Annotated in this window: 42 protein-coding genes (2 of these 42 cut by a window edge); 16 read left to right on the forward strand and 26 right to left on the reverse strand. The window is 72.1% G+C overall.

What is annotated here, in order from left to right; translation table 11 throughout:
- Nucleotides 1–86 carry the 5' portion of a TIGR03086 family metal-binding protein gene (locus tag O7620_RS11480; protein WP_278123029.1) on the reverse strand. It extends 481 nt beyond the left edge of the window, so the window shows 86 of its 567 coding nt (coding positions 1–86); the start codon lies at nucleotides 84–86; its stop codon lies beyond the left edge, outside the window.
- A gap of 107 nt (nucleotides 87–193) precedes the next feature.
- Nucleotides 194–1579, reverse strand: a complete 1386-nt coding sequence (locus O7620_RS11485) for an aspartate aminotransferase family protein (protein WP_278123030.1) — start codon at nucleotides 1577–1579, stop codon at nucleotides 194–196.
- A 315-nt stretch (nucleotides 1580–1894) separates the two neighbouring features.
- Between O7620_RS11485 and O7620_RS11490 the strand changes: the two genes are divergently transcribed.
- The 4 genes from O7620_RS11490 to O7620_RS11505 all read left to right on the forward strand — a co-directional run bounded on the left by O7620_RS11490 (nucleotide 1895) and on the right by O7620_RS11505 (nucleotide 5994).
- On the forward strand, nucleotides 1895–2710 hold the full coding sequence (locus tag O7620_RS11490; RefSeq protein WP_151488410.1) for a hypothetical protein: 816 nt from the start codon (nucleotides 1895–1897) through the stop codon (nucleotides 2708–2710).
- A gap of 34 nt (nucleotides 2711–2744) precedes the next feature.
- Nucleotides 2745–2978 (forward strand): hypothetical protein, encoded by a 234-nt coding sequence (locus O7620_RS11495; RefSeq protein ID WP_151488411.1) that lies wholly within the window; start codon nucleotides 2745–2747, stop codon nucleotides 2976–2978.
- Between the two features lie 80 nt (nucleotides 2979–3058).
- Nucleotides 3059–4414 (forward strand): FAD-binding monooxygenase, encoded by a 1356-nt coding sequence (locus O7620_RS11500; protein WP_278123031.1) that lies wholly within the window; start codon nucleotides 3059–3061, stop codon nucleotides 4412–4414.
- 263 nt (nucleotides 4415–4677) lie between these two features.
- A complete protein-coding gene (locus O7620_RS11505; protein ID WP_278123032.1) occupies nucleotides 4678–5994 on the forward strand; it encodes a DUF4872 domain-containing protein in 1317 nt (438 codons plus the stop codon).
- A 3-nt stretch (nucleotides 5995–5997) separates the two neighbouring features.
- Here the strand turns inward: O7620_RS11505 and O7620_RS11510 are convergent, their stop codons facing one another.
- A complete protein-coding gene (locus O7620_RS11510) occupies nucleotides 5998–7572 on the reverse strand; it encodes a 4-hydroxyphenylacetate 3-hydroxylase N-terminal domain-containing protein (RefSeq protein WP_151488414.1) in 1575 nt (524 codons plus the stop codon).
- Nucleotides 7573–7835: 263 nt separating this feature from the next.
- Here O7620_RS11510 and O7620_RS11515 point away from each other — a divergent pair, with 263 nt between their 5' ends.
- On the forward strand, nucleotides 7836–9461 hold the full coding sequence (locus O7620_RS11515) for an MFS transporter (protein WP_278123033.1): 1626 nt from the start codon (nucleotides 7836–7838) through the stop codon (nucleotides 9459–9461).
- Nucleotides 9462–9546: 85 nt separating this feature from the next.
- Nucleotides 9547–9831 carry a hypothetical protein gene (locus tag O7620_RS11520; RefSeq protein ID WP_278123034.1) on the forward strand — a complete coding sequence of 95 codons (285 nt, stop codon included), beginning with the start codon at nucleotides 9547–9549 and terminating at the stop codon, nucleotides 9829–9831.
- 48 nt (nucleotides 9832–9879) lie between these two features.
- Here the strand turns inward: O7620_RS11520 and O7620_RS11525 are convergent, their stop codons facing one another.
- On the reverse strand, nucleotides 9880–11274 hold the full coding sequence (locus O7620_RS11525) for an FAD-dependent monooxygenase (protein ID WP_151488416.1): 1395 nt from the start codon (nucleotides 11272–11274) through the stop codon (nucleotides 9880–9882).
- 298 nt (nucleotides 11275–11572) lie between these two features.
- On the opposite strand from O7620_RS11525, the gene O7620_RS11530 reads away from it, so the two are divergent.
- The 4 genes from O7620_RS11530 to O7620_RS11545 all read left to right on the forward strand — a co-directional run bounded on the left by O7620_RS11530 (nucleotide 11573) and on the right by O7620_RS11545 (nucleotide 15587).
- The gene (locus tag O7620_RS11530) at nucleotides 11573–12589 is read left to right on the forward strand and encodes an RNA polymerase subunit sigma-70 (protein WP_347403795.1); all 1017 of its coding nucleotides are present in this window, start codon (nucleotides 11573–11575) and stop codon (nucleotides 12587–12589) included.
- A gap of 238 nt (nucleotides 12590–12827) precedes the next feature.
- A complete protein-coding gene (locus O7620_RS11535) occupies nucleotides 12828–14027 on the forward strand; it encodes an acyl-CoA dehydrogenase family protein (protein ID WP_278123036.1) in 1200 nt (399 codons plus the stop codon).
- Between the two features lie 31 nt (nucleotides 14028–14058).
- Nucleotides 14059–14481, forward strand: a complete 423-nt coding sequence (locus O7620_RS11540; protein WP_151488418.1) for an SgcJ/EcaC family oxidoreductase — start codon at nucleotides 14059–14061, stop codon at nucleotides 14479–14481.
- Between the two features lie 92 nt (nucleotides 14482–14573).
- On the forward strand, nucleotides 14574–15587 hold the full coding sequence (locus tag O7620_RS11545) for an SDR family NAD(P)-dependent oxidoreductase (protein ID WP_278123037.1): 1014 nt from the start codon (nucleotides 14574–14576) through the stop codon (nucleotides 15585–15587).
- 64 nt (nucleotides 15588–15651) lie between these two features.
- On the opposite strand, the gene O7620_RS11550 is transcribed toward O7620_RS11545, so the two are convergent.
- Genes O7620_RS11550 through O7620_RS11565 form a run of 4 tightly spaced genes read right to left on the reverse strand, consistent with a single transcriptional unit; the run spans nucleotide 15652 to nucleotide 23462 of the window.
- Nucleotides 15652–17034, reverse strand: a complete 1383-nt coding sequence (locus O7620_RS11550; RefSeq protein WP_278123038.1) for a condensation domain-containing protein — start codon at nucleotides 17032–17034, stop codon at nucleotides 15652–15654.
- A 14-nt stretch (nucleotides 17035–17048) separates the two neighbouring features.
- Entirely contained in the window at nucleotides 17049–18557 is a 1509-nt protein-coding gene (locus O7620_RS11555) for a tryptophan 7-halogenase (RefSeq protein ID WP_278123039.1), read from the reverse strand.
- A 31-nt stretch (nucleotides 18558–18588) separates the two neighbouring features.
- Nucleotides 18589–20196 carry a tyrosine 2,3-aminomutase gene (gene cmdF, locus O7620_RS11560; protein WP_278126958.1) on the reverse strand — a complete coding sequence of 536 codons (1608 nt, stop codon included), beginning with the start codon at nucleotides 20194–20196 and terminating at the stop codon, nucleotides 18589–18591.
- Nucleotides 20197–20201: 5 nt separating this feature from the next.
- On the reverse strand, nucleotides 20202–23462 hold the full coding sequence (locus O7620_RS11565; protein ID WP_278126960.1) for an AMP-binding protein: 3261 nt from the start codon (nucleotides 23460–23462) through the stop codon (nucleotides 20202–20204).
- Between the two features lie 277 nt (nucleotides 23463–23739).
- Here O7620_RS11565 and O7620_RS11570 point away from each other — a divergent pair, with 277 nt between their 5' ends.
- Nucleotides 23740–24030, forward strand: coding sequence for a phosphopantetheine-binding protein (locus O7620_RS11570; protein ID WP_151488423.1), 291 nt, complete (start codon nucleotides 23740–23742; stop codon nucleotides 24028–24030).
- A 151-nt stretch (nucleotides 24031–24181) separates the two neighbouring features.
- Here O7620_RS11570 and O7620_RS11575 read toward each other — a convergent pair whose 3' ends face one another.
- The 13 genes from O7620_RS11575 to O7620_RS11635 form a co-directional block, all read right to left on the reverse strand.
- A complete protein-coding gene (locus O7620_RS11575; protein WP_151488424.1) occupies nucleotides 24182–24871 on the reverse strand; it encodes a class I SAM-dependent methyltransferase in 690 nt (229 codons plus the stop codon).
- Nucleotides 24868–26238, reverse strand: coding sequence for a cytochrome P450 (locus tag O7620_RS11580; protein ID WP_278123040.1), 1371 nt, complete (start codon nucleotides 26236–26238; stop codon nucleotides 24868–24870). The genes O7620_RS11575 and O7620_RS11580 overlap by 4 nt, the downstream gene beginning before the upstream one ends.
- Nucleotides 26235–26816 (reverse strand): flavin reductase family protein, encoded by a 582-nt coding sequence (locus tag O7620_RS11585; protein ID WP_151488426.1) that lies wholly within the window; start codon nucleotides 26814–26816, stop codon nucleotides 26235–26237. Before O7620_RS11585 ends, O7620_RS11580 begins: the two co-directional genes overlap by 4 nt.
- A gap of 19 nt (nucleotides 26817–26835) precedes the next feature.
- On the reverse strand, nucleotides 26836–27270 hold the full coding sequence (locus O7620_RS11590) for an acyl-CoA thioesterase (RefSeq protein WP_151488427.1): 435 nt from the start codon (nucleotides 27268–27270) through the stop codon (nucleotides 26836–26838).
- A 1-nt stretch (nucleotide 27271) separates the two neighbouring features.
- On the reverse strand, nucleotides 27272–33016 hold the full coding sequence (locus O7620_RS11595) for a type I polyketide synthase (RefSeq protein WP_278123041.1): 5745 nt from the start codon (nucleotides 33014–33016) through the stop codon (nucleotides 27272–27274).
- Nucleotides 33013–34026, reverse strand: coding sequence for an enediyne biosynthesis protein (locus tag O7620_RS11600; RefSeq protein WP_151488429.1), 1014 nt, complete (start codon nucleotides 34024–34026; stop codon nucleotides 33013–33015). Before O7620_RS11600 ends, O7620_RS11595 begins: the two co-directional genes overlap by 4 nt.
- A gap of 5 nt (nucleotides 34027–34031) precedes the next feature.
- Nucleotides 34032–35981 (reverse strand): CRTAC1 family protein, encoded by a 1950-nt coding sequence (locus tag O7620_RS11605; RefSeq protein WP_278123042.1) that lies wholly within the window; start codon nucleotides 35979–35981, stop codon nucleotides 34032–34034.
- A 376-nt stretch (nucleotides 35982–36357) separates the two neighbouring features.
- The gene (locus O7620_RS11610) at nucleotides 36358–37344 is read right to left on the reverse strand and encodes a DUF1702 family protein (RefSeq protein WP_278123043.1); all 987 of its coding nucleotides are present in this window, start codon (nucleotides 37342–37344) and stop codon (nucleotides 36358–36360) included.
- Between the two features lie 70 nt (nucleotides 37345–37414).
- The gene (locus tag O7620_RS11615; protein ID WP_278123044.1) at nucleotides 37415–38476 is read right to left on the reverse strand and encodes a carboxymuconolactone decarboxylase family protein; all 1062 of its coding nucleotides are present in this window, start codon (nucleotides 38474–38476) and stop codon (nucleotides 37415–37417) included.
- A complete protein-coding gene (locus O7620_RS11620; RefSeq protein WP_278123045.1) occupies nucleotides 38473–40128 on the reverse strand; it encodes a GMC family oxidoreductase in 1656 nt (551 codons plus the stop codon). Before O7620_RS11620 ends, O7620_RS11615 begins: the two co-directional genes overlap by 4 nt.
- Nucleotides 40125–40655 (reverse strand): DUF5987 family protein, encoded by a 531-nt coding sequence (locus O7620_RS11625; protein WP_278123046.1) that lies wholly within the window; start codon nucleotides 40653–40655, stop codon nucleotides 40125–40127. Before O7620_RS11625 ends, O7620_RS11620 begins: the two co-directional genes overlap by 4 nt.
- Nucleotides 40656–40949: 294 nt before the next feature.
- Nucleotides 40950–42482 (reverse strand): polyketide synthase dehydratase domain-containing protein, encoded by a 1533-nt coding sequence (locus O7620_RS11630; RefSeq protein WP_278123047.1) that lies wholly within the window; start codon nucleotides 42480–42482, stop codon nucleotides 40950–40952.
- A 30-nt stretch (nucleotides 42483–42512) separates the two neighbouring features.
- Nucleotides 42513–43463 carry a DUF1702 family protein gene (locus tag O7620_RS11635; protein ID WP_278123048.1) on the reverse strand — a complete coding sequence of 317 codons (951 nt, stop codon included), beginning with the start codon at nucleotides 43461–43463 and terminating at the stop codon, nucleotides 42513–42515.
- A 458-nt stretch (nucleotides 43464–43921) separates the two neighbouring features.
- Here O7620_RS11635 and O7620_RS11640 point away from each other — a divergent pair, with 458 nt between their 5' ends.
- The 5 genes from O7620_RS11640 (at nucleotide 43922) to O7620_RS11660 (ending at nucleotide 50052) form a co-directional block, all read left to right on the forward strand.
- A complete protein-coding gene (locus O7620_RS11640; RefSeq protein ID WP_278123049.1) occupies nucleotides 43922–44737 on the forward strand; it encodes a TIGR03084 family metal-binding protein in 816 nt (271 codons plus the stop codon).
- 539 nt (nucleotides 44738–45276) lie between these two features.
- The gene (locus O7620_RS11645; protein WP_278123050.1) at nucleotides 45277–45936 is read left to right on the forward strand and encodes a helix-turn-helix transcriptional regulator; all 660 of its coding nucleotides are present in this window, start codon (nucleotides 45277–45279) and stop codon (nucleotides 45934–45936) included.
- Between the two features lie 642 nt (nucleotides 45937–46578).
- Nucleotides 46579–48027, forward strand: coding sequence for an MFS transporter (locus O7620_RS11650; RefSeq protein WP_192580143.1), 1449 nt, complete (start codon nucleotides 46579–46581; stop codon nucleotides 48025–48027).
- Nucleotides 48028–48080: 53 nt separating this feature from the next.
- On the forward strand, nucleotides 48081–48590 hold the full coding sequence (locus O7620_RS11655) for a helix-turn-helix domain-containing protein (RefSeq protein WP_278123051.1): 510 nt from the start codon (nucleotides 48081–48083) through the stop codon (nucleotides 48588–48590).
- Between the two features lie 106 nt (nucleotides 48591–48696).
- Nucleotides 48697–50052: a cation:proton antiporter gene (locus O7620_RS11660; RefSeq protein WP_278123052.1), complete on the forward strand. Its 1356-nt coding sequence runs from the start codon at nucleotides 48697–48699 to the stop codon at nucleotides 50050–50052.
- Nucleotides 50053–50101: 49 nt separating this feature from the next.
- Here O7620_RS11660 and katG read toward each other — a convergent pair whose 3' ends face one another.
- From katG to O7620_RS11685, 5 genes are all read right to left on the reverse strand, one after another.
- Nucleotides 50102–52378 carry a catalase/peroxidase HPI gene (gene katG / locus O7620_RS11665; protein WP_278123053.1) on the reverse strand — a complete coding sequence of 759 codons (2277 nt, stop codon included), beginning with the start codon at nucleotides 52376–52378 and terminating at the stop codon, nucleotides 50102–50104.
- Nucleotides 52375–52830 carry a Fur family transcriptional regulator gene (locus tag O7620_RS11670; protein ID WP_278123054.1) on the reverse strand — a complete coding sequence of 152 codons (456 nt, stop codon included), beginning with the start codon at nucleotides 52828–52830 and terminating at the stop codon, nucleotides 52375–52377. Before O7620_RS11670 ends, katG begins: the two co-directional genes overlap by 4 nt.
- Before the next feature lie 206 nt (nucleotides 52831–53036).
- Nucleotides 53037–54557: a pectate lyase gene (locus O7620_RS11675; protein ID WP_278123055.1), complete on the reverse strand. Its 1521-nt coding sequence runs from the start codon at nucleotides 54555–54557 to the stop codon at nucleotides 53037–53039.
- 269 nt (nucleotides 54558–54826) lie between these two features.
- Complete coding sequence (locus O7620_RS11680; protein WP_278123056.1) at nucleotides 54827–57310, reverse strand: FtsX-like permease family protein; 2484 nt, start codon at nucleotides 57308–57310, stop codon at nucleotides 54827–54829.
- On the reverse strand, nucleotides 57307–57671 hold the end of the coding sequence (locus O7620_RS11685) for an ABC transporter ATP-binding protein (RefSeq protein ID WP_151489006.1). Its footprint extends 397 nt past the window's final position; 365 of the gene's 762 nt are visible here — the last part of the coding sequence; its start codon lies beyond the right edge, outside the window; the stop codon is at nucleotides 57307–57309. Before O7620_RS11685 ends, O7620_RS11680 begins: the two co-directional genes overlap by 4 nt.

Genomic DNA, 57671 nt, shown 5'->3' on the forward strand with positions numbered 1-57671 from the left:
GCGCCCCAGCCGGTGTCCGGCACCGTCGCGGCGGTGCGGGCGAAGGTCTCCACGCGCCGCGCGTACCGGTCCGCGACCTCGTCCATCCCGGCACTATAGGACGCGTCCGGTGTCGGGACGGTCCACACGCGCCGGTGCCCGGCATCGGCGGGGACAGCCGTTACCGGGCACCGGGGATCGGGATCGGGATCGGTCAACTGGGGTTGACCTTGCCGGCCTTGACGTCCAGCCGGGACAGCACGTCCACGATCGCCGAGGACGCCCGCTTGGCCTGCTGGTCGTCGAGGACCAGCGGCGGGGAGAGCACCAGCGTCGGGCCGTAGTTGCGGGTGATGACCCGGTGGTTCTCGTAGAGCTCGTCGGCGACGGCGAGGGCGAGGTCCGGCGCGACCGGCTCCCGCGTCTCGGGGTTGCTGACCAGCTCGATGCCGACGGTGGCGCCCTCGACCCGGACCTCGCCGACGGCCGGCAGCGCCGCGGCCGGCGCCAGCCCCGCGCGCAGCCAGTCGCCGATCTCCAGGGACCGCTTCAGCAGCCCCTCGTTCTCCAGCAGGTCCAGGTTGGCCAGGGCGACCGCGCAGGCGGTGGGGTGACCGGAGTAGGTGTGGCCGTGGAAGAAGCTGGCCTCCCCGGCGGCCATCACGTCGGCCACCCGGTCGCGCATCAACACCGCGCCCAGCGGCAGGTAGCCGCTGGTGAGGCCCTTCGCGGTGACGATGATGTCGGCGTCCATGCCGCGCTCGGCGGAGTCGAACCAGGCGCCGGTACGCCCGAACGCCGTGATCACCTCGTCGGCGATCAGCAGGATGCCGTAGCCGGTGAGCAGCTCGCGCACCCGCGGCCAGTAGTCGGAGGGCGGCGCGATCACACCGCCGCCGCCGAGGATCGGCTCACCGATCATCGCGGCGACGTTCTCCGGCCCCAGTCGCTCGATCGTCGCCTCCAGCTCCTGCAGGAGGAAGTCGGTCGGGTCCGCGCCGCCGTACATCTCGCTGTGGTACGGGTACGGCGGGGTGACCTTCTCCACGTGCGGCAGGTTCGGGCCGACGCCGACCTGCATGTCCGGGATGCCGGTCGCGGTGCCGCCGCCCAGCGTGGCGCCGTGGTACCCGAAGTGCCGGGCGATGATCCAGTTGCGCTCGGTCTGCCCGCGCCGGTGGTGGAACAGCCGGGCCAGCTTGATGGCGGTGTCCACACCCTCGGAGCCACCCGAGGTGTAGAAGACGCGGTTGACGTCGCCCGGCGCGAGGTTGGCCAGGCGCTGGGCGAGCAGCGCCGACTTGTCGTTGCCGAACTCGAAGAAGCTGGTGAAGTGGGCCAGCTCGGTGATCTGCGCGGCGGCCGCCTCGGCCAGCTCCCGGCGGCCGTGGCCGACCTGGGCGACCCAGATGCCGCCGCCGAGCATGTCGAGCAGCTCCCGCCCCTCGGCGTCCCAGACGGTGGAGCCGACGCCGCGCACGATCATGCGGCGGAACGGCCGCTGGTCGCGCTGGTGGGAGTGCAGGACGTAGCGCTTGTCCAACTCCCCCAGCTCGGCACCGGACACGGCGCGCCCGGCTCTGGACGTAGAAATCGTCACGTGACTACTCCCTCGTTGCAGACGATGCGGGCTTCCCGGAACGTGGTGGCGACGACCGCGCGGGCAGGGTCCACTGTGGGCGCTGCCGCACCGGTCGGCCGGGCGGTGGACTCCCCGAAACAATGGCAGCCGGTCGGGGCCCGAACATCTTCCGGCGTGCGCAGCGCCGGTCACGGTCGCGGCGGCGACCGGACCGGGGAAATAAGCATTCTGGAAGATGCACGCCGGCGGGGCCGCTGATTACCGTACGCGTTCGAGATGACGGTGCCGACACAGAGCGGAATGGACACCGCATTTACCAGGATGGGGGGAAAGATGCCTGTACGGGGCGGAAAGATAACCACGGCGGTGGCCGCGGTGTTGCTGGTGCTCACCGCCGGCTGCGCCGACGGCGGCTCGGGCGGCAGCGACGCCAAGGCCGAGGCGCCGGCCCCGGCGACACCGAAGGCGCCGGCCGACCTCAAGGACCTGCTGACCAACCCCCACGAGGACCAGAGCAAGGACGAGGTGCTGACCTTCGACTTCAAGCAGGTGGCGGAGAAGTCGCTGCTGGCGCCTCCGAAGGGGATGGCCTTCACTCCGGACTCGTGCGTGAACTACGTGACCATCGGCGACGCCGCCAGCACCCCGCTGCAGACCGCGCCGGCGGCCAGCATCGCCGGCCTGAACGGGTACATGCAGTTCAACACCGCGAGCCCGGTGGGCAAGGACCACAACCTGGGCCACGACAACTTCTTCGCGCAGTTCGTGGTCGAGCTGCCGGAGGGTCCGAAGCTGGAGGCCATGCACAAGGCCGCGACGGCGTGCGCCAAGGGCGACATCACGCTGGACGGCAAGGTCCCCGGCACGTTGAGCAACGTCGACTTCCAGACGCCACCCCTGGCCGGCGCCGAGACCAAGGGCCTGATCCAGCGGATCACCTTCCCGCCGCAGAAGGACAAGGCCGGCACCGACGTGCTCAAGACGTTCTACGGTGCGGTCGGCCCGGACGGGGGAATCGACCGCTTCAAGCACATCGTCATGGTGGTGATGGGCAACGTGCTGTACTACGGCATCGTCACCGACCCGGCCACGGCCAACAAGATGGCCGCGAACTTCCACCGGCTGGCCACCGCACGCGGTCTCTCCTGAACCCACCCCTTCCGTGCCCACGCCCGCTGCGGGCGTGGGCACGGTCGTGTCCGCGGTCGGGCCACTCTCGGCCGCGGACGCACCGACCGGGGCAACACAGAAGATGCCCGCCCTGCCGTTGAATGCCACCATTACCTCGTGGCCGATAAGGCGAAAAACAGTCGGCACGCCATTCTCGGAGATTGCTGACCAGCGGTTCACCACCATTTCCCCGATTGAGGCGCAGTGCCTCACCCGGCCAGATTCCTCGTCCTCTTTCGACGAATGAGGAAATGGCATTGGCGGGGAGGCCGCGCAGAACCGTTGACAGCTTCCCCGGTTTCGCTCGACAGGCAGGAGATGGTAGCCGTGGGTTCCGAAGTTGGAAATCGCGTGGTGGTGCTCGGCGGGAGCATCACCGCGCTGTTCGCCGCCAGCGCGCTCAGCGAAGGCTACCGGGAGGTCGTCCTGGTCGACCGCGACGAGCTGATCGACGTCTGGGACGCGCGGCGGGGCGCGCCGCAGGGCCGGCACATCAACGGCCTCATCGCCCGGGGCTCCCGGGCGATGGAAGACCTGTTCCCCGAGATCACCGCCCAGATGGTCACCGCCGGTTGCCCGCTGACCGACCTGGCCGGCACGGTCAAGTGGTACATGAACGGCAGGCCGCTGGCCCAGACCCGGGCCGGCCTGACCTGCGTCGCCGCCCGGCGACCGGTCATGGAGGCGCACGTGCGGCGGCGGATCGCCGCCTTGAAGAACGTCACCTTCATGGAGCGCACCGACATCACCGGCCTGGTGTTCAGCACGGACAAGTCCCGGGTCATCGGCGCGCGGGTGCAGCGTCAGGGCGAGGGCAACCGCGAGGAGACACTCACCGCCGACCTCGTCGTCGACGCCACCGGGCGGGGCTCGCGTACCCCGGTCTGGCTGGAGGCGCAGGGCTACCAGCGCGTGCCGGAGGAGGGCACGAAGATCGGGCTCGGCTACGTCACCCGGCACTACAAGCTGCGCCACGACCCGTTCGGCACCAGCCACTCGATCATCTCGGTGGCGTCGCCGGACAACCCCCGCGGCGCCATCTTCACCAAGTCCGACGGCGGCAGGGTCGAGCTGACCACCTACGGCATCATGGGCGACCACCCGCCCACCGACCCGGAGGGCTTCAACCAGTTCGTCAAGTCGCTGTCCGCCCCGGAGATCTACGAGGGCATCTCCGACGCCGAGCCGCTCGACGACCCGGTGCTGTTCAAGTTCCCCACCACGCTGCGCCGGCGCTACGAGCTGATGTCCCGTTTCCCCGACGGCCTGCTGGTGCTCGGCGACGCGGTCTGCACCCCGAATCCGGTGTTCGCGCAGGCCCAGACGCTCGCCGCCCTGGAGGCGCTGGCGCTGCGGGACCTGCTGCGCACGGGCCAGGCCCCCCGGTCCAAGGAGTTCATGCGCACGGTCGGACGGATCATCGACCCGGCCTGGGAGATGACCGAGGCGATCAACCTGACGTTCCCCGACGTCGAGGGCCGGCGTACCCGCAAGGTGCAGATGCTGCACGCCTACATGAAGCGGCTGCACCTGGCCGCCACCAAGGACGCCAGCCTCACCGAGGCGTTCATGCGCTCCGCCGGTCTGGTCGACCCGCTGGAGGCGCTGCTGCGCCCGAGCGTGGTCTGGCGGGTGATGCGTCACTCGCGGGCCGAGATGCCGCTGCTCGGCGGGCGGATCTGACCCGCCGGTCACCCGGGGCCTGGTCGCTTCCCGGTGTGACCGACACCGCCGGTACGCCGGCACGCCGGACCCCGTCCCACCAGGGACGGGGTCCGTTCGTCGTGGTGGTCGGCGCGTGTCGAACCGCCCCCGACGCCCGCCGGGAGCACGTATCCTCCGACGAGGCGTCGACCGGGCGCGCCGGGCGCCGGCGGATCCGGGGCGCCCGGCGGCGTACCCGGCCGCCCCGTCGGCCACCAGCGACAGCTCGCCCGAGGGGGACCATGACCACCCGCAAGCCCAGCGAAGCCCGGATCCGCACCCGGATGGCCCGGACCGGCGAGAGTTACGCGACCGCGCGTGCCGGCCTGTCCGGCGCCCGGACGTCGCCGAAGCCGGTCACCGACGCCGGCTGGGCGCTACGGGGCGGGCTGCACGCCGAGACCTCCAACGTGACCAACGTGCTGACCCATCTCGGCGGCGACGCCACCGGGGCGCACCTGAGCGAGGCGATGCTGCTCGGCGTCGGCGGCGGCCTCGGAGCCGGCTACATGCTCTGGGAGATCAAGGGGCAGACGCCGAACCTGTTCCTGGGATTCCGGTACCGGTGGACGTTTCACGACTGGGCTGAGCGCACCATGGACCGGCTCGGCGTCGGCTACCAGGTGAAGACGACCGGCAGCAGCAAGGCCGCCGCCACCACGCTGCACGAGCAGCTCACCGACGGCAACCCGGTCCTCATCGCACCGGACCGGCAGCTGGTCGGATACTGGCACCTGCCCGCGGAACCAGCCCTGGCCGGCCGCGGCCGTCCGGTCTTCGCCGGCGCCCGGCGCAGCCCCCTGGTGGCGTACGCGCTCACCGACGACGGCATCCGGGTCGACGACCGCAACCTCGCCCCGCTCAGCGTCGACGCGGACCTCCTCGCCGAGGCCCGGGCCCGGGTCAGCTCCACCAAGAACCGCATGATCGTGGTGCACACGGTGCCCGAGACGTACGCCCTGGCCGACGCCGTACGGGCCGGCATCGCCGACTGCGTCGCGCACCTGGACGCCAAGGCGGCCACGGTGGCGTTGCCGGCGTGGAGCAAGTGGAGCCGCCTGGTCACCGACGAGCGCAACGCCAAGGGCTGGCCCACGTTGTACGGCAAGGCCGGGATGGCCACCACGCTGCTGTCGGTCTGGGAGCACGTCGAGCCGGCCGGGCTCACCGGCGGCAACCTGCGCGACCTCTACGCGGACTTCCTGGACGAGGCGGCGCCCCTGCTCGGCGACTCCGCCGACGCGGCGGCGGACGCGGCGCAGCTGTTCCGCCAGTCCGCCCGGCTGTGGCACGAGATCGCCGAGACGGCGCTGCCCTGGGACGTCCCCGAGTACGCCCGGCTGCGGGAGCTGGTCGCCACCATCTCCGCCGGTGTCGCGGCCGGCGACCCGGCCGTCGCCGACCGCGCCGAGGCCGCCGACACGCTGTGGGACCTGATCGCCGAGTACGACCGCAAGCCGCCCGCCGAGCCGGACCTGCCCCGGTTGTCCGAGCAGATCCAGGCGGTCTACGACACCGAGCGGGAGGCCGTCGGGGCGCTGCGCCACGTGGTGGGCTGAGCCCTACCGGTCGCGCAGCACGTCGCGCAGCCCGCGCAGGTCCTGGAACGAGTCGAGGTCGTCGACCAGCCAGCCGTCGAGGTCGTACTCGCCCAGACACCTGTCGACGAACGCCTTGTAGCTGTCCAGTTCGCCACCGAGGATCTGGGCGTTGAGCAGCTCGACCCGTGTGTTCTCGTGGTTGCCGGCGTAGTTGCGCTCGTACAGCTCGTGCCGGCCACCGAACTCGGAGCCGACCGCGTCCCAGAGCAGCTTCATCAGCTTGACCCGCTCGACCGCGTCGACGCCGCCCGACCCACGGACGTACTTGTCGAGGTAGCGACGCAGGTCCGGGTTGGCGAAGTCCTCCGCGCTGGAGTTGACGTAGATGAGGCCGCTGGCCACGTCCTGCAGGACGATCTCCCGTACCCGGGCGTAGCCGACCTGCATGAACCAGCGGTACGCCATGCCGTAGGCCGGGTTGGGCAGGACCGCGCCGTTGTGCCACGGCACCGGGTTGCGGGCGGCCGCGTCGGAGAGCCCCCAGAACAGGTTGCGCCAGGCGAGCACCTCCCCGAGCCGGCTCTGCACGCCCCGGAAGTCGGACGTCCCGGTGGTGTCCAGGGCCTTGGCCAGCAGGCCGGCGATGAACTCAAGTTTCACGGCGAGGCGGGTGCAGCCGTGGAAGGTGAAACGTTCGGTGAAGCCGGACCGCCCGGCGAACATCTGCACCTTGCCGAGGTCCCCGTAGATGAACACGTTCTCCCACGGGATGAGGACCTTGTCCAGCACCAGGATCGTGTCGTTCTCGTCCAGTCGGGACGACAGCGGGTAGTCGAACGGGCTGCCCATGACGGCGGCGCTGGCCGAGTAGGACGGTCGACAGATCAGCTTCATCCCCGGCGCGTCCATCGGCACGGTCGCGACCAGGGCGAACTCCCGCTTGCGGACCGGAAGGCCGTAGTGGGCCAGGAAGTTGTGGTGGGTCAGCGCCGAGGCGGTGGCGACGACCTTCGCGCCGCTGACGATCACCCCGGCGTCGGTCTCGCGCTCCACGTGGACGAAGACGTCGGAGACCTCGTCCGGCGGCCGGGACCGGTCCACCGGCGGGTGCACGATGGCGTGGTTCCAGTACAGGACCTTCTCCTGCGCCTCGCGGTACCAGCGGCGGGCGTTGTCGGCGAACGGATCGTAGAAGTCGGCGTTGGCGCCGAGCGTGCCGAGGAACGCGGCCTTGTAGTCCGGGCTGCGTCCCATCCAGCCGTAGCTCAACCGGGCCCACGCCGCGATGGCCTGCTGGTCGGCGACGAGATCCTCGGCGGAGTGGGGGGTGGTGAAGAACCGGTGCGTCCAGCCCTCGCTGCCGGTGTCCGTGGGCGTGGTCAGCACCGGACGGGACCGCGGGTCGTGCAGCGCGTCGTAGAGCCGGGCGGTCATCCGTACCGGGTTGCGGAAGGCGGGGTGCCGGGTGACGTCGCGGACCCGGTCGCCGTAGAGGTAGATCTCCCGTCCGTCGCGCAGGGACTCGACGTACTCGTCACCGGTCATCGGGCGGGTCCGGCGGACGCCGGTCGTCGGACGGTCAACCAACTCGGTCATGGAACGCCTTTCGCCGGGCCGGGCAGGCCGCCGGGCGGGACGGACCAGGCAGCCGTCGCGCCTTGTCTGGTCCGCATTCAGCATGGTGAGCGCCGGAGAGCGGGACAAGGTGGTACGCCGCAGAGCGCAACCGGGAAGACGCCGGTGGTCGCGTCGGACGATCCGGGACACCGGAGTCGCGGGGAGCGATGACTTTTGCCCGGGCCTGCCGTCTCAACAGTGAGCCGCAGGACAGCGCGGCCGATATCGAGAGGACCAAGACCATGACTACAGTCGACGGGCAGGCGGGCGCAGCCGCCGCCCCGGCCGTGGCTCCTCGGGCCACCTGGCGGGAGTGGCTCGGCCTGGCCGTGATGTGCCTGCCCACCATGTTGACGACGGTGGATCTCAACGTCATGTTCCTGGCGTTGCCACACGTGACCGCTGATCTGGGGCCGAGCAGCACCGAGCAGTTGTGGATCTCCGACATCTACGGGTTCCTGATCGCCGGTTTCCTGGTCACGATGGGGACGCTCGGTGACCGGGTCGGCCGCAAGAAGGTCCTGCTGTTCGGTGGCGCGGCGTTCCTCGCGGCGTCGCTGCTGGCCGCGTTCGCGACCTCCACGATCGTGCTGATCATCGCCCGCGCCCTGCTCGGCGTGGCCGGCGCGACGCTGATCCCGTCGATCCTCGCGCTGCTCCGGACGATGTTCAAGGACCCGAAGCAGATGGGCGCCGCGATGGGCCTCTGGGGTACGTCCCTGATGGCCGGTGTGGTGCTCGGCCCGGTGATCGGCGGCCTGATGCTGGGCGCGTTCTGGTGGGGCTCGGTGTTCCTGCTCGCCGTCCCGATCATGGGTCTGCTGCTGATCGCCGGCCCGGTGCTGATCCCCGAGTCGAAGGACCCGACCGCGGGCCGACTGGACCTGTTCAGCGTGGCGCTGTCCCTGCTGGCCATCCTGCCGTTCGTCTACGGTCTCAAGGAGCTGGCGCGCAACGGCTGGGAGCCGGTGCCGCTGATCGCCCTCGTCGCGGGGCTGGTCTTCCTCGTCGTCTTCCTGCGCCGGCAGGCCCAGCTGGCCCACCCGCTGCTGGACCTGAGCCTGTTCAAGATCCGCGCGCTCTCGACGGCCCTGACGATGGCCCTGATGATCGCCTTCGTCATGGGCGGCGCCGGTCTGATGGGCAGCCTCTACATGCAGATGGTCGAGGGGCTCACCCCGGTGCGGGTCGGCACCCTACTGCTGATCCCGTCCCTCGTGATGATCGTCGTCGGCAACCTGGCGCCGGCGATCGCCCGCAAGGTCCGTCCGGCGTACGTGCTCACCGGCGGCTCCCTGATCGCGGCGGTCGGCATGGTGGTGCTGACGCAGGTGGGCAGCACCGCCGGGTTGACCACCCTGCTGGTCGGTCTGGCGATCGTCTACGTCGGTGGCGCGTCCGTCGGCCCGATGACCCCGTTCCTGGTGATGTCCTCCACGCCTCCGGAGAAGGCCGGCGCCGCCGGGTCGCTCTCCTCGGCCGTCGGCGAGCTGGGTGTCGCCCTGGGTGTGGCCATCCTCGGCCTCATCGGCACCGCCACGTACCGGGGTCAGGTCACCGTCCCGGGCGAACTGCCGGCGGACGCCGCGGCCACCGCCAAGGAGAGCATCGCGGGTGCGACCGTGGTGGCCGAGCAGGTCGGTGGCCCGTCCGCGGGTTCGCTGCTCGACTCGGCCCGGGAGGCGTTCACCAGCGGCCTGAACACCGTCGCGCTGGTGTGCGTCTTCGTCTTCGTCGCCCTGGCCGTGGTGGCGTTCGTCGGGCTGCGGCACGTGCCGTCGCTCGGTGACATGCCGATGCCGGGCATGCCCCCGAAGGAGGCCAAGCCGGCACCGGAGACCGCCGACTCGGCGCAGCCGGTGCACTGACGCACCGGCCCCTCGTATCGCGGCCGCTCCGGTCACCCGCTCGGGTGCCCGGGGCGGCCGGCGCACGTGCTCGACGACCCAGGCGGTGCCCCGCAGGTGCTGGCTGACCGTCAAGATCCTGGTACTCGGCACCGTCAGCATCCTTGTCGCCGCAGGACTGTCCGCAGTGGTCGCCTGGTACCGGCAGCCACTCGACCTGCTGGGCGGGTTCGACATCACCGGCCGCCACATCACCGGCCTCGACGCCGTGATCATGGAGGGGAAGGCCCGGGAAGGGGGCGGCGACCCCACCACCTACCTCCACGACCACGGCGTCCAACGTTGGGCCGTCTGCCAACCCATCGAACGGATCCGCCGCCCCACATTCTGACTCGGGCCGGTGCTCCGGCCCGGGGCGGTGTCCGGCGGTGGACGGGGATCAGGCAGCCGGTGGCGCCGCCGTGTCGGCCGTGGGCGTGGCCAGTGCCGGGGTGGCGGGCGGGGCGGCCGGTCGCAGCGGCGCGTGTCGCAGTACCCGCAGCACCATCGACGGCCGCATCAGCGCCTGTGGTGGGTCGATCAGGCCGGCCACGCGCATGAAGCCGTCAGTCACCCGGGCGTCCCTGGTGGCCGCGTACTGCACTCGGGCCATGTAGGCGTTACCGACCCGCACCTGCAGCGTGCGCCGGCCCTGCACGCCCGGGAAGTCCAGGTCACCGCCGGCGGAGATGTCCCACGGCGTGTCGATCACGCGGGACATGTCGGCCATGAACGCGCCCGTCTGCGGCGGTCGTCCCAACCGCAGGTGCTCGCGCAGCTTCAGCGCCTCAATGGACGCGACGCTCATCCCCTGCCCGTAGACCGGGTTGAAGCTGCACACCGCGTCGCCCATGACGAGGAGCCGGTCGGGCATCCGGGTCAGCCGCTCGTAGCGCCGCCGGACGCTCGCCGGGAAGGTGAACGACACCGGGTCGTCGAGCGCCTCGGCGTCACGCACCGCGTCGTAGACGTCCGGCACCGGCAGCGAACGGACGAAGGCGAGGAAGCCTTGGGGGTCGGTCGGCGGGTGGTCGCCGAGCACCCCGGTCAGCGACAGGATGCAGACGTCCCGGCCGACCTGCCCGAAGAAGGCGCCACGGGGGTGCGCGGGCGACGCGACCGGGTTGATCGACTGGACGCCGTCGAACATCTCCGGACGCAGCCGGTAGTGCCGGGTGGTGTAGGCCAGCCCAACCTTGACCCGGTCCTCCTCCGGCCGCTGGTAACCGAGTTCCGCCAGCCAGGCCGGGGTACGCGAGCCGCGCCCGGTGGCGTCGACCACCAGGTCGGCATCCAGTTCCTGCGGTTGGGCGTCGGTGGCGCGCGAGCGGACCCGGACACCGACGACGCGTTCCCGGTCGTCGGTGGTGGTCAGGCCGAGGACGTCGTGCTGCTCCAGGAACCGCACGTTGGGCAGGGCCGCCACCCGGCTGCGGACGTGGTGTTCCAGCACCGGCCGGGGGGCGGTCACCGAGACCAGGCCGGTGCGGGCGGGAAGGATTTTGCGGGCGTTGAAGAACCAGCGCATCTCGCCGAGGTCACCGGTCGGCACGCCATCGGCGGTCAGCTCGTCGGTGATGCCGGGGAAGAGTTCCTCCATGTTCAGGTGACCGCGGGCGTGCAGGCCGTGCGCGTGCACCGTGTGCGGTGCGCCGCGGCGGGGCTCGCGTACGCCCAGCAGCGTGTCCCGGTCGACGACCAGGACCTCGCCGTAGGACTCGGCCAGCACCCGGGCGGCGAGGACGCCGGCCATGCTGCCGCCCAGCACGACGGCGCGTCTACCGATCTCACTCACTGCCGCAACCTCCCTGACGACGACCGGTTCGATCGGCCGGCGGCGACGGGGCCGGGGACGCCGCGGCGGTCGCCGCACGGGCCGCACGGCCAGCGTCACGGTCACCCGGTGCCGGTCGCATCCTTTGACGTGCGGTACGGGTGACGGACGTTCCCGACGTGACCGAAGGTGAGCTGTCCGACACCGTGGCCGTGTTACGGTTCTGGCCGACCGTCATCGAGCAGTTGCTGTCGGGAGCGGGGCACGATCCGTGAGCCTTGTCAAGGTCAACTCCACCCAGTTCGAGGCAGGCCCGTCGATGCCCCTCGACGAGGTCACCTTCGGCCGCCTGGTCGAGACCCACCGCCGCGAACTGCAGGTCCACTGCTACCGGATGCTCGGGTCCTTCGAGGACGCCGAGGACCAGGTCCAGGAGACGTTTCTGCGGGCCTGGCGCAAACGGGACACGTTCGAGGCCCGGTCCACGTTCCGCGCCTGGCTCTACCGCATCGCGACGAACGCCTGCCTGGACTTCCTCAGCCGCCACCCCCGCCAGCCCCGGGCCGGCCGCGTCCCACTGCTGTCGGAGGGCGGCGCCCGTTCCACCACACCCGACGAGGTGTACTGGCTGCAGCCCTATCCGGACCGGCTGCTCGAGCCGGCCGCGCCGGCCGACGCCCAGCCGGACGCGGCGGTGGTCGCCAAGGAGACCATCGAGTTGGCGTTCCTGGTCGCGATCCAGCACCTGCCACCGCGCCAGCGGGCCGTGCTGATCCTGCGCGACGTCCTCGGCTGGCCCGCCGCCGACGCGGCCGAGCTGCTGGAGGTCAGCGTCGCGTCGGCCAACAGCGCCCTGCAGCGGGCCCGGGCCAACCTCAAGGACCACCTGCCGCCACACCGGATCGAGTGGGCGCCCGCGGAGGACCCGACCGACGAGGAACGAGCGCTCCTGCAGCGCTACATGGGGGTGCTGGAGCGCGCCGACACGGGTGCGATGGCCCAACTGCTGCGCGAGGACATCCGGATCACCATGCCGATGTCGGTGCCCTGCGTGCCGGGGATGCCCGATCCGGCCTGGTGGGGGCGGTCCGCCTTCCTGGCCAGCCTGCGTGACGTGCTCGACCCGGGTTCGCCGGCCTACCTCGGCCAATGGCGCAGTGTGCCGACCCGGGCCAACCGGCAGCCGGCGGCGGCCCACTACGTACGCCGTCCGGGTGACACCGCGTTCCGCCCGCAGGTGCTGGAGGTGCTCCGGATCTCCGACGGCAAGATCGTCGAGATCACGGCCTTCGAGCCGGACCTGTTCCCGGCGTTCGGCCTGCCGACGACCCTGTGACCGATCGCCCCCGCGCAGGGGCGACACCCACCCGCCGCGCCGGGTCGGGCGACCACGCTGACGTGCGGCCGAGCACCGCCGGCCGCAACGCATTCGGGGAGATGCGGGGCACATCCCGCCTCTGTGATCCTCGGGGTTGACCGGCCGCGCCGACCGGCGCCCGTCCCCGGTGGAGCAGCAGCCCCGCACCGCACACGCCCGCCGTGGCGACCGGGGACGCCCGCACCGCCCAGCCGACATGTCCAAGGAGGGTGCTTTGCTCACCACCGATGTCCCGACGGCCGAGGACCTCGTCCGACGCGCCTCCGACCTCGTACCCGTGCTGCGCGGGCACGCGGCCTGGTCCGACGAGAACCGCCGCGTCCACGACGAGGCTATCGACGCGCTGGCCGACGCCGGCGTCTTCAGGTTGCGCCGGCCGGTCCGGTACGGCGGCTACGAGGTGGACACCCGGACGCTGGTCGAGGTCGCCTCGGAACTGGGCCGGGGAGACGGCTCCGCCGCCTGGGTCGCCTCGGTGTACTGGATCCCCACCTGGATGGTGGGCCTCTTTCCGGACCACGTGCAGGACGAGGTCTTCTCGACCCCCGACGTACGGGTCTGCGGCACGCTGAGCCCCACCGCCACGGCCGCCCCGGCCGACGGCGGTGTCGTGGTCAACGGCAAGTGGGGTTTCATCAGCGGCGCGCTGCACGCGCACTGGCAGGAGATCGTCGCCGTGCAGTTCAGCCCGCAGGGCGAGCCGATGCCGATCGTGGCGCTGGTGCCGATGTCGGACCTGCAGATCATCGACGACTGGCACACCGGTGGCCTGCGCGGCACCGGCAGTGTCAGCACTGTCGCACAGGACCTGTTCGTCCCGGCGGACCGGGTGCTGCCGCTGGGTGCCATCGTGCAGGGGCAGAGCGCGTCGACGGCCAACGCGGCGTCGCCGATGTACCGGTCTCCCCTGCTGCCGGTCGCCTCGGCCTCCTCGGTCGGCAGTGTCGTCGGGCTGACCCGGGCGGCCCGCGAGGTCTTCTTCGAGCGGCTGCCCGAGCGCAAGATCACCTACACCGACTACGACCGTCAGCAGGACGCGCCGATCACCCACCACCAGGTGGCCGACGCGGTGCAGAGAAGCGACGAGGCGGAGTTCCACGCGCAGCGACTGGCCGCCCTGGTCGACGGCAGGGCCCTGGACGGCTCGCCGTGGACGATCGAGGAGCGGGCCCGGGCCCGCGCCCAGCTCGGCGCGGTGTGCCGGCGTGGGAAGGAGGCGGTGGACGTCTTCGCCCTCGCCAGCGGCGGCTCGTCGGTCTACAACGACGTACCCATCCAGCGGATCGCCCGCGACGTGCAGGCGATCAACCTGCACGCGCTGATGAACCCCACCACCAACGCGGAGTTGTACGGGCGGATCCTCTGCGGACTCGCCCCGAACACCCTCTACCTCTGAGCACGTGCCCTACGACGGAAGGATCCCTCCCGTGACCACGAACAGTCTCGCACCGGACGTGTCCGCCGACGACCAGGCCGCCGTCGCCGCGGTACCCGGACGCATCGTGCAGGCGTGGGCGGCGAACGACGCCGACGCCTTCGCCGACGTGTTCACCGCCGACGGCACGATGATCCTGCCCGGCCTGACCCAGAAGGGCCGCGACGACATCCGCGCCTTCATGGCCAAGGGCTTCGCCGGCCCGTACAAGGGCACCCAGGTGACCGGTCAGCCCTTCGACGTGCGTTTCCTCGGCGCCGACGTGGCTCTCCTGCTCACCGAGGGCGGCGTCCTCGGCCCGGGTGAGACGGAGGTGCCCGCCGAACGCGCCATCCGCGCCTCGTGGCTGCTGGTGCGCACCGACGAGGGCTGGCGACTCGCCGCCTACCAGAACAGCCCGCGCGACGCCGGCTGACCCGACACGACGGCGGCGCCGGTCGGAATCCGCCTCCGACCGGCGCTGTCGCCGTGTCGACCCGCCCACCAGCGAACGCGAGGAGAGCGAACGTGCGGATACTGGTCACCGGTGGCACCGGCTTCATCGGGTCGCACACGGTTGCGGCCCTGCACCGCGCCGGGCACACGGTGCGGCTGCTGGTCCGTGACCCCGACGCGGTGGACCGCGCGCTCGGCCCGCTCGGGCTGACCGGACGGGACGTGCAGACCGTGGTCGGGGACGTGACCGACGCGGATTCGGTGCGCCGGGCGGTCGACGACTGCGGCGCGGTGCTGCACGCCGCGTCGGTCTACTCCTTCGACACCCGCCGGCACGCGCGGATGCGGGAGGTCAACGTCGGGGGCACCGAGGTGGTCCTCGACGCGGCCGTCAAGGCGGGTGCCGACCCGGTGGTGCACGTGTCGTCGTTCGTCGCCCTGGCACCGACCGGGGGACGCCCACTCGACACCGACCTGCCGGTGGGCCGGCCACGCGAGCGGTACATGGCCACCAAGGCCGCGGCCGAGGAGGTGGCTCGCCGGCACCAGGAGTCGGGCGCGCCGGTCGTCGTCACGTACCCGATGGCCACCCTCGGGCCCCACGACCCGCACCTGGGCGACCAGCTCGACCGGCTGCGGACGCTGCTGCGCGGGCAGCTGCCCATCTGGCCGCGGGGCGGATTCCCGGTCGGCGACGTCCGCGACGTCGCCGACCTGCACGTCGCCGCCCTGCGCCCCGGGCTGGGACCGCGCCGCCTACTGGCGCCCGGCCGGTACCTGTCCACCGCCGAGTTCGTCGCGACGGTACGCGCGGTCACCGGCCGCCGGTTGCCGGTGGCCTACCTGCCCTCGGCGGCGGTGCTGCCGGTGGGAGCCGCCACGTCGGCGCTGCAACGCGTCTGGCCCTGGCACATCCCGGTGGAGTACGGCGCGGTCTACACCTGCCACTGCGACGTCCGGACCGATCGCGACGCGCCGGCGCCGACCCGTGCGGTCGCCGAGACGATCCGGGACGCCACGCGGTGGCTGCACCGCACCCGCCGGATCACCCGCCGGCAGGCCGGGAAGGCCGCGCAGCCGGACTGACCCACCACGCCGGACGACGCCGGCGGTGACCTCCACGGTCACCGCCGGCGTCGTCTCTGCCAGCTCAGGCGCGTCCCGGCCCGTCCAGCACGTCGACGAGGGTCTGCCGGAAGGTGGTGACCATCGACCGGACGGTGCTCTCGACGAACAGGTTGGTGGTGAAGCCGACGCTGCCGACCAGGCCGCCCTCGGGGGACGCCTCCAGCCCGAACAGCACCCCGTCGGGGATCTGCGAACCGACCGAGGCCGACACGATCCGCCGGCGCATCGCGGCGAAGTGCAGGTCGCCGTGCTGCTGACCGAACATCATGTCCGGCGACTGGGTCACCTGGAGCACGCACGCCGCGGCGTTCGGGCCGATGGCGTCGTTCATGATGTCCGGCGCCTCCTCGAGGATCTGGATGAACGGCAGCTCGTGCGCGTACGCCGCGAGGCAGGCCGCCCGGCTCCGGGCGATCACCTCCAGGAAACCGTCGGCGCCGGCCAGGTCGACCCGGATGGGCAGGAAGTTGTAGAACGAGCCGACGGTGTTCTGCACCCAGGCCGGGTGCCGCCCGGGGGTGAAGGTCGGCACGACCAGGTCGGTCCGCCCGGTCTGCGCCCGCAGCTGGGTCAGGTACGCGGCCAGCAGCACCATGAACGGGGTGCTGCGGGTGCGCGCCGCCAGATCGGCGGTGGCCCGGCGGAACTCCTCGTCGAGCAGGAAGCGGTACCAGGACGTCACGAACGGTTCCTCGGACCGGGTGCGATCGGTCGGGACGGCCACCACCTGCGCGCCGCGCAGGTTGTCCCGCCAGAACTCCCGCGCCCGGCGCACCTTGTCGCTGGCCTGGCTCTCCTGCTGCCACCGCACGTACTCCCGGTACTGCCGCACCGACGGCAGCTCCGGCGCGCGGCCCTCCCGGCGGGCGGCGTAGAACTCGGCCACGTCGCGCAACACCAGGTGCACCGACCAGCCGTCCACCGCGGTGTGGTGGGCGGCGAGGACCAGCACGCCGTCGTGGGCGTCGAAGCGGCCGAGCACCGCCCGCAGCAGGGGCATCTCGTCGATGCCGAACACCCCGGCCTCGATCTCGTTGGCGAAGTCCTCGGCGACCAGGTCCCGGTTGCGCTGCGGTCCCGCCCGCAGGTCGCGTACCTCCAGCGGCACCGGGGCCGGGGGGCGCACCTGCTGGTACGCCTCGGCGCCGTCGCGGACGATCGAGGTACGCAGCGTCTCGTGCCGGACCACCACGTCGTCGAGAGCGTGGCGCAGCGTGTCGATGTCCAGCTCGCCGGTGACCCGCCAACCGCCGACGATGGTGTACCGCGGGCCGAACGGCCCGGTCTGGTCACCGTGGTCGATGTGGTGCAGGAACTCCTGTTGCAGGGACAGCGGGACGCGGATCGGTGCCTCCGCCGCCGGATCACCGGCCGGTGTCGGCGGGGGCAGCAGCGTGTCGGTCATCGGGCTCCCTTCCATCAGCCGGCCGGCCGCGGTGGCGGCGACGACCAGTGCAGGCCGTCGGTGGAGGGCACCAGCCCTCCTTGGCGTACCGGGACGTTCTCGTCGGTGCTCTCGCCGAGCTCGGCCTGCACCTGGATCCGGGTGCCCTCCTTGGACACCGACCGGGCCAGGGTGGAACGCAGCAGATCGCGGTCCTCCCCGGCCGTGCCCACCGGCTGCGCCACCAGCTCGGCGAGTTCCTGGTACGCGGCGCCCCGCTGCCCGGTGTACGCGCCGGACGAGACGAGCGCGGCCTCGTTGGAGGAGCCGCCGCCGACCAACTCCACGAACGACTCCATCTCGGAGGCGGTGGTGTTGTTGGTGACCTTCTTCGCCTTCCAGAAGTACGAGTTCTCGTCCTGGTGCATGTCGTAGAAGGCGACCAGGAAGTCGTGGAACCGCGCGTACTCGCGGCGGTAGCGCACCTCGAACTCCTCGAAACAGGTCGACTCGTCGACCCCGCCGGCCAGCGCCGTGTTGATCGACCGGGCGGCCAGCAGGGCGCTGTAGGTGGCCAGGTGCACGCCGGAGGAGAAGACCGGGTCGATGAAGCACGCGGCGTCGCCGACCAGGACCAGCCCGGGCCGCCAGAACTTCTCCTGGATGTACGAGTAGTCCTTGCGGACCCGGATCTCGCCGTACGGCCCCTCGGTGACCCGGCGGGCGTCGGAGAGGCAGTCGGCGATCATCGGGCACTGCTGGATCAGATCGAGCAGGGCCTTCTCCCGGTCGCCCTGGGCGCGGTCCAACGCCTCGGGCATCAGCACCACGCCGACGCTGGTCAGCTCCTCGGTCAGCGGGATGTACCAGAACCAGCCGGCGTCGAAGGCGACGGCGAGGATGTTGCCCCGGTTCGGGGCCGGCATCCGCTTGCCCCCCTCGAAGTAGCCGAACAGGGCCAGGTTGCGGAAGAACTCGGAGTACCGCCGCTGGCCGCCGACGCGGGTGTGGATCCGGCTCTTGTTGCCGGAGGCGTCGACGACGTACCGGCTGCGGACCTCGCGGCGGACCCCGTCCGGGCCGGCGTAGCGCACACCGTCGACCCGGTCGGTGTCGGCGTCGGTGAGCACGTCGACCACCGAGGTCTCCTCCCGGACCTCGACGCCCTTGCGCCGGGCGTTGTCCAGCAGGATCTGGTCGAAGCGCATCCGCTCCACCTGGTAGGCGGTGGCCGCGTCGCCGGCGAACTTCGAGGAGAGGCCGAAGGAGAACGTCCACGGCTCGGGGTTGGCGCCCCACCGGAACGTGCCGCCCCGCTTGGGCATGAAGTTGGCCCGGCGCAGGTCCTCCTCGACGCCGAGGATGCGGCAGATGCCGTGCACCGTGGACGGCAGCAGCGACTCCCCGATCTGGTAGCGCGGGAACCGCTCCTTCTCCAGCAGCAGCACACGGTGACCCTGCATGGCCACCAGGGTGGAGATGGTGGAGCCGCACGGGCCACCACCGACCACCACCACGTCGTAGTCGTACTCTCGGTCGGTCATCGGATCTCCCTCGTCCGCCGTGTTCCGGCGCTCACCGCAGCTCGATGTCGCTCTGAGCGACGGCGGCGACCAGGTCGCCCCGGCTCAGCGCGACGGCGACCTGCTCGATCTCGTCGGACATGAAGCGGTCCCGGTCCAGGGTCGGCGCGATGCCGCGGACGAACTCGTACGCCGCCGCAGACGCGGGACTGAGCCCGGCGCGCCGCTTCGAGATGTCCACCGCCTGGGCCGCGGCGAGCAACTCCACGGCCAGGATGTGCTGGTTGTTCGCGAGCACCCGGCGAGCGTTGCGGGCGGCGATCAGCCCCATGCTCACCACGTCCTGGTTGTCGCCGTTGGACGGCACGCTCTGGGTGCTCGCCGCGCCGATCGTGCGGTTCTCGGCGACCAGAGCCGTGGCCGGGTACTGCGCGCCGGCGAAGCCGCTGTTGAGACCCGGGTCGCCGGTGACCAGGAACTCGGGCAGGCCGTAGCTGAGGTGCCGGTTGAGCAGCCGGTTGGTCCGGCGCTCGGAGAGGACACCGAGCTGGGTGAGCGCGATCGTCACGAAGTCCATCGCGAACGCGATCGGCTGACCGTGGAAGTTCGCCCCGTGGAAGACCTCGTGGCCCTCGAAGAAGAGCGGGTTGTCGTTCGCCGAGTTCAGCTCGATGTTCAACTTGTTGGTGGCGTGGTACAGGGTGTCGCGTACCGCGCCGAGGACCTGCGGGATGGCCCGCAGGGAGTACGCCTTCTGCATGTAGACGTCGGTGCGCTGGACGTCCACACCGGACTGCTTGCCCTCCTGGAGCTGGCTGCGCAGCTGCCGGTGCTCGACGGTGAGCGCGCTACCGCGCATCAGGGAACGCATGTTCGCCGCGGTGTCGATCTGGCCCTGGTGCGGTCGGGCCACGTCGTGCCCCTCGGCCAGGAACGGGCTGGTGGATCCCTGCAGCGTCTCGATCACCAGGGCGGTGACGATCTCGGCCTGCCGGACCTGGTCCATCGACCGGCCCACGACGAGCGCGCCGAGGCCGGTCATCGCCGAGGTGCCGTTGATCAGCGCCAGCCCCTCCTTGAAGCGCAGCCGCATCGGCTCGATGCCGTGCTCGCGCAGCACCTCGCCGGTGGGCACCCGCTGCCCGTCGCGCAGCAGATAGCCCTCACCGATCACGGTGCAGGCGATGTGCGCCAGCGGGGCCAGGTCACCGCTCGCGCCCAGCGAGCCGATCTCCGGGATGGCCGGGGTCAGGCCGAGGTTCAGGTAGAGCGCCAGCCGTTCCAGCAGCTCCGGGCGGACCGCGGAGTGCCCCTTGGACAGCGCGTTGAGCCGGGCGGTCACCACCGCCCGCGCCTCGTCCTGGGCGAACAACGGACCCACCCCGGCGGCGTGGCTGCGGACCAGGTTGGTTTGCAGCTCCACCTCCTTGGCCGTGTCGACCAGCATGTAGATCATCTCGCCGTAGCCGGTGGTGACCCCGTACACCGGCACGTCCTGGCGCACGATGTCCTCGAACAGCATCCGGCTCTTGCCCGCCCGGGCCAGCGACGACGACGCCACCTCGATGGGTGCGCCCTCCTCTGCCACCCGTCGTACCCCGGAGATGTCCAGGTCCTCGCCCGTGATTGCCACTGCCTGCGCGGTCTTGGCCAACGTCAATGCACTCACTCCATCGCGTCCGTGACAGCCCTCAGGTCTGCCGAATCCGCTGGTATCGAACGGTCGTGTGCCGTGCGGGTCGCCTCGATCAGGGCGGCCATGCCGGCCAACGTGTGGTGGGTAAAGCAGTCCCGCAGCGTCACCGTGACGCCGAAGCGTCGCCGGATCCGTGCCACGAGCGGTGGGACGAGCAGCGAGTGCCCGCCGGCGGCGAAGAACGTCGACTCGGCGTCGACGGGTCCCCCACCGAGCAGGGCCGACCAGACCTCGGCCAGCGCCTGCTCCACCGGGCCGGTCGGGGCGCGGCGGGCCGACGCCGATCGGAGTGCCGGCAGCCGGCGGCGGTCCACCTTGCCCGCCGCCGTGCGGGGCAACCGGCCGGGCATCGACTCGAAGGAGACGAGCACCATCGCCGTGCCGAACCGCCGGCGCAGGTGCGTCCGCCACTCACCCGCCCCGGAGAGCGGGCCGCCGTCGGGACCGCGACGCGGTACGACGTACGCGGCGAGCCGGACCACCAGGCCGTCCCGGTCGGTCACCGGCACCACGACGCACTCCGCCACCCCGTCGTGCGCGACCAGCGCCGCCTCGACGTCGGTCAGCTCGACCCGGGTTCCGAGGAGCTTGACCTGCTGGTCGCGGCGCCCGCGGAACTCCAGCAGGCCGTCCCACCGCCGCCGCGCGAGGTCACCGGTGTGGTACCACCGCAGGCCCGTCCCGTCGTCCGGGTGGCCGGCGGGGGCCTGGAAGGCGGACCCGGTGCCGCCACCGCCGACGTAGCCGTCGCAGACGTGCCGGCTGCGCACCACGATCTCGCCGGTGACCCCGGTCGGGCAGGGCCGGCCCGCCTCGTCGAGGACCAGGACCTGCCGTCCGGGGATGGGACGTCCGATCGGCACGGTCCCCGGCACCGGGCCGGTGATGTCGTGCCAGGTGGCCGCGATCGTCTCGGTCGGGCCGTAGATGTTGGCCAGCCGGGTGTCCGGCAGTGCCCGGCGGAACCCGTCGACGAGCGGACCCGACAGTGCCTCGCCCATGAGCACCAGCCGGGACAGGCCGGTGGGCCGGTCGGCCGGCTCCCGGGCCGCGATGACGGCCAGCAGCTCCCGGGCGAAGCTCGGAACGGTCTGCAGGAAGGTGATCCGCTCCCGCACCAGCCAGTCGGCCAGCTTCTCGGGGTGCACGCGGATCCGGTCCGGCACCGGGTGCAGGGTGCCGCCGCCGACCAGCGTGGCGAACACCTCGCAGATGCTCGGGTCGTGCTCGGGGGTGACCCACTGGGCCACGCGGGCGCCGGGGGCCAACTCCAGCGTCTCGGCCATCCACCCGACGAACTGGGCGAGCGCGCGGTGGGTCTGGGCGATGCCCTTGGGCCGTCCGGTCGAGCCCGAGGTATAGGCGATGTAGGCGGTCCGGGAGCCCGGGTCGTGCACCGCCGGCACGCTCGCCCCGCCCGGTGCCGGCCCGGGCGCGGTCACGTCGATCACCCGGCCGTCGAGGTCGTCGCGGAACCAGCGGGTCAGTTCGTCGGCCGGGTCTTCGCCGACCCGTAGCAGGCAGGCCGGGCGCAGCTCGGCGAGCACCGCCCGGCCCCGCTCGCCCGCGTCGCCGGCGCCGAACCACACCAGGTGGCCGCCGGCGCGCAGGACGCCCAGCGACGCGGCGAGCTGCCACGGGCCGGGCTCCATCCGGACCGCGACCGGTGCGCCGTCGACGGGCAACGTGCTCAGGTACGCGGCCAGGGCCGCCGACCGGCGCTCCAGCTCGTCGTACGTCCAGCGGTCGTTTCCCCCGGCCACCGCGATCGCCTGCGGCATCCGACCGGCGTGCCGGGTGACGCTCTCGTACACCGGTGGGGGTTCGGCGTCCCGGGTCTGCGGCACCGGGTCGAGCGCCGCCGGCTCGTCCAGCGGCAGCCGGTCCACCCGCGTGTCCGGGGCCGCCAGCGCGGCCGACAGCAGCGTGCGGACCTGCCCGAGCACGCCCACCGCCGAGACCGCCTCGAACCGGTCCCCCCGGTAGGTCAGGGTGCCGGACACCGTCGGCCAGGTACGGCGGACGGTGACCACCAGATCCGCGACGGTCGGCCCGCCGTCGAGGACGTCCGCCAGGTGTGTCCCGGCACCGGCCAGCCGCAGGTCGGCCTCCGGCCCGGGAACGGCCAGCACGACGTCGCAGAACGGCACCCGGCCCCGGTCCCGCTCAACGGGCAGCTCCCCGACCAGCCGCGCGAACGGCAGGTCGCGGTGTGCGGTGGCGGCCCGGACCACGGCCGCGGCGCGGCCCACCGCCTCGGTGAAGGTGGGGGCGCCGCCGAGGTCGGTGCAGAGCACCACCAGGTTGTCACAGGGGCCGACGAGACCGGTGAACCCCGGCGGGAGCACCGGAACGGGCAGCACCACGCTGATCCGGTCGTCGTCGCCGTACCGGTGCAGGACGGCCTGGAGCGCGGCCAGCAGGACCACCGTCGGGCTGGTCCGTCGGGCCCGGCAGAACGCGGCGAGTCGGCCGGCCAACCCGGTGCCCCAGTCGAACGGGTGCACGCCGGCGGCGGCCGACGGCCGGGTGCCGGGGTCGTGGTCGACGGGCAGCGGCACCGGCGGGGGCGCGGGGGTGAGGGCGTCGGTCCACCAGTCCAGCAACTGCCGGCCGGCCGGCCCGGCGACCAGGTCGCGCTGCCACCGGATGTAGTCGGCGTAGCGGGGCGCCGGTGGCAGCGCCGCCGGACCGGCGACGGCGGGCCGCACGACGGCGGCGTAGCAGACCGACAACTCGTCGACGAGGATGGAGACCGACCGGTCGTCGGCCACGGCGCGGTGCAACGCCAGCACCAGCCGGTACGCGGCCGCGCCGGTCCGTACCAGGGTCAGACGGGCCAGTGGACCATCGGTGGCGTGCTCCAGGGCGGCGGCCGCGGCGGCGCAGACCCGGTCGGCCGCGCGCTCGTTGCCGACGTCGGCCAGGTGGGTCAGGTCGACGTGGACGAAGGCGCGCTCGGGATCGACGGCGACCACCGGCACCGGACGGCCGTCCACCTCGGCCAGTCGGGTCCGCAGCACCTCGTGCCGATCCAACACCGCGCGCCACGCGATGCGCAGCGCCGGCACGTCGACCGGTCCGTCGATCTGCCAGCTGCGCACGATCCGGTGCACCCCCCGGTACGGGGCGAGGCGTTCCAGCAGCCACACGCCGTCCTGCGTCCAGGACGTGCCGACGAGGTCGGCACCCGTCTCGGACGTACCGGCCAGCGCAGTGTCTCTGCTCATTGCCACGGTCGAATCGTGGCACGCGGCAATGGGCGGGTCTTCTCAACAATTGCGATCCCGAAAATCGAGCACATCCGATTGCGGGACGGGATTCCGCCGCGTCGACCGACCGGGGTGACGCCGCCACGGGCCGCGTGCGCAGCCGCGCAATCGCAAGGATGCGCGCGCCCACCGGCCGCACCGATCATGGGATGCGCGGTACGCCGTGCCTGCTGCAGCCCGGCGTGTGGCCAGCCGGCCACGCGTACCGCACCTCGCCACGAAGGGAGCATTGCGAATGACGGATATCGATCAGGACGGCGTGCGTCAGTCAGCGGTCGAAAAGCGTGTCGAGGCGATCTGGCGCGAGGTTCTGCACATGCCGCAGGATCGACCCGACGCGACATTCTTCGAATTGCAGGGACAGTCCATCTCGGCGGTTCGCATCATCACGCGCATCGAGGACGAGCTCGGCGCGGTGGTGGACGTCGGGCTGCTCTTCGAGGACCCGGACCTGGCGACCTTCACGGCGGCGGTCGTGGCCGCCGTCGGGCAGACGGCGGACGCGCAGGCGGCCAACCCGGCCTGACCGGCACGAGATCGGACCTCGCGGACCCACCTCCGGGTGGGTCCGCTTCGTCGTGCCCGGTCCCGCCCTCCCGGTCGATCATCCGGCGCCGCCGGCGGGCGCCCCACGACGCGACCCCGGGCCCACCGGCCCGGGGTCGCGTACGGAGGGTTCAGCGGCGCTGGGCGATGGTGAGCCCGTCCGCGATCGGCAGCATGACCGTCTCGAAGCGGTCGTCGGCGGCCAGCGTCGCGTTGAACGCGCGCAACGTCTGCGCGGCGCGGCGAGGCAGGCCGGGCTCGGCCAGCTCCGGATCCAGGACGTACCCGTCGAGCAGGACGTTGTCCGCCAGCAGCAGGCCGCCGGGGCGCAGTAGCGGCACCACGGCCTCGTAGTAGGTGGGGTAGTTCATCTTGTCGGCGTCGATGAAGACCAGGTCGACGACCGTGTCGGCGGCCATCGACCGCAGCGTGCGGGCCGCCGAGCCGAGCCGGAACTCGATCCGGTCGGCCACCCCGGCCCGCTCCCAGGAGGCGCGGGCGATGTCGATCCACCGGTCCGTGACGTCGCAGGTCACCACCCGCGCGCCCGGGGCGAGCCCGCGGGCGATGGCCAGCGCCGACAGCCCGGTGAACGTCCCGATGTCCACCGCCGTACGCGCCCCGACGAGGCGGGTGAGGATGGTCAGCAGCGCGGCCTGCTCGACCGGCACCATCATCCCCGCCGCCTCGCCCACCCCGCGGGTCGAGTCGACCAGCCCGCTCAACGCGGGGTCCGGCGGCGAGCTGGACCGGACCAGATAGTCCCGGACCGCCTGGTTGACCGGCACGTGCTTGACCTCAGCGAACCCGGCGCCGGTCACACGTACCTCCTCGACGGGCCGTCCGCGGTGACCCGCATCGGCAGGCCGCCCCGGATCCGCAGCGACAGCATCGGCTCCGGGACGATCCGGTGCGCGGGATCGGCGGTGAGCCGCAGCTCCCGGATGACCATGGCGATCACGAAGGTGGCCTCCATCAGCCCGAGGTTGTTGCCGACGCAGAACCGGGGGCCCGCGCCGAACGGCACGTACGCGTACCGGGGCCGGCCCCCGAAGCGGGACGGGTCGAACCGGTCCGGGTCAAAGCGTTCCGGGTCGTCCCAGAAATCCGGATGGCGGTGCAGGGTGTACGGGCAGATCAGCACGTCCGCGCCGGCCGGCACGTGGTACCCGCCGATCTCGTCCGGCCCCTGCGCGATGCGCGAGAGCATCCACACCGGCGGGTACAGCCGCATCGCCTCGTTGACCACCTGGGCGATGAACCGCAGCCGGGCGAGATCGTCGTACACGGGCAGCCGGTCGCCGAGCACCTCCACCGCCTCGGCGTGGACCCGTTCCCGTACCTGCGGGTGCTGGTCGAGCAGATGGAAGGTCCAGCCCAGCGTGCTGGCCGTCGTCTCGTGCCCGGCCAGCAGCAGGGTGACCAACTCGTCGCGCATCCGCAGCCGGCCGACCTGTGGGTCGGCCTCCTGCCGGGTCGAGACGATCAGCCTGGTCAGCGCGTCGTCACCCTCCTCGCCGCGGGCCCGCCGCTCGGCCACGAGGGCGTCGACGATCCGCTGCAACTCCCGGCGGGCGCGCCGGAAGCGCAACTGGTGCGGCAGCGGCAGCCAGGTCGGCACCGAACCCATCGTGACCATCTCGAACATGGCCTGGTCCTGCATGATCTCGAAGTTGTGCCCCACCGAGCTGTGCCCGCTGAGGTCGCTGTCGAGCAGGGTGCGGCCCAGCACCCCGAGGGTGAGCCCGGTCATCTCCCGGACGATGTCGACGGGGGCGCCGTCGCGGTGCTCGCGCAGCCGGTCGACCAACCGGGCGGCCTCCTCGACCACCACGCCGGCCTGCGCGGCGATCCGCTTGGCCTGGAACGCCGGCTGGATCACCCGGCGCTGCTTGCGCCACAGCTCACCCTCGCTGGTGAGCAGGCCGTCGCCGAGGGCCCGACGGGCCTGGGCCAGCCCGACCCCCTTGTGGAAGTTCTGGCTGTTGTCGGCCAGCACGTGCTTCGCGTGGTCGGGGTGGTTGAAGAAGTAGAGCGTCTTGAAGCTGGGCCCGAGCCGGACGGCGTCACCGTAGCTCGCCGCCGTGCCCATGAGGCCCAGCCGGTCCCGGCCGAGCTGCCAGAGCGTCCGGAGCATCGCCGGCCCGGTCGGACCCACCGGCACCTGACGGATCTGCGTGGTGGTCATCCCGTCACCCCGCCCCGGGCCGTGGCGTGCCACGCCGGCACACCGTCGGCGAGGTCGACCCCGTCCGGGTTGAGCTGCCGGAACCGGCCGTGCACGAACAGCACGCCGTCGGTCTGCGGCTCACGGCGCACCGACAGGAGGCTCCCGACGAAGATGGTGTGGTCGCCACCCTCGTAGGACCGCCACAGTTGGCACTCGAAGTGCGCCAGCGCCCCGGTGATCAGTGGTGCGCCGGTGAGCCGGCCGGCGACCCAGTCGACCGCGTCGAACTGGGCGGCCCCCAGCGGGCGGCGCCGGTTCGCGAAGTGCCGGGCCACCGGCTCCTGATGCGCGGCCAGTACGGAGACCCCGAACTGGCCGCGCTCCAGGAGACTGCCGTGCATGATCGCCTGCTGGTCGACGCAGACCAGCACCAGGGGCGGGTCGAGGGACACCGACGTGAACGAGTTCGCCGTCATCCCGTGTGGACAATCGCCGCCCACCGTCACCACGGTCACGCCCGTGGCGAACGAGCCGAACGCTCGGCGCAGCTGGACGGGGTCGGACGGCTCGACGGCGGACTCTGACTGGACGTTCACGTGTACCTCCCGTGTGTCGCTACGCCACCCGTGCCCGGTAGGGCCCCAGGGCCCGGGCCAACGACTCCGGGACCCGGGCAGGGCTGGTGCGGTTGTTCGGCCCGCGCATACAGGCCACCCGTTGACGGCCACGGGCGACCAGCACCTCGTCGTCAGGGTGCAGCCGGACGTAGTCGAAGCCGAATTCGATCTGCGTCTGCGTCAGCTCGACCAACCGCATCCGGATGGCCAACTGGTCGAAGGCGGTGATCTCCGCGAAGAACTCGCAGTCCACCCTCAACGTGAACAGCTTCAGGTCGCCGCGCAGGTCGGCGAGGATGTCGTTCGCCTTGTCGTGCAGGAACATCTCCCGGCACCGCCCCTGCCAGCGCAGGTAGTTGACGTAGTAGACGTTCCCGACGAGGTTGGTCTCCTCGAACCCCACGGTGTGCCGGTACTCGTAGTAGTCCTCCATCTCACGACCAGCCGTCGGTGAGGACGGCCAGGATGACCGGCACGGCGTCGTCTCCCACGGTGGTGGCGAGGGTGGCCACCCGCACCGGACCGGAGGCGAAGACCAGCCACCCGTCGCGTCGTACCGGGGTCAGCGCCACCGGCGCGTGCTCCGGCAGGCCGATCTGACCCAGGCAGGCCAGGACCGCCTCGATCCGGGCGCCGGCGCTGTCGCGGTCCTCGCCGGGACCGTCGACCAACTGGTCGAGCAGCGTCGCGTGCCGGCCCAGGACCGCCGACCACTCGTCCGCGGCCCGCGACGGCACCGGCCGCACGTCGGCGCCGACCTGGGCGATGGCCGCCACGGCGAGGCGGAGGCCGGCACCGTGGCTGACCGCCACCGACCGCTCACCGACCTTCTCCGGACGCCCGTCGCCGTCGTGGCGCAGCGACACGGCGTGCCCGAGGGCGCGACCGACCGCCAGGGCGTCCGGGTCGTCGGCGGTTCCGTCCGGTTCGACGGCGACCGCCACGGTGGCGCCGATCAGGTCGCCCAGGGTCCGCTCCAGGTAGGAGCCGAGCAGCGGCGCCACCCACGGACCCCGGCCGTCCTTCTTGCGGACGGCCCGCAGGTGCAGACCCTCCCACCGCTCGACGACCTCGCCGGTGCCGTTTCGCAACGCGATGTCGTAGACGTAGGTGTCACCGTCGCGCTCCCGCTCGGTGGCGCAGTAGCGCAGCGGCCCCTCGGTGCCCAGCCGTGGCCCGGCCGGGTACAGCCGCTCGATGGCCACCGGCAGCAGCGTGGCGTCCGGAACGCAGACCTGGTTGCCGTGCATCAGCGCGTCCCGGACCCCCGGGTCGCCGAGCAGCAGGGTGCCCGGCAGGTACGCGCTGAACCAGTCCGTGTCGGGCACGGCCGCCACGTCGGCGTCGACGTCGCGGGCCGCGGCCCGGTGGAAGCCGCGCAGCCGCTGGAAGCGCGCCCCCTGGAAGAGGGTGCCGCCGTACAGGTCCCGGGCCGGGTCGAGCGGCACCGGCGGCAGGTCGTCGGCGACCTGCTCCGGCGGGCCGGCCGGCGCCGGTGCCTCGACGAAGCGCAGCACCGCCTCGAAGTGGTCGGCGGCGAACCCGGTGTCCGCGGCGCGGATCACCGCCCGTACGGTGTCGTCGCTGGTGACCAGTGCCGCGATCCGGATGGTGGTGCTGCTCAGCGGCGGCACCACGATCGGTCGGGCGAAGCGGGCCTGCTCGATGACGGGTGTCTCGTCGCGACCGGTGACGGCCATGGCCGCCTGCGCCATCGCCTCCATGCCGAAGACCGCCGGGAACAGCAGGTTGCCGTCGAGGAGGTGGTCGGGCAGGTAGAGGTCGCTACCGGCGGTCAGTTCGACGTCGGTGACCAGCTCCACACCGTGGTAGCGGACCTGGGGCCGGTCGACGAAGCGCAGCAGGGGCAGCTCCGGCTCCTCGAAGCGCAGCGTGTCGAGACCGTCGGCCCGGCCGCTGGCCACCACCACCGGTGGGGTGTCCGGGTCGGTGACCAGTCGACGCAGCATCGCCACGCCCTCGTCGGGGGTGATCGGCGTGATGCCGTCGCGGGTCAACGACTCGACGACGGACAGCCGCTCCCCCATGCCGACGCCCGACCAGACCGACCACTCCAAACAGATGGACCGGCAGTTCGGGTGGGCGTCGGCGAAACGGCGGGTCTGCTCGGCGAGCCGGTCGTTGGCCGTGGCGTAGTGCGCTTCGCCCCGCAACCCGGCCCGGCCGATGATGCTGCCGAAGGTGACCAGCAGCTTCAGCCTCTCCGGCTCGATGGCGTCCAGGACGGCGGCGAGCCCGCCGACCTTGGGTGCCAGCGCACCGTGGAAGGCGTCCATGGTCAGCGAGGTGAGCGCCGCCGGCTCGTTGCGCCCGGCGCCGTGCAGCACACCGGTGACCGGGCCGAGCTGACGCTGGGCCTCGTCCACGGCGGCCTGGACCGCGAGCGGATCGGTCACGTCGGCCTGGAAGTACGCGGCCTCGACGCCGGCGGCGGCGAAGCGTTCCAGGTTGGCCGACAGCTCCGCGTCGCCGGCGAGGTCGGAGCGGCCCAGGACCGCCAGCTTGGCTCTGGCGTCGACGGCGAGGGCGAGCGCGCACTCGGCGGTGATGCCCTTGCCGCCGCCGGTGACCAGCAGCACGTCACCCTCGGTGAGCGGGGCGTCGGTGCGGGCCGGAGCGATCGGCAGGGCCCGCAGGACCTGCTCCCGACGTACGCCCGAAGGGTCGTAGTGGACCTCTCGGTAGCCCTCGGTCGCCGCGACCTCGGCCAGCACCCGCTCGGCGGCGTCGAGCCCCGCCGGCAGCTGCACCACCGTGGTCCGGATCCGGGGTGCCTCCAGCCGCAGGGTGCGAGCCAGGCCGCTGGCACCGAGGCCGTGCTGCACCACGACGAAGCGGTCGCCCGCCCCGTCGGCCAGGACCGCCTGTGCCCCCTGCAGAGCCGTATTGAGCTGCTCCGCGGTGCAGTCGGCCGGCAGCCACACCAGGACGCCACCGCCCACGCCGCCGGTGGCCAGCGCCTGGCGGACCTGCTCGGCGCGCGGGTCGGTGTGCCCGCCGAACAGCTGCCACGTCCCGGCCGGCTCGGCCGGACCGGGGGTCGGCGCGGGTGTCTCGGCCAGGTCGACCGCGAAGGCCCGGATGAAGGTGTCCACGCCGGCCACGGACACCGGCTGCGCCAGGTCCTCCATCAGGCCGGTGCCGATCAGGGTGTCCAGCGCCTCGGCGACCTCCCGCACGGTCGCGGTGGCGACGTTGGTGGGCAGCCGGGACGGGGGTACGCCGAGGCGTTCCGCGGCCTGGTTGACCACCTGGCTGACCGTGATCGAGCTGAGGTGCAGGTCGTCGAGGAGTCGGCTGTCCTCGCGGACCATGTCCAGCGGCAGCTCGGCCCGCTCGGCCACGAGCTGGCGCAGCGTCATCGCCGCCGACTCACCGGTGGGCGCGTCACCGGCCGCCGGGGCGGCCTCGACGGCCCGCTGCTGCGACTCGGGCAGCGTCACCTCGGGCACCGTCTCGCAGGGGCTGGTGAAGAAGGTGAACTCCTCGGTGTCCTTCAACGGTCGGATCAGCCGGCCGTCGAAGAGCTGCGGGTGCACCCGAGCGGCCCCGACGACGTACGTCGCCGCGGCCACCCGCAGCACGCTGGCGACCGTCTCGTCGTCGGTGTCGAACGCCACCGTCGGCACCGACACGTCGCCGCGGGCCAGGTCGGACAGGATGCGTCCGGGCCCGACCTCGACGAGCAGATCCACCTCCTTCGCCGCCAGCGCGACGGCCTGCGTGAACAGCACCGGATCGGTAATCTGGTTACGCAGCAGGGCGGCGACGTCGGTGTCCGGCGGCAGTTCGGCGCCGGTCACGGTGGAGATCACCTGCCGGTTCGGCGGGTTGAAGCGCTCACCGGCGAGGTACCCGCCGAACGCCTCGGCCGCCTCGGCGACCAGCGGCGAGTGGAAGGCGTGCGAGACCCGCAGTCGCTTTCCGGCGACACCGGCCGCCTCGGCGCGCTCCAGCACCCGCTCGACCGCGTCGACCGGACCGGAGACGACGGTCTGCCGCTGGCTGTTGTAGCCGCCGATGACCACCGGGTCCTCGCCGAGAAGTCGGCGTACGGTCTCCGGGTCGGCCGGAATCCCGGCCATCGTCCCGTCGGGCCGGCCGTGCTCGGCCATGGTCCGGCCCCGCGTGGCGGCCATCCGCAGCACCGACGCCAGGTCCATCACCCCGGCCCAGTGCAGAGCGGTGAGTTCACCGAGGCTGTGCCCGACCGCCACGTCGGCCTCGATGCCGAGCGCGGAGAGCACGCTGAGCCCGGCCACCGACCCGGTGACGATGCGGGGCTGGGCGACCTCGGTGGCCACCACGTCACCGGTGGGCAGCGCCGCCTCGGTGACGATCCGGTCGGCCTGGGTGAACCGGCGCCGCAGCGCCTGCGCCGGCCGTCCACGACCGGTGCCCTGCCCGGGAAAGAGGAAGCCGACCCGGGCGGTGCCCCGGGCATGGCCGAGGAAGGCCCGTCCGTCCACGGCGTACAGCCGGGTCTCCCCGGCCTGCAGGGCGGCGTGCACCCTGAGCAGCTGGCGTTCGGCGTCCTCCGGCGAGCGGGCCACCACGGCGGCCCGGTACGGCCGGTCGCCCAGCTCCCGGTAGAGGCCGGCGGCCAGGTCACCGAGTTGCGCGTAGGAGAGCCTGATCACCTGCGCGGCGAGGGTGCCGATCCGCTCGGCCAGCTCGGCCGGGGTGTCGGCGTCCAGCGCGAGCAGTTCCACGTTCTGCGTCCGGGATGCCATCGTGCGGGTCCGGGCGTCCGGGGAGCGGCGGGCGTTGTCCTCGCCCTGCAGGACCAGGTGGGTGTTGATCCCACCGAACCCCATGGCGGTGATCCCGGCGCGCAGCGGCGCGTCGGCCGGCCACGGCTCGGCGGCGGGGAGCACCCGCAGCGTCGCGTCGGCCGAGGTGAGCACGTCGTGTGGGTCCTCGCACCCGACGGCCGGCGGCAGCACCTGGTGATGCACCGCGAGGACGGCCTTCAGCAGGCCGGCGACGCCGGCGGCGGCCTTGGTGTGCCCGATCATCGCCTTGATCGAGCTGATCGCGGCCGGTGTGCCGTTGGCGCCGGCGGCCCGGCGGGCTGCCGTCAACGCCCGCAGTTCCGTGGCGTCGCCCACCTCGGTGCCGGTGCCGTGCCCCTCGAACAGGGCGACGGTCTCGATGCCGAAGCCGGCACGCTCGTACGCCCGGCGCAACGCCAGCCGGTAGCCGTCCTCCTCCGGGCGGGTGATGCCGCCCTTGCCGTCGGAGGACACGCCCCAGCCGGCGATCGACGCGTAGATCCGTCGGCCCTGCGCCACCGCGTCCTCGTGTCGCATCAGGACGACCATGCCGCAGCCCTCGCCCGGCCAGAAGCCGTTCGAGCCCCGGTCGTAGACCTTCATCTCGCCGCGGGCCAGCGCGCCGGTCTTGGCGAAGCCGATGATCTCGAACGGGTCGATCGACAGGTCGACCCCGCCCGCGACGGCGACGTCCAGTTCGCCGTCGGCCAGGCCTCGGCAGGCGGTCAGCACCGACAGCAGCGAGGAGGAGCAGGCGCCGTCGACGGTGTAGCCGCCGCCCTTGAGGTCGAAGTAGTTGCAGATCCGACCGGCGATGGTGTTGGACAGGCCGCCGGCCAGGGTGTCCTCGTCGATCTCCGGGAACGGCGCCTTGTAGCGGCCCTCCAGGGTGCCGAGGAAGTCGGCGAGCTGGTCGTCGTCCCAGCCCTGCTCGCGCAGGGCCGCGCCGACGGTCCGCCGGACGTACGGCCAGCGCAGCCGCAGCACGTTGGCGCGGGCGAACTCACCGGTGAGGGTGTTGCCCACCACCACGCCGGTCCGCTCGCGGGGCAGGTCCTCCCCCATCGGGAAGCCGGCGTCACCGAGGGCGGAGGCGGCCACGTCCAGGGCCAGCCAGTGGGTGAGGTCGGTGGACCGGTACGTGCTGCCGGCGATGCGGAACTTCACCCGGTCGAACTCGTACCCTTCGATGACGGCGGCGTTGCGGGCGTAGAACCGGTCCGGGGCGCTGCGGTCGGCGTCCCAGTAGTCGGCCAGTCGCATCCGCTCGTCCGGCAGGCGGCGGAAGGCCCGCCGTCCGGTGACCGCGTTCTCCCACAGTTCCCCGGGGGACGCGGCGTCGGGATATCGGCACGCCAGGCCGACGACGGCGATCCTGCTCATGCCGGTACCGCCTCCTTGTGCGAGTTCGGCTCCGCGGCGACGAGGGGCCCGGTGCCGGTGGAGATCGAGGCGGGCAGGCCGCCCGCGGTGCCCCCGCCGTCGGCGGCCTCCCGCTGCAAGCGGACCTTGTTGGAGATGTGCAGGGCCCACAGGTACAGGCCGCGGATGAGGCAGACCGTGGCGGTGGCGAAGAAGAGCCCGTACGCGATGCCCGCGCCGGTGATCAGCCCGTAGACGGTGGCCACGCCGGCACCGAAGGCGACCTGCGAGGCGGGGCTGGACGGGCTGGTGCCCGGATCGGTGATCATGTAGTTCGTGAACAGCACGAACGCCACGCTGGTCATCATGCCCAGGGCGCCCAGGATGGCGGTGTCGAGGATGAGCCCGCGTACCACGGCCTGCAGTGCGAACGCGGACAGCCAGCCGAGGATCAGCCACATCCGGTTGGTGAGCTTCGCGTTGAGCATGGTCCCGGCGGTGATGATGATCGCCGGGATCAGCCAGTCGCCGATCGCGGTGGTGTGCTCGGTGAAGTGGTACGGCGGGGCGATGCTGGCCCAGGGGAACAGGATCAGGATGACCGCGATACCGAAGTTGGACGGGTTCATGTAGTGCCGCAGCCGGCCCCGGACGGGTGCCCGCAGGATCCACTTCGCGGCGATCGCGACGGTGACCCCGAACATCATCACCCAGACCCGGTCGTTGACGTAGGTCAGCATGTTCACGGCCAGCGAGGTGATGTGCGCGGGGAGGAGGAACTCCATGAACCCGCGCTTGCCGCCGCCGAGGAAGCGCGGGGCGCGACCCTCGGCCCGGGCGCCGATGGCCTCGAGCACGATCTCGACGGTGTACCCGGTGGCGAGTGCGATGAAGGGCCACAGCCAGGGCTGCTCGAAGCCGAGGTAGGTGTAACCGACGATGTTGAAGATCGTGATCGACATGGCGAAACGCCGTAGAGCAGTCGTGATCTTGGCGTCGTGCCGGATGGGGTTGGTCGTGGTCTCGGCCATGTCCGTTACCTCTCGTTGGCCTGCGAGCCGAGCTGCACGTCGTGCCAACCCGGGGTCAGCTGAAGGTCCTGCTTGCGAATCTGTCCGGTGCGGTCGCGCCAACAGAGGCTGACCTTCACCGGGCCGGTGACGTTGGCGCCCAGCCCGATGTGCACCTCGTTGCTGCGCTTGCCGGAGTGCCCGCCGCCACCGTCCACCTTGGAGACCAGCGTGCGGCCGTCGGGCGTGGTGACGGCGACCTGGGCGCCGACGGCGGGCGAGCCGCGGCCGGCCGGGTCGGCGGACTGGTGGGTCAGACGCAGGCCGAGGAAGGCCCCCGCGGTCGGACTGGTGTTGCGGTAGAAGATCGGCTCCGCCCACTGTCGGGCGACGGCGAGGTCGAGCCGGCCGTCACCGTCGGAGTCGCCGGTGGCCAGCCCCCGGGTGGGTACGGGGATGTCCAGCCCGATCTCGGGCGCGATGTTGACGTACCGGCCGTCCTCACCCCGGACGAACAGGTGCAGCCGCTGGTTGCCGCCAACGTCGTCGCCGGCGCGCACGTTCGGCCACCAGGCCGGGTTGTGGACCAGGGTGTCGTTGGTGGTGGCCAGCTCCTGGAGCTGGGGCCAACGGTTGACCTCACCCCGGACGAAGCCGGTGGCCTGGGCGATGGCGAGCCGGCCGCCGTTGTCGAAGTCGGCCATCTTGACGTCCCAACCCCAGCCCGACCAGGCCAGGCCCAGATCCGCGCTGCGGTCGTCGAACGGAGCGTCACCGCCGCTGAAACTGGTCTTGACCTCACCCTGGTTCTTCGCGGCGTTGATGAACGCGTAGTTGCTCTCGTGGATGCCGAACGGGGTGGTGATGTTGCTGACGAACAGGTCGTACAGCCCGTCGCCGTCGATGTCACCGAAGTCGGCGCCCATCCCCTTGAAGGAGTCCTTGCCGAGCACCTTGGACTTCGGGACGGTCGGGCCGCGAACCCCGTCGACCAGGGCGAACTCGATGTTGCCGGGGGTGGAGCGGTTGTAGAGCAGCCGGTCCGGGCCGAAGTCGTGGGCCAGGTACAGCTCGGGCAGCAGGTCGCCGTCGATGTCGGCGGCCGACGCGCCGAGGGCCCAGCCCTTGGAGACGTCCCGGGGGATCACGTTGTTGACCCGCTGGAAGGTGGCGGTCGGCTCGGCGCCGGCGGCGCCGCCGGTCCACCGGAACACGTAGTCCTCGCCACCGTTGATGCCGTTGGACATCGAGTCGTTCATCTCCACCCCGCCGTCGACCGTGTCGTCGAGGACCGGGCTGTGCGGGAAGTAGTTGCCGATGTAGATGTCGACGTGGCCGTCCCCGTCGAAGTCGTCGACCGCCACCGCGTTGGTGTTCCACAGTGGTCCGCTGTACTCGCCGGCGCCGACGCCGGGCACCAGCTCGACGGCACGGAAGGCGGTGTTGCCGAGGGCGAGGGCCCCGCCCCGGGCGAGGAAGAGGATCGGCGTACGGCCCCAGTAGTAGACCAGCAGGTCCATCCGGCCGTCCTCGTTGAAGTCACCCGGTGCGCAGCCCATCGGCGCGGTGATCCGACTGATCGGCAGTGGCGTGGGGTCCAGCGCGAACGGCTGGTACCGCTGCTCACCCCTGCCCGGTGTCGGCGTGACGATGCTCTGGTCGGTGCGGGGATCGGTGACGCAGAGGTCGTTGGCCAGGCCGTCGCCGTCCAGGTCGTTCATGGCGATGCCGGCACCTACGGAGGAGATCCAGGCGTCGATGTTGGTGTAGGCCTTGTTGACCTTCCGGACGGACTGCTGGACAGCCCCGGAGGGCAGGGCGATTCCCATGGGCTCGAACGCGTACCGGGACGCCAGCCCTGTCCGCTCCGCCGCGGAGGCGCTGGGCAACCGGACGGCGAAGAACATCCCGACCACGAGTGCGAGGCCGATGAACCCGGCGAGCTGCCGGCGCAGCAAGCCAAACGTCGCTGACATGAACTCAAGACCTCCCGTTTGTGACGGACTCGTCGGAGCGACCCACCGCGCGTCGCGGTGGCGTACCGGCCCGGGCCGGTCGGATCGCGGGCCGCGCCCGGCACCTGCGGTGTCGCCGGCCGGCCCGGCCCCGACCGGAGGCGGTCGACAGGCGACCGGTCCGGCGGCCGGGACGACCCGGACGAGGTTCGGTGCTGCCGCCCGCCCTGCGGGGGACGTGTCAGCAGATCCTCACAGGACGCCCGAACCCGGGCTACTCGAAAATTGCTGAGCATTGTCGTACATCGAATTGATGACACATCTAGATAATGCGTCCCAGGGACGGGACTCAGTTTTCGATAAAGACTCGCCAGATCACCGCGACGACTATGTGGAATTACTCCACAACAGCCCTGTCGAAATGCCGACGGATGTTCGTGCGCCAAATCTCGTACGGCGGGACCAGCCCTCCGGAGTCGGCCCCCGGAGCGGTGCCGTCGGCCAGCGCGACGGCAGCCGACACGGACAGGTCGGTCAGCGCGGCGGCGGCCACCGCCGAGTGCGGGGGCACGAAGCCCGCGTGCACCCGAGCCCGCATGGCGAACACACTGCCCAGCGCCAGCTCCGGCGCGTGCCGGCCGGCTCGGCGGCGCAGGGCCGCGAGGTCGTCCGCACCGCACCCACCGGCGAAGGTGGCGGCCAACCCGACACCGCTGAACAGGTCCGCCTGCCGTTGCGGGGCGAAGCGACGCACGGCGGCGTCCACGTCCTCCACCCGGGCGCCGTGGATGAACCACAGTGCCCGGCCGATCCCCTGGTCCACCGCACGGCCGAAGTAGTCCGGGCTCCCCTGCCAGGCGTACGGCGCGGGCACCCGCTGCTGGTCAACCCACGTGCCGACGTCGAAGTAGGCCAGGTCGAAGCCGTAGCCGTCCACCGCCAACCAGGTCATCGTCGGATGGAACGGGCCCGGCTCCAGGTCGGGCACCACCTTGCGCCACAACGGTCGGGGCAGCCGCGCCATCGCGAAGCCGATCCCGATGTAGGCCAGGAAGAGGTGTGGCGCACCCGGGCCGAGTAGCAGCTCACGGGTGCGTCGTCGGCGACCGGCGCCCATCGCGTCCAGCACGGTGAAGGCCATCGTGACGCCCTCGTACGCGAAGCCACGCATGCCGTCGTCGACCAGCTCGACCCGGTCGCGCACCTCGGTGAGGTCGCGGGCGTCGATGCCCCACTCGAAGCCGCACACGACGGCCCGGGGAATCGCCTCCAGCCGCGCGGTGGCGGGCGACGCCGGCCCGGGGAAGCCTCGGCGGGCGAAGCTGACCTCACTCAACGCCGGTGCCAGCGCGAGCTTGCGCAACGAGCCCAGAACGGTGGACATGTTTTCCTCCCGGACAGCGACGGACAGGACGGACGCCCGCCGTCGGCGGGCTGCCGACGGCGGGCACGGGTCACGACGGGCGCGGTGGCACGACCGGATCGAGCGGCACCCAGGCCGCCGCCCGGCGTGCCGCCGCCATGCTGGCCCAGGCCGTCAACTCGATCAGGGCACGATCGTCCGCCCCGCCGGCACGCACGGCGGTCACCACCTCGTCGTCGACCTGGTAGGCCGCGAACGCGGTGAGCAGCGCCAGCCGGCCGGCGGGGCGGTCGGCGGCGGGCAGGTCACCCACCGCGTCGCCGACCCAGGCCCGGCTGAGCCCCGTCGGCCGGCCATCCCAGGCGTCGAGCCGGGAGGCGACCAGGTCCCGTACCGACTCCGGCACCGAGCGGCGCCCGGCGGCGTCGACGGCCGCGGCGCCACGGGCGAGCGCGTCGGCCAGGATCGGGTTGCCGGCGGCCCAGGCGAGGTCCGGCGCGGGCGGCGCGGACGGCAGCAGCTCCAGCGCGGTGCCCGCCGGCCGGTCGCCCCGCGCCCCTCGGGCCATCAACCGACCGAAGGTCCGGCGTACGCCGCCACGGATCGGCTCGGGCACGCCGGCGGGAATCGGCGAGGGTTCGAGGAAGATGTTCACCATCCGGTTGAGGTACTGGAAGACCAGTGCGACGCCGAGAAGTTCGACGGCCTCGTCGCGGGCGACCGGGGGCACGGCGTGCCGGGCCGACGTCCGGTCCGTCGCGGCCCGGGCCCAGTCGGCGACCCGCGCCAACCGGGTGTCGGCGGGCGCGTCGCTCGCCGGCCGGACCAGGCCGGCGAGCGTCGCCGAGTGCACCTCCACGCAGTACGGGCAGGAGTTGGCCGCCGAGACCGCGGCCGCCACCGTCTCCCGGGTGGCGCGGTCCACCCGTCCGGCGGCGACCAGCGTCTCGCGCAGCGTCATCCAGCACGCGGCCAGCACCTGCGGCGCGGGCGAGTGCAGGCTGACCGGCGGCGCGAGCATGCCGAAGTCGCGCTCCACCTGCTGGTAAACGGCGGCCACCAGGCCGTCCGCCCGCTCGACCCGCACCGGGGTGACCCGCCGCACGTGCCCCCGGGAGGGCCGCCGCGCCACTCGTGCGTACAGACCGGTCACCGCCGCCGCGCTCCGCTCACCAGCGGCAGCACGGCGTCGCGGCTGCTGGTGGCCCCGTCCGGCGCGGGCGCGCCGTAGCGGACGTCCACGCCGCGTGCGCGGGCTGCCTCGACGATGCCCGGCACGGCCCGCTCGGCCAGCGCGGCGATCGTCATCGCCGGGTTCACCGTCAGTCCGCCCGGCACCGCGGAGCCGTCGGTGACGAAGATGCCGGGGTGGTCCCGCAACTCGTGCCGGTCGTCGAGCGCCGAGGTCGCCGGGTCGTCGCCGATCCGGCAGGAGGCCAGCGGGTGCACGGTGTACGCCCCGACCACGTCGTTGGTCCACGGCATCACCCGCGCCAGGCCGTCGCGCTCCAGGATGTCGCGCACCTCGGCGTCGGACAGCGCCCACCCGCGCAGGGTGTTCTCGGTCGGCTCGTAGCGCAACGAGCCCCGGCCCAGCATCTGCTGCGACAGGCGCATCGAGTTGCCGCTGGACGGCGGCGGACCGAAGACACCCTCGTTGTCGTCCTCGCTCATCGTGAAGACGGTCAGCCACGACTGCCAGCGCCGCAGCAGCTCCTTCTTCTCGATGCCGAACCAGCTCGGGCCGACGGCGTCGGGCACCTGGGCGAGGATCGTGCCGAAGCCCGGCGGGAAGTAGAGCTGCTCCAGCGAGTACCGCTCGTACTCGGGCAGGGATCCGTCGAGCCGGTCCCAGGTGGCCACACAGGGGCCCTTGCCGATCTGGTACGCCTCGTACGGCACGCCGTCGGGCCGGCTCAGGCCGAGCACGTCACGGATGCGGTCCTCGTCGAAGATCGCGGTGTTGAGCCGTTCGCCGTTGCCGGAGAAGTACCGGCCGACGGCGTGCGGCATGGCGCCGAGGGTCGGTTCCGAGCGCTGGAGGATGACCGGCGTGGCCCCGGCACCGGCGGCCAGTACGACGATCTTCGCGTCGATCGTGCCGGCGCCCACCTCGACCCGGTAGTCGACGTCGTCGAGGACGGTGTAGTGCACCCGGTAGCCGCCGTCGTCGGTGCGGGACAGGTGCTGCACCTCGTGCAGCGGGCGGATCTGCGCGCCGTGCGCCAGCGCGGCCGGCAGGTAGTTGAGCAGCAGCGAGCGCTTGGCGTCGAACCGGCAGCCGGACATCATCCAGTTGCAGTTCGTGCATCTGGACGTGTCGACCGCCGCCGGCACCGCGTTCGCGGTCCGTCCGGCGTGGTCGCAGGCCGCACCGAACAGCCCGCCGGAGAACGGCACGGTGTCCCAGGCGGTCTGGGTGACGGGCAGTGCCTCGGCCACCCGGTCGTACCACGGTTCGAGCGTGTCCCGGGACACCGCCGCCGGCCACATCCGCCGGTTGAAGCGGCCCTTGCGGTCGAAGACGAAGCGGGGCGCGCGGGGCATCGCGGCGAAGTAGACCACGCTGCCACCACCGACGCAGTTGCCGCTGAGCACGCTCATCCCGTCGCCGATGACGAAGTCGAAGATCCGGGTCGACGACGAGCCGAACTTGAAGTCGTGCTGGAAGTCCTCGCCGGTCAGCCACGGCCCGCGCTCCAGCACGACGACCCGCGCGCCGCCCGCGGCGAGGTGGTACGCGGTGATCGCGCCGCCGAAGCCGCTGCCGATCACGAGGACGTCGGTGCTCTCGGAACTCGTCATGAAGGGCTCCCGGAGGGGGTCGTGTCGGGGTGCGGTCGGGCCAGCTGCCGGCCGTAGCTGTAGGTGTCGAACCGCCACAGCCCGTCGCTGTCCGGTGCTCGGAAGCCCATCGTGGTCAGGCCGACGTGTCCGGCGGCGAGCGCGTCGACGGTGCTGGTGTGCGACCCCGCGTCGAAGGCGATGGTGCAGAACATGGCGAGGCTGATCCAGGCGTCGCACTCCGGGTTGGCACGGTCGGTCAGCCGCTGCACCAGCAGCACCCGGTCCGGGTAGTACAGCGAGACGAACGGCGGGACGTCGGCGTCCAGCTCGATACCGCTCTCGGCGGCGTACGCGCGGGCGTGCTCGTTGAGGCCGTCGGCCAGCATGTCCAACGCCGGGGCCATGCCACCCTCGGCGGAGCGGAGGACCTCCAGCGCGCCGGAGGCGACGGCGCCGCCGCCGCGTGAGACACCGGCGACGGCCCGGTCTCCCGGCCAGCGCCGCTCGCCGGGCAGAATCGTGTCGGCATACGCTTCCAGCGACATCGTCCGCGCCTGCTCTGTTTCGATTTCCCTGGGCACGGGCATCACCTCCGACGATCTCTTGAATTGGCAGAAAACGCGTTGCACGGTTGTGGCCGCGCAATGTCCGGGTCGCCGGAAACCGTCCGCGACATTCCTCCGTCGTGACGCAATCCAATGGTGGCCGGGCACCGGCACGGACACATCTCGCGATTTGCTGTCCGCGTCCACAAAGAACGCAAGCGAGAGGACGTGGCGGGCGACCGGCTCGGGACGCGACGGGGCCGCCGCGCACCGCGCGGCCACCGGGGGCGAGGATCAGCCGGCCGACGCCACCGCGACGGACAGTTCCGCCGGCGCGCCGCGCAGCGCCACCACGCAGGTGGCGACCCGCCACCGGCCGGCGGTGAGCAACACCCACCGGTCCGGGGTGTGCCGGGCGTAGGTGAGCGGGGTGACCGCCGTGACACCGACCTTGTGCAGCGACTCCAGTGCCGACCAGACCCGGGTCGCCGCCGTGGACAGCGGCTCCCCGGTCTCGGCGGCTATCAGGTCGGCCAGGGCGAGGTGCCCACCGAGCAGCCGCCGCCACTCGGCGTGTTCGCGTCGCGCGACGGGTTCGAGGTCGCAGCCGACCGGCGTGCCCGAGACGACCGCCATTGTGTACGTCCCGCCGTGCGCCGCCGACACGCACCGGCCGCCGCCCAGCTCGGGCCGCCCGTCGGGGCGGTAGCGCACGGTCGTGCGCGCGCCGAGCAGTCGGGACACGGCCAGCGCGGTGTGCTCGCGGCGCCGTTCACGGCGCAGGCCCGGCTCGAGCACCGCGGCGGCGTCGAAGCCGGCCAGTTCGCGGAGTCTGCGGTGCAGGTACGGCCCGAACACCTGCGCCGGCCACGGGCCGGGCGGGCGACCTGCGGGCACCAGCCGCAGCCGCAGCCCGGTCCAGCGCTCGACGACCCGCCCACCGGCCACCGCTTCCAGGTCGAACCGGTGCACGTCGCCGTCGCGCTGCCGGCGGAGGGCGTACAGCGTCACCTGCTCGTACGGGCCGGCGCCGGCGAGCCAGATCCGGTCCACCCCCAGCGGTTGCAGCACCGCGTCGGGTGCCCAGGCCTGCACGGCGTGCAGCAGCGCGTCGCGCAGGCCGGGGTCGCCGAGGATCAGTGGTTCCGGCGGAGCGGCTCCGAACCACCACATCGCGCTGGCCCCGGCGAGTTCGGCGACGCAGCCGGACGTGGTGATGTCGCGGTACCGCAGCAGGCGGTGCAGCCTCCGGTCGCGGCGGACCAGCGTGTCGTACACCTCGCGGGCCGTGTTGATCGCCAGCGGTGGCTGTTCGGGGTGCCGCGCGGGGGGCACCGGCAGCGCGGTCGGGACGGGCACCGTGGCCGCCGGGTGCCACACGACCGGCATCCGGTCACGCACCCCGCCGGCGCCGCGGTGCCGCAACCGGGCGCGGACGTGCTCCACCTCGTCTCCGAGGTACGCGCTGCGCAGCGTCACCGTCGCCGTGCTGGGGTGCGCGCCGGCCACCGCGGTCAGCCGCAGCTCGACGACGCGGTCGCGGGGCACCACGAGCGGCTGACCGAACTCGACCGCCTCGATCACCGGAGGCCCGTCGTGCCCGGTCAGCGCCGCCCATCCCTGCGCGACGGCCTCGAGAGCGCACGCGGGCGGGAACACCGGCGCCGCGTCACCCCCGGGGTCGTCGAGGTACGGGTCCTCCCCCGGGCCCAGGGTCGTCGTCGTGACCAGCAGCCGACCCGGTTCGTGGACGAGCACCGAGGCGGTGAAGCGCGCGGCGGGGGCACCGCCGGGCAGCGTGCGGGGCCCCGTCGTGATCCGCTCCACGGTGTCCACCCTCCCGATGTGGTTGTGCGGTCAGGCGAAGTGGGCCTGGATCCGCTGACGCCAGACCTCGTACGCGGGCTCGGGCCCGTCCGGCCCGAGGGTGTCGCGCTCGGCGTCGGTGATCGCGGCCGCCTCCTGCGGGGTGCAACCGCAGAAGATCTCGGTGGCCAGGGGCGTGTGATCGGTGACCAGGCCGGCTCGCAGCCGCGCCTGCGCGGCGAAGGCGGAGCCCTGGGCGAGCTGCGGGCGGTACTGGGCGGCGTGGACGTACAGCTTCTTGAGGTCGTCGGAGTCGGCGCCGCCGGCGTAGGTGGCGGCCAGGCCCATGCCGCTCCACAGGTCGCCGTGGCGCGACTCGTCGAAGCGGCCGATCAGGTCGGCGGCGACGTCGGGGTCGGCGCCGGCGACGAACCAGCTGGCCCGCCCGATGCCCTGATCGATGGCGCGCCGCGCGTAGTCGCCGGGCACGTCCGGTGGCCACGCCACCGGCGCGACCTGCTGACGGCGCACGAAACGGTCGGTCTCGAAGTAGGCGCGGTGGAAGCCGAGTCCGTCGAGCACCAGCCAGCGCAGCAGCGGGTCCGGCGCGACGACGGCCCGCCAGCGCCACCTGGGCAGCTTGGCGTACGCCCAGCCGATCCCGACGTACGCCATGTAGACGTGCGGCGCTCCGGCGCCGGTCAGGAAACGGCCGGTGCGGCCGCCGCCCGGCGCGACACCGTCCAGGATGGCGTACCCCATGGCGGCGCCCTCGTAGGCGAACCCGCGGAACTGCCGCTCGATCAGGTCCAGGCGGTTGATGTCGGCGTCCTCGCGGGCCTCGACGGCCGCGCGGAAGCCGGTGAGGAAGCTGGCGCCCACCGACTCCAGCCTGCGGCGGGTGGGTTCGTCCTTGACGTGGAATCCCCGCCGGCTCATCGTCGTCTCGACGATGTCCGGCGTCATCAGTCGTGCACGCAGGGTGCGCCACAGGCCTGCCATCGGCTCTCCCCATGGAAGACGGACGCCCGTGGCGTCCGTGTCCTTGTCCCGGTGGATCCGGATAAGCCGAGGCTAGGGGCAGCCCGAGGTGATCGCCTACTTCACGGTTGCTCTGCGTGATCACATGATCACGCCCATTTTCCCGCCGGCGCCTGCGAACGTGATCGACACCCACCGTAATTACTGGTCGAGGGCCGGTCGAGTGACGGCACGAACAGAGAAGAACTACGGTCGCCAACTGAGGCACACTCGGAAAGTCTATTCGACACAGATCACTACCTGAGCGGGATTGGCGAGGTATTACACGGAAGTTTATTGACCTTCAGGAACGGTCACCGCAGTTTCCCAATCCAATGTACCGCGCAGCTTCATCCAAAATTGGATTCGGTGCACCGTGAAGGATCAGACGGTCGAGCAGACAACTCGTTCGTGACGACTATCAGGAAGAGGGCACCGACGTGACCCAGGCACCCGACGTGATCGCCGATCTCACCGCGGAGAGCGAGGCCCTCGACGCCCTCGTGGCGAAGCTGGACGCCGAGCAGTGGGACACCCCGACCCCGGCGCACGGCTGGGCGATCCGGCACCAGATCGCCCACCTGGCCGCGACCTTCCGGCTCGCCGGACTGGCCGCCGCGCAGCCGGCCGCGTTCCAGCAGGTGGTCAGCCGACTCAGCGACGACTTCGACGCCAACGTGGCGGCCGCCATGGCCGACTTCGTCGTCGAGCCACCTGCGGTCCTGCTGTCCCGCTGGCGCACCGAGCGCGCCACGGCCGAGAAGGCACTCGCCGCGGTGCCGGCCGGCCAGCCGGTGCCGTGGCTGGTGCGCCCCCTGCCGGCACCGGTGCTCGCCGCGGCCGGGATGATGGAGGTCTTCGGGCACGGTCAGGACGTCGCGGACGCCCTGGGCGAGCGCCGGACGCCCACCGACCGACTCGGTCACCTGGTCGGCTTCGCCGTCCGGACCTGGGACTTCGGGTATCTGGCGCGCGGGCTGACGCCGCCGGACGTCGAGTTCCGCTTCGAGATCACCGCACCTTCCGGCGCGGTGTGGGCGTTCGGCCCGGAGGACGCCGAGCAGCGGATCACCGGCCCGGCCGAGGACTTCTGCCTGCTCGTGACCCGGCGCCGGCACCGGGACGACCTGGCCCTGACGGCGGTCGGCGACGAGGCCGACCACTGGCTGGACATCGCCCAGGCGTACCGGGGTCCGGCCGGGACCGGGCGCTCCCCGGGCCAGTTCAGCCGGAGTCCGCAACCGCAGTCCCGTTGACGAGATCGCACGCACGACGGCGTCGGATATCCGTCCGGCACCGTTGCGCCCGCCGGCCGGGGCGACGGACCGCACCTTTCCGCCATACCGGCCGGCGGGCACCCGACAAACCGGATCGAACAGCCAGAGATTGCCCGGCGACAGCGGCTAATGTCTTCACATTCGGGGCAAGCGTCCATTTTAGGCAGCCCTGACCAGTCTGCAGGAAACCGTATCTCCACCCGGGAAAATGGGTGTGTTGATTGCGGGTCCAGCGGCCGCTAGCATGGGCGCACCGTCGCCAACCATTGGTCTGCATCTATTCTCTTAGGTGCTTAACAAGTAATTGCCGCCCGGTGAACGAACCGGGAGCGCAAGCGGGACCGGCGTATCGCCACGCGCCACATCTGAGGTGCCCGGCCACCGGCACCAAATCCTGCGTCACACGTGTACCAACCATCGGATTGGGGGATGCGATGGAAGACAGTATCCAGAGAGCCGTCGGTCGCGTCATCAAGGCTATCCGGGATGATCTCGCTGAACAACACACCGTGGACGGCATGGCCAGGACCGCGATGTTCAGCAAGTTCCACTTCACCCGGATCTTCCAGCGAACGACCGGTATCTCTCCGGGACGCTTCCTCATGGTCATGCGGCTGCACCGCGCCAAACAGCTCCTGCTGTCCACCTCGCTGAGCGTCACCGAGATCACCCATGAGGTCGGTTACGCCAGTGTGGGCACCTTCAGCTCCCGGTTCAGCAGCAGCGTCGGCGTCTCGCCGAGCACCTTCCGCAGGCTGGGTGGGGTGACGCCGCAGGTTCCCGTCGACCGCCGGCCGGTCCCCCAGCCGCCGGTCACGACGATCATGGGCACGGTGCACGCGCCCGAGTTCGACCAGGACGGCGATCGCACCGTCTTCATCGGGCTCTTCCGCGACCCGGTACCACTCGGGCGCCCGGCGAGCTGCACCGTCCTCGAACGCCCCGGCCCCTACCGGCTGGAGAACCCACCGCCCGGGCAGTGGTACGTCCTCGCGTACTCCAGCCTCCGGGAGGACCCGAGCTACTGGCGCGCCAACCCCGAGGACCAGGACGCGCTGATCGGCGCGTCCGGCCCACTCACCATCTGTCGGCGTCCGGGCGCGACGGAGGCGGACCTCCACCTGCGACGGATGACTCCCCTCGACCCGCCGATCCTGCTGGCCCTTCCCGTCCACTGAGCCGTACCCCTCCGAGCACCGCGCCCACGTCCCGCCCAGCGCCGCGTCACACGGCGCCCACACGGACGGGACGGGGGGCGGATCGGCGCGGAGGGCCGGGACCGCCATCGACACCGCCGGACCGTGGCCCGAGGTCGGGCCACCGCGGCACACGTCGGCGTGGCCGTCGCTCCAGCCGGTTCACCGCAGGGTCAGGGTTCGGGGCCGTACCCCCGATCGACGCTGTGTCGCGCCCCGCGACGGCCGGTCGTCGGCCCGCCGGTGCGGCCCGTCCCGCACCGGATCCAGGGCCGGCGGGGGGCCGCGGACCGCGGCGACCTGCACCTCGGACAGCCGCGCCGTCCACCCCTGCGGCGTGGTCTTGTCGGGATGTGCGGCGCTGCCCCGCGACTGTGCTCCGGAGGGTCGTGCGAGCGAGTCTCTGCTGCTATCTTCATTGCGCGACGTCAGTTTCAAATCCGCACTGAGTGGTTGTCGATGACGCCGCATGAGCGACAGCCGGGGCCCGCCCAGCACACCCGGGCCGTCGCACCTCCGGTTTGTCGCACCCATGGCCGCCGTGGGCCGGATGACAGCCCGCGGCGCGCCTGACGCCTGTCGATGCGGCTAGCTCCCGCACCACCGGGAAACCAAGGGGCTGGGATGGTGGACAACTTCAGCGCACCGGCGCCGATGGCGCCGCGACTCGGCAAACGCCAACGGCTGGCCCTCGGCGCGCTCGGTGCCTCGTTCCTGATGGTGGCGGTGGACAGCACCATCGTCTACGTCGCCATCCCGAGCATCCAACGTGGACTCGGGTTGTCCACGGTGACCGTCCAGTGGCTCATGTCGGCCTTCCTGCTCAGCTTCGGTGGCATGCTGTTGCTCAGCACCCGGCTGGCCGACCTGTTCGGGCGCCGCCGGTTGTTCACCACCGGCCTCGCGGTGGTGGCCGCCGCCTCGCTGCTGTCGGCCGTGGCCTGGTCGGGTGGTGCGCTGATCGCGGCCCGGGCCCTGCAGGGGGTCGGCGCGGCACTGGTCGCGACGACCGCGCTGCCGCTGCTCGCGTTGTCCCTCGGCAACGGCCCGGCCCGGTCCCGCGCGCTCGGCCTGTGGACCCTGATCGGCGCCTTCGGCGGCACGGCGGGGCTGCTGCTGGGCGGCATCCTCACCGACGGTCCCGGCTGGCGCTGGGTGTTCCTGCTGAACGTGCCGGTGGGCATCGCCGCCGCACTGCTCGCGCCGGTCCTGCCCGCCGACCGGTGCGCCCTTCCCGGCCGTCCGCTGGACGTGGCCGGCGCGGCGAGCCTGGTCGGCGCCCTGGTCCTGTTCGGGTGGACGATCGTCGGGGCGTTCGCCACCGAGGGCTCGGCCGTCAACGCCCTGCTGCGGTTGGCCGGCGCCGTCGTGCTGCTGCTGCTCTTCCTGGCGGTCGAGTCCCGTGCCGCCCGTCCCCTGGTCCGCCCCGGGCTGCTGCGCTCCCGGACCCGACTCGCCGGGCTCATCGTGCTGTTCACCGCCGGCACGATCGTCGACGGCGTGCTCCTGCTGATCACCCTCTACGGTCAGGAGTCGCTGGGGCTCTCCGCCACCGGCTTCGGCGTCCTGATGGTCGCGCTGACCCTGCCATCGGTGATCGGCTCGTACGCCGGCCAGGCCGTGGTGCTGCGGCACGGGCTGCGGACGGTCGCCATGGCCGGCATGGCGCTGGTCGGCGCCGGCCTGCTCGCGCTGACCATGGTGCGTGGCCCGCTGGCCGCCGGATACATCGTCAGTGTGCTGCCGGTCATCGGGGTGGGCGCGGGAGCCGCCTTCGTGGCCGCGCAGATCGCCGTCACCCTCGGGGCCACCGACGCCGACTCGTCCGCCACGACGGGCCTCACCGACGCCTCGTTCAGCATGGGTGGAGCCATCGGGCTCGCCATCGTCTCGGCCGCCCTCGTCGCACACCAGGCGGCACCCGGCGCGCCCGCGGCGCCCGGACAGGTCGCCGCCGGCCTGCAGACCGCGTTCGCGGTCGCCGCCGGCCTCGCCGTGATCGGGCTTCTCGCGGCGCTCGTGCTGCTCCGGCGTGGCGGCAACCACCTGCCGATACGTCGATTCGACCCGTGAGGTGCGCAATTTTCCTCGGGGTTGCCCGGCCGTACGGGCACTAGGATGACGCTGTGTCTCGACGTGGGTACGGACAGGACTGCTCGATCGCACGCGCTCTCGAGGTCGTCGGCGAGCGCTGGACGCTCCTCATCGTCCGCAACGCGCTGGTGGGTGACTGCCGCTTCGACTCGTTCCTCAGCGACCTCGGGATGGCCCGCAACGTCCTCGCCCAACGCCTGAACACCCTGGTTGAGGCCGGCATCTTCGAGCGGGTCCCCTACAAGTACCGCCCCCTGCGACACGAGTACCGGCTCACCGCGCGCGGACGGGACCTGGCGCCGGTGCTGATGGCGTTGATGCAGTGGGGTGACAAACACAGCACCGGTGCCGGCCAACCGGAACGGGCCAGCGTCCACACCACCTGCGAGCACCCGGTCGAGCTGGTGGTGATGTGCACCTCGTGCGGCGGGCCGGTCCCGGTGGACGAGATGGCCACCCGTCCGACCACGTCGTCCTCTCCGGTGCCGGAGCAGGGCTCCACGATGGACAGTCGGTCGACGGTCCAATCGGTCACGTCCTGACCGTCCCGGCACGACCATCGGCCCGACGGGAAGGGCACGCCGGGAGACGCCTCGCGCTCGCACCGACCAGAGAATAAGGGGACGCATCCGGCAAGGAGGTCGTCCCGTGGTCCTGTCCGCCGCCCCGGCACCGATGGCCCACCATCAGCTCCTGGTCTTCCTCAGCGCCCTCACTGTTCTGCTGCTCCTCGCGCGTCTGCTCGGCGGGCTCGCCGAACGGCTCGGCATGCCCGCCGTGGTCGGCGAACTGCTCACCGGGGTCATCCTCGGCCCGTCGCTGCTCGGGCACCTCACGCCGGGGATCACCGGATGGCTGCTGCCCGACGACCCGGGACAGATGCATCTGCTGGACGCGGTCGCCCAACTCGGCCTCCTGCTGCTCGTCGGCATCACCGGCACCCACGTCGACGTGACGGTGCTGCGCCGTCACCGCCGGGCGGCCACCGCCGTCAGCGCGTGCGGGCTGCTGATCCCGCTCGCTCTGGGCATCGGCCTGGGCCTGCTGATCCCGGCCTCGGTCTCGGCGACACCCGCCGCGCAGCGGTGGACGTTCGCACTCCTCATCGGGGTGGCGATCTGCGTCTCCGCGGTGCCGGTCATCGCCAAGACCCTCTCGGACATGCGTCTGCTGCACCGGGACATCGGTCAGCTCACCCTCGCCGTCAGTGTCATCGACGACGTGGCCGGCTGGCTCCTGCTCTCGCTGGTCGCCACCGCCGCGACCGTCGGCCTGACCGTCGGCGCCGTCAGTCTCTCCGTCGCATACCTGCTGGGGTTCGTGGCGTTCGCCGCCACGGTGGGGCGGTTCCTGGTCCGCCGCGTGATGAAGCGCGTGGCGCGGTCGGGCGAGCCCGGACCGGCGGTGGCCGCCGCGGTCGTCATCGTGCTGGTCGGCGCGGTGATCACGCATTCGCTACGCATGGAGGCGCTCTTCGGCGCGCTGGTCGCGGGGGTCCTCATCGCCACCACCCGCTCGGCCCAGGTGCTCCTCGCGCCCTTGCGGGCGATCGTGCTGTCGGTCCTCGCCCCGATCTTCCTGGCCACCGCCGGCCTGCGGATGGACCTCACCGCGCTGGCGGAGCCGGCCGTGACGCTCACCGGGCTCGCCGTGCTGGCGGTGGCGATCGTCGGCAAGTTCACCGGCGCCTTCGTCGGCGCGCGGCTCGGCCGGCTCGACCGGTGGTCGGCGATGGCCCTCGGCGCCGGCATGAACGCCCGCGGCGTCATTCAGGTGATCGTCGCGCTGACCGGTCTGCGCCTGGGCGTACTGAACACGGCCATGTACACCGTCGTGGTGCTGGTCGCGATCGTCACCTCGCTGATGACACCGCCACTGCTGCGGTACGCCACGAACCGGATGGCCGAGGGCGAGACGGAACGGCTGCGCCGGCTCGAACACGACACGTGGCAGGGCCGCAGCCCGGCGACGGCGGTGACACCGACGGCGACCCCCGACCCCTGAGGCCCGACGAGCCCCGGTCGGTCGACCGGGGCTCGTCGGGCACAGCGGATCAGTTGAGGTCGAACCGGTCCAGTTCCATGACCTTCGTCCAGGCCTGGACGAAGTCGGTCACGAACTTGTCGCGCGCGTCCTGGCTGGCGTAGACCTCCGCCAGGGCCCGCAGCTGTGAGTTGGAGCCGAAGATGAGGTCGACCGCCGTGGCGGTCCACTTCACCTCGTCGGTGGACAGGTCACGGATCTCGTACACGTGCTCGTCGGACTTCGACGCGCTCCACCGGGTGCCCGGGGAGAGCAGGTTGGCGAAGAAGTCGTTGGTGAGCACACCCGGCCGGTCGGTGAGGACACCGTGCTGCACGCCGCCGGAGTTGGCGCCGAGGGACCGCAGGCCGCCGATGAGGACGGTCATCTCGGGTGCGGTCAGGTTCAGCATGTAGGCACGGTCGATGAGCAGCACCTCCGGCTGGGTCTTCTCGCCCTCGCGCAGGTAGTTGCGGAAACCGTCGGCGCGCGGCTCGAGGACCCGGAAGGACTCGGCGTCGGTCTGCTCCTGGGTGGCGTCGGTGCGGCCCGGCCGGAACGGCACGGTCACCTCGACGCCGGCGTCGCGCGCCGCCTTCTCGACGGCGGCCGCACCGGCCAGCACGATCAAATCGGCGAGCGAGATGCTCGCCCCACCGGCGGAATTGAACTCCTGCTGGATGCCCTCGAGGGTGGTCAGGACGGTCGACAGCTGCTCGGGCTGGTTGACCTCCCAGCTGCGCTGCGGCTCGAGACGGATCCGCGCACCGTTGGCGCCACCGCGCTTGTCGGTGTGGCGGAAGGTCGCGGCGGACGCCCAGGCGGTGGAGACCAGCTGGGCGGTCGTGAGGCCCGAGTCGAGGACCTTCGCCTTGAGGGCGGCGATGTCGGCGTCACCCACGAGGTCACCGGCGGCTGCCGGCACCGGGTCCTGCCAGAGCTGCGGCTCGGCGACCCACGGACCCAGGTAACGGCTGACCGGGCCCATGTCGCGGTGCAGCAGCTTGTACCAGGCCTTGGCGAAGGCCAACGCGAACTGGTCCGGGTTCTCCAGGAAGCGGCGCGAGATCTTCTCGTACGCCGGGTCGACGCGCAGCGACAGGTCGGTCGTGAGCATCGTCGGCCGGTGCTTCTTCGACGGGTCGTGGGCGTCCGGGATGATCGCCTCGGCGTCCTTGGCGACCCACTGCTTCGCGCCACCGGGGCTCGTGGTCAGCTCCCACTCGTGGCCGAACAGGATCTCGAAGAAGCGGTTGCTCCACTGCGTCGGCACGTCGGTCCACGTCACCTCGAGCCCGCTGGTGATCGTGTCGGCGCCCTTGCCGCTGCCGTGGGTGCTGAGCCAGCCCAGGCCCTGCGCCTCCAGCGGGGCACCCTCGGGCTCCGGGCCCACGTGGTTGTCGGCCGGGGCGGCACCGTGGGTCTTACCGAAGGTGTGGCCACCGGCGATGAGCGCGACGGTCTCCTCGTCGTTCATCGCCATCCGGCGGAAGGTCTCGCGGATGAAGTGGGCCGCGGCGGCCGGGTCCGCGTTACCGCGGGGGCCCTCCGGGTTGACGTAGATGAGACCCATCTCGGTCGCCCCGACGCCGGCCGCCATCTCCTTCTCGGAGGCGTAGCGCTCGTCACCGAGCCAGGTGTCCTCCGGGCCCCAGAAGATCTCCTCGGGCTCCCACACGTCCTCCCGACCGAAACCGAAGCCGAAGGTCTTGAACCCCATCGACTCCAGGGCGACGTTGCCGGCGAGCACGAGCAGGTCCGCCCAGGAGATCTTCTGGCCGTACTTCTGCTTGACCGGCCAGAGCAGCCGGCGGGCCTTGTCCAGGTTGGCGTTGTCCGGCCAGCTGTTCAGCGGAGCGAAACGCTGACCACCGTCGCCGGCCCCACCGCGACCGTCCTCGATGCGGTACGTGCCGGCGGCGTGCCAGCTCATCCGGATCATGAGGCCGCCGTAGTGGCCGAAGTCCGCCGGCCACCAGTCCTGCGAGGTGGTGAGCACCTCGGTGATGTCGCGCTTGAGGGCCTCGACGTCGAGCTTGGCGAACTCCTTGGCGTAGCTGAAGTCCGCTCCCAGGGGGTTGCCCTTGGACGAGTGGGCGTGCAGCACCGAGAGGTCGAGCTGGTTGGGCCACCAGTCCCGGTTGGTGCGCGGACGGCCGCCGGTCTTCGGGGTCGGCGAGTCGATCGCCGGGTTCTCGCTCTCGCTGCCCTGCGCGGTCACCGAGTCGTGCGCGACCGGGCAGCCGGCCGCTGCCTTCTCGTCGATGCCCTGCGCACTGATGGGGCGGTTGTCCTGGGTGTCGCTCATGTGCTTCCTTCCGAGCTTGCGGATCTCTGGGGCGTGCGGTCGGTCGCGCAGTCGGGACAGGTGCCCCAGTAGACGACCTCCGCCTCGTCGACCACGAAGCCGTGGTCGCCCGAGGCGGTGAGACAGGGAGCGTGGCCGACGGCGCAGTCGACGTCGGCGATCGTGCCGCAGGAGCGGCACACGACATGGTGGTGGTTGTCCGCGACCCGCGACTCGTAGCGGGCGGTCGCGCCGGCGGGCTGGATTCGACGCACCAGACCGGCGTCGGTGAGCGCGCGCAGCACGTCGTACACCGCCTGGTGGGAGACCGTGGGATGGCCCGCGCGTACCAGTGCGATCATCGTGTCGGTGTCGACGTGCGGGTGGTCGCGCAGCGCCGCGAGCACCGCCAACCGGGGACGGGTCACGCGCAACGAGGCCGCCCGCAGCTGCGCCTCGAAGTCGGACGTCACGCGGACGAACATATCCCAGTCTTCTGGAACAATTCAAGTTTGGCGCGAACTGGCGGCGACATGTCGGCTCGGTCACTCCCGGGCGGGGCACGATCCGGGCCCGGGTCGCGGCCGCACGACTCACGAGACGAGGCCCCGACCAGCGCCGAGCGCTGGTCGGGGCCTCATCGTGTGGCCACGGCGGCAGCGGTGGCGCCCGCCGGCCGTCAGCTGGCGTACGTCTCGAACTCGCCGACCCGAGGCGCGCCGCCGGAGCTGTTGATCTTGAAGGTGATCTTGCTCAGGGACGTCGCGGCGAAGGTGATGGAGCCCGCTCCGCTGCCCGCGGCCAGGACGGCCCCGGTGTCGTGGTTGACGAGCTGCCAGGATCCGATGGAGCCCTGGGTGCCGGCCGGCTCCCGGATGATCACCCGGGACACCCGGGTGGCGGAACCCCACTTGATCGAGATGGAGCCGGTCGCGCCGGCCGGCGACCAGTAGGTGCTGATGCTGCCGTCGCGCACGTTGCCGTAGCTGGTGCCGCTGGCCTTGCTGGATCCGTCGGCACCGGCACCGAGGCTGAGGTTGGTCCCGCTCGGCGGCGGGGTGGTCGGCGGGGGCGTGGTCGGGGGCGGGGTCTGCGGCGAACAGCTCCCGTCCGACACCCGCAGACCCGTGTTGGCGCCCGCCGCCTGACGGACCACGTCCGGCACGCAACTCGCCCCGTCGAGGCGGTACGAGTACGGGATGCTGACGGTGGTGGTGGACGTCGGGTTGGGACCGGCGGGGTAGTTCTCGCTCCCGGCGGTGGACCAGGTCACGTTGTCGAAGGTGTTGCCGCTGACCTGCCAGTAGCCGCGCTCGTTGGTGTAGAAGGTGCCCAGGACGTCCTTGGAGTCGCGGAAGTAGTTGTTCTCCACCTTGGCCCTGGCCCCGGCCCGGGAGTTGATACCGGACTCGTGCAGGCTCACGTAGTGGTTGTTGTAGATGTGGGCCACACCGCCGCGGAGCAGAGGCGTACGGGAGTCGATGTTCTCGTACCGGTTGTGGTGAAACGTGATGAAGCCGTTCGAGAGGTCGCTCTCGCTGGACCCGATGAGGCCACCGCGACCGGAGTTGCGCAGGATGCTGTACGACAGGGTCACGTACTGGGTGTTGTCCTTCATGTCGAAGAGGCCGTCGTAGCCCTCCGACTCGCCGCCCGACGCCTCGAGGGTGACGTGGTCGACCCAGACGTTGCGGACGGTGCTCTCCATGCCGATGGCGTCGCCACCGTTGGAGGTGGGCGAGCCCGACTTCTTGACGTTCCGGACCGTCACGTTCTGGATGATGATGTTGCTGGAGTCACGGATGTGGATGCCGAGCTGGTCGAAGACGGCTCCGCTGCCGACGCCGATGATGGTGACGTTGCTGATCTGCTTGAGTTCGATCACGCCGTCCGCGGTGTTGCAGCTGCCACCCGACACCTTGCTGGTGTTGCCGTGGTTGATGGTCCCGGTGACCTCGATGGTGATCGGGGTGCTGCTGCTGGGCCGACCGCATAGCGCCGCGTGGATCGCGGTGCCGGTGGTGGCCCGTACCGTCTGCCCGCCCGCGCCGCCGGTCGTGCCGCCGTTCTGGGTGGCGTAACCGGTGGCAGTGCCCACCGCGGCCGAGGCCCCGGGGGTCACCAGGACCACCCCGACCGCGACCCCGACGGTCGCGGTCGCGAGCAGTGCCTGAAGTCGCGGTGCGACTGGTCGTCTCATCTCGCCTCACCTTCGCGTTTTCGAATGGCTTAACCGATCGCCCATGAATTGACCACGGCACATTGAGGCACACCCCTTCCGGGGCCTCCTTCCCCTGGTGAAGCCTGGGAAGGTTGCCGCAGAAAGCGCATGGCCACAGTGGCGTCGTTCGATATCCGTTCGCCCGGCCGAAGGATGAAACATCGATGTAACGCAATCGCAGGAAAGCGGTTTCCCTGGACGCAAGGGTTAGCGTTTGCAGGTTGTTTGCAGTGCGGGTGCGGCGACCCCTACTCCTTCATGCCGATGGCGTCGACCGGCCGGACCCGGAGCAGCCGCCGGACGGGCCACACCGTGGTCGCCAGCGCCAGCAGCGCCGTACCACCGAGCACCGCCGCCCCGCCGAGCGGCGGAACGTACGGGATCGGGCTGCCGGTCAGCGCGTTGACGATCGCGCCCAGGGTCAGCGCGGCGATCGTCGCGCCGATCGCCATCGCGGTGCCGAGCAGCGCGGTCTGCTCGGCGTGGACCATCCGCCGGATCTGCCGGCGGGTCAGGCCGACCAGCTGCAACAGCGCCAGCTCGCGACGGCGGGCCAACGCGGCCAGCACCATCGTGGTGGCCGCGGCCAGCGCCGCGTACCCCACCAGCACGCCGATCAGCAGCCGGTTCAACCAGGCGCCGAGTGCCAGGTCGGTGCCGATCAGCCGGGAACGGGTGGCCGAGTCCAACACCTCGCTGCCCGGGTGCCGGGCCGACCAGGCGGCCAGGGCCGGAGCGGCGTCCGGGCCCGCGCGGACCAGGATCTCGTCGTCGGTGACGTCGGCGGTGTGCCCGGCGACCGTCGCGGCGGCCAGCGTGACCTCGCCGAAGCCGAGCCCGCGCTCGTACACCGCGACGACTCTCAGCCGGACCGGGGTGCCGTCGCCCAACCAGAGTTCCGCCTGGTCACCGACGTGCCAACCGGAGGCCGACGCCTGGGGCGCGGAGAGCGCGACCGTGTCCGCGCCCAGGTCGGCCAGGTCACCGTCGCGTACGCCGAGGTCCATCGTGGACGCGATCCCGGTCGGGTCGACCGCCTGAGCGGCGACCGGCTCGATCCCGTCGAACGACCGCACCACCACCTGTGTGCGGCGTACACCGGTGGCCGCCCGTACCCCGGCCAGCTCGCGGATCTCCCGCGCCGCCTCTTGCGCCAGCCCGCCCGGCGCGGACACCACCCGCTCGGCGAGCGTGCCCGCAGCACTCTGCGCAACGGTCTCCCGCTCAAGGTTGGTCTGCAGGAACCACACCGAGCCGCCGAACCCGACCGACAGCACGAGGGCGGTCAGCACGGTCGCCATGCCCTGCGCGTTGGCCCGCAGGTTGGCCGCAGCGAGGTGGCCGCTGACCCGCCAGCTCCGGGACAGCGCCGGGGTGAGCAGGCGTGCCGCGTGCGCGTTCAGCCTCGGCGCGAGCAGCGCCACCGCGATGACGAACAGGTAGAGCATGCCGGCCGCGCCGGCCAACGCCGCCGTCGGCCCGGTGCCGCCGAACGTGAACGCCCCGGAGGTGACGGCGGCGGCGAGGGTCAGCACACCGGCGATCAGCCGTACCCGGCCGCTGGGCCGAGGCTCGACGGCGATCTCGCCGAGCGCCTCGACCGGCTTGATCCCGGCGACCCGCCGCCCGGCGACCAGCGCGGCGAGCACCGCCACGAGCACCGCCGTGGCCGCCGCCGCCGGCACCGCGACGAGCCCACCGGTCATCGGAAAGTCGGCCGGGACGAACCCGCGGCCGACCAGTTCGCCGTGCACCCAGCCGGCGGCCAGCAGGCCGGCCGGCGCGCCGAGGACGGAGGCGACCAGACCCAGCAGCGCGGCCTCGGCGATCAGCATCCGACGTATCTGGCCCGGCGTCGCCGCGACCGCCCGCAGCAACGCCAGATCGCGCCGCCGATGCCGGACGGACAGACCGATCGTGCCGGCCACCACGAAGACGATCAGCAGGATGACGTACCCGCCGAACGCCGCCCCGGCCTCGATCAGCAGCGACCGGGCGGCCAGGTTCGCGGACTGCTCGGACTCCCCCCGGTCCGCGCCGGCGTACGTGCTGGCGCCGGCCGCCGAGGCGATCCGGCGGACCGCGTCGCCCACCGCGCCGCGATCGGCGCCCGGCGCCACCCGCACGCCGATCGCGTCCACCCGGCCCGGGTGCGCGGACAGCCGCGCGGCCTGCGCGTCGGTGAAGAACACCCCGGCGGCGCCCGTGTCGGCGGTCGCGCTCACCCGGTACGGCCGACTGACCCCACCGGCGACCAGGTCGATGCGGTCGCCCGGAGCAACGCCCAGCCGAGAGTCGACCAGCACCTCGTCGTCCGCCCGGGGCGCGACGCCCGCAGCGATCGGACGACCCGCGAACCCGTACGTGCCCCAGCTGTGCCCCACGCCGGCCGGTGCGCCGAGCACGACCCGGTCGTCGCCGCTCACCTGCGCGACGCCGGGCAGCCGCCGGATCTCTTCCACCAGAGCGGCGTCCACCGTGCCGCCCTCGGGCAGCGCGACGGTGCTCGTGCTGGTCCCGCCGTCGAACTCCCTGATCGTGTGGCTGACCGTGCGGTCGGCGACGACCAGGTCGGCCGTCACCCAGAGCCGCGGCTGCGGACGGAACCGCAGCCCGGACTCGACGAGGGTGCCCATGGCGACCAGGATCAGCACCCCGGCGACCAGGGCGAGCAGCGTGGCGGCGGCCGGACCGCCACGGTGGCGCAGCAGCCGGGCGGCGAGCGCGGTCATCGGACGGCCCGCCGGTCCAGCGACGCCAGGTGCTCGGCGATGCGGGCGGCCCCCAACTGCGGCAGGTCGGCGACGATCCGGCCGTCGGCCAACACGAGCACGCGGTCCGCGTACGACGCGGCCACCGGATCGTGGGTCACCATCACCACGGTCAGCCCGTGTTCGTCGACGACCGCGCGCAGCAGCGTCAACACCTCCGCCGCGGTGCCCGTGTCGAGTGCCCCGGTGGGCTCGTCACAGAAGATCACCTCGGGGCGGGTGGCCAGCGCCCGGGCGATCGCCACCCGCTGCTGCTGGCCACCGGACAGGGCGGCCGGCCGGTCGTGCAGCCGGTCGGTGAGCCCGACCCGCTCGACCACCC

The organism is Micromonospora sp. WMMD710 (genome assembly GCF_029626045.1).
Classification (GTDB): domain Bacteria; phylum Actinomycetota; class Actinomycetes; order Mycobacteriales; family Micromonosporaceae; genus Micromonospora.

Coding starts and splice junctions, on each gene's coding strand:
- O7620_RS11490 (WP_151488410.1), top strand. CDS start 1,895: ATGCCTGTACGGGGCGGAAAGATAACCACGGCGGTGGCCGCGGTGTTG.
- O7620_RS11505 (WP_278123032.1), top strand. CDS start 4,678: ATGACCACCCGCAAGCCCAGCGAAGCCCGGATCCGCACCCGGATGGCC.
- O7620_RS11510 (WP_151488414.1), bottom strand. CDS start 7,572: ATGACCGAGTTGGTTGACCGTCCGACGACCGGCGTCCGCCGGACCCGC.
- O7620_RS11515 (WP_278123033.1), top strand. CDS start 7,836: ATGACTACAGTCGACGGGCAGGCGGGCGCAGCCGCCGCCCCGGCCGTG.
- O7620_RS11530 (WP_347403795.1), top strand. CDS start 11,573: ATGCCCCTCGACGAGGTCACCTTCGGCCGCCTGGTCGAGACCCACCGC.
- O7620_RS11535 (WP_278123036.1), top strand. CDS start 12,828: ATGTCCAAGGAGGGTGCTTTGCTCACCACCGATGTCCCGACGGCCGAG.
- O7620_RS11550 (WP_278123038.1), bottom strand. CDS start 17,034: ATGACCGACACGCTGCTGCCCCCGCCGACACCGGCCGGTGATCCGGCG.
- O7620_RS11555 (WP_278123039.1), bottom strand. CDS start 18,557: ATGACCGACCGAGAGTACGACTACGACGTGGTGGTGGTCGGTGGTGGC.
- O7620_RS11565 (WP_278126960.1), bottom strand. CDS start 23,462: ATGAGCAGAGACACTGCGCTGGCCGGTACGTCCGAGACGGGTGCCGAC.
- O7620_RS11570 (WP_151488423.1), top strand. CDS start 23,740: ATGACGGATATCGATCAGGACGGCGTGCGTCAGTCAGCGGTCGAAAAG.
- O7620_RS11580 (WP_278123040.1), bottom strand. CDS start 26,238: ATGACCACCACGCAGATCCGTCAGGTGCCGGTGGGTCCGACCGGGCCG.
- O7620_RS11590 (WP_151488427.1), bottom strand. CDS start 27,270: ATGGAGGACTACTACGAGTACCGGCACACCGTGGGGTTCGAGGAGACC.
- O7620_RS11595 (WP_278123041.1), bottom strand. CDS start 33,016: ATGAGCAGGATCGCCGTCGTCGGCCTGGCGTGCCGATATCCCGACGCC.
- O7620_RS11600 (WP_151488429.1), bottom strand. CDS start 34,026: ATGGCCGAGACCACGACCAACCCCATCCGGCACGACGCCAAGATCACG.
- O7620_RS11605 (WP_278123042.1), bottom strand. CDS start 35,981: ATGTCAGCGACGTTTGGCTTGCTGCGCCGGCAGCTCGCCGGGTTCATC.
- O7620_RS11610 (WP_278123043.1), bottom strand. CDS start 37,344: ATGTCCACCGTTCTGGGCTCGTTGCGCAAGCTCGCGCTGGCACCGGCG.
- O7620_RS11620 (WP_278123045.1), bottom strand. CDS start 40,128: ATGACGAGTTCCGAGAGCACCGACGTCCTCGTGATCGGCAGCGGCTTC.
- O7620_RS11625 (WP_278123046.1), bottom strand. CDS start 40,655: ATGTCGCTGGAAGCGTATGCCGACACGATTCTGCCCGGCGAGCGGCGC.
- O7620_RS11635 (WP_278123048.1), bottom strand. CDS start 43,463: ATGGCAGGCCTGTGGCGCACCCTGCGTGCACGACTGATGACGCCGGAC.
- O7620_RS11645 (WP_278123050.1), top strand. CDS start 45,277: ATGGCCAGGACCGCGATGTTCAGCAAGTTCCACTTCACCCGGATCTTC.
- O7620_RS11650 (WP_192580143.1), top strand. CDS start 46,579: ATGGTGGACAACTTCAGCGCACCGGCGCCGATGGCGCCGCGACTCGGC.
- katG (WP_278123053.1), bottom strand. CDS start 52,378: ATGAGCGACACCCAGGACAACCGCCCCATCAGTGCGCAGGGCATCGAC.
- O7620_RS11675 (WP_278123055.1), bottom strand. CDS start 54,557: ATGAGACGACCAGTCGCACCGCGACTTCAGGCACTGCTCGCGACCGCG.
- O7620_RS11680 (WP_278123056.1), bottom strand. CDS start 57,310: ATGACCGCGCTCGCCGCCCGGCTGCTGCGCCACCGTGGCGGTCCGGCC.